Annotated in this window: 49 protein-coding genes and 1 tRNA gene (2 of these 50 cut by a window edge); 46 read left to right on the top strand and 4 right to left on the bottom strand. The window is 41.3% G+C overall.

Going from position 1 to position 57671, the window contains the following annotated elements; translation table 11 throughout:
- Both AAEU30_RS10710 and AAEU30_RS10705 read left to right on the top strand, forming a co-directional pair.
- On the top strand, positions 1 to 1698 hold the 3' portion of the coding sequence (locus AAEU30_RS10710) for a GGDEF domain-containing protein (protein WP_421960564.1). 84 nt of this gene lie to the left of the window's left edge; only the last 1698 of its 1782 coding nucleotides appear in the window; its start codon lies beyond the left edge, outside the window; the stop codon is at positions 1696 to 1698.
- A gap of 63 nt (positions 1699 to 1761) precedes the next feature.
- Entirely contained in the window at positions 1762 to 2574 is an 813-nt protein-coding gene (locus AAEU30_RS10705; RefSeq protein ID WP_421960563.1) for a substrate-binding periplasmic protein, read from the top strand.
- Between the two features lie 6 nt (positions 2575 to 2580).
- On the opposite strand, the gene AAEU30_RS10700 is transcribed toward AAEU30_RS10705, so the two are convergent.
- Together AAEU30_RS10700 and uvrA are read right to left on the bottom strand one after the other, a co-directional pair.
- The gene (locus tag AAEU30_RS10700) at positions 2581 to 3654 is read right to left on the bottom strand and encodes a hypothetical protein (RefSeq protein WP_421960497.1); all 1074 of its coding nucleotides are present in this window, start codon (positions 3652 to 3654) and stop codon (positions 2581 to 2583) included.
- 17 nt (positions 3655 to 3671) lie between these two features.
- The gene (gene uvrA, locus AAEU30_RS10695) at positions 3672 to 6491 is read right to left on the bottom strand and encodes an excinuclease ABC subunit UvrA (protein WP_421960496.1); all 2820 of its coding nucleotides are present in this window, start codon (positions 6489 to 6491) and stop codon (positions 3672 to 3674) included.
- Between the two features lie 165 nt (positions 6492 to 6656).
- On the opposite strand from uvrA, the gene AAEU30_RS10690 reads away from it, so the two are divergent.
- From AAEU30_RS10690 to AAEU30_RS10665, 5 genes are all read left to right on the top strand, one after another.
- Positions 6657 to 8024, top strand: a complete 1368-nt coding sequence (locus AAEU30_RS10690) for an MFS transporter (protein ID WP_421960495.1) — start codon at positions 6657 to 6659, stop codon at positions 8022 to 8024.
- 20 nt (positions 8025 to 8044) lie between these two features.
- The gene (gene ssb, locus AAEU30_RS10685) at positions 8045 to 8776 is read left to right on the top strand and encodes a single-stranded DNA-binding protein (protein WP_421960494.1); all 732 of its coding nucleotides are present in this window, start codon (positions 8045 to 8047) and stop codon (positions 8774 to 8776) included.
- Between the two features lie 254 nt (positions 8777 to 9030).
- Positions 9031 to 9747, top strand: coding sequence for an arsenical resistance protein ArsH (gene arsH / locus AAEU30_RS10680; protein WP_421960493.1), 717 nt, complete (start codon positions 9031 to 9033; stop codon positions 9745 to 9747).
- Positions 9748 to 10225: 478 nt separating this feature from the next.
- Complete coding sequence (locus tag AAEU30_RS10670; protein WP_421960492.1) at positions 10226 to 10453, top strand: ArsC/Spx/MgsR family protein; 228 nt, start codon at positions 10226 to 10228, stop codon at positions 10451 to 10453.
- A 184-nt stretch (positions 10454 to 10637) separates the two neighbouring features.
- Entirely contained in the window at positions 10638 to 12362 is a 1725-nt protein-coding gene (locus AAEU30_RS10665) for an EAL domain-containing protein (RefSeq protein WP_421960491.1), read from the top strand.
- Between the two features lie 196 nt (positions 12363 to 12558).
- On the opposite strand, the gene AAEU30_RS10660 is transcribed toward AAEU30_RS10665, so the two are convergent.
- Positions 12559 to 13467, bottom strand: coding sequence for a 1-aminocyclopropane-1-carboxylate deaminase/D-cysteine desulfhydrase (locus AAEU30_RS10660; RefSeq protein WP_421960490.1), 909 nt, complete (start codon positions 13465 to 13467; stop codon positions 12559 to 12561).
- An 87-nt stretch (positions 13468 to 13554) separates the two neighbouring features.
- On the opposite strand from AAEU30_RS10660, the gene AAEU30_RS10655 reads away from it, so the two are divergent.
- The 37 genes from AAEU30_RS10655 (at position 13555) to nagP (ending at position 55448) form a co-directional block, all read left to right on the top strand.
- Positions 13555 to 14496 carry an MSHA biogenesis protein MshI gene (locus AAEU30_RS10655; protein ID WP_421960489.1) on the top strand — a complete coding sequence of 314 codons (942 nt, stop codon included), beginning with the start codon at positions 13555 to 13557 and terminating at the stop codon, positions 14494 to 14496.
- Entirely contained in the window at positions 14486 to 15085 is a 600-nt protein-coding gene (locus AAEU30_RS10650) for a PilN domain-containing protein (RefSeq protein ID WP_421960488.1), read from the top strand. The genes AAEU30_RS10655 and AAEU30_RS10650 overlap by 11 nt, the downstream gene beginning before the upstream one ends.
- The gene (locus tag AAEU30_RS10645; protein WP_421960487.1) at positions 15082 to 15765 is read left to right on the top strand and encodes a type II secretion system protein M; all 684 of its coding nucleotides are present in this window, start codon (positions 15082 to 15084) and stop codon (positions 15763 to 15765) included. Before AAEU30_RS10650 ends, AAEU30_RS10645 begins: the two co-directional genes overlap by 4 nt.
- Positions 15743 to 16063 carry an agglutinin biogenesis protein MshK gene (locus AAEU30_RS10640; RefSeq protein ID WP_087533327.1) on the top strand — a complete coding sequence of 107 codons (321 nt, stop codon included), beginning with the start codon at positions 15743 to 15745 and terminating at the stop codon, positions 16061 to 16063. Before AAEU30_RS10645 ends, AAEU30_RS10640 begins: the two co-directional genes overlap by 23 nt.
- Positions 16047 to 17714 (top strand): pilus (MSHA type) biogenesis protein MshL, encoded by a 1668-nt coding sequence (gene mshL / locus AAEU30_RS10635; protein WP_421960486.1) that lies wholly within the window; start codon positions 16047 to 16049, stop codon positions 17712 to 17714. Before AAEU30_RS10640 ends, mshL begins: the two co-directional genes overlap by 17 nt.
- A gap of 2 nt (positions 17715 to 17716) precedes the next feature.
- Positions 17717 to 18619, top strand: a complete 903-nt coding sequence (locus AAEU30_RS10630; RefSeq protein WP_421960485.1) for an ExeA family protein — start codon at positions 17717 to 17719, stop codon at positions 18617 to 18619.
- On the top strand, positions 18616 to 19686 hold the full coding sequence (locus AAEU30_RS10625) for a tetratricopeptide repeat protein (RefSeq protein WP_421960484.1): 1071 nt from the start codon (positions 18616 to 18618) through the stop codon (positions 19684 to 19686). The genes AAEU30_RS10630 and AAEU30_RS10625 overlap by 4 nt, the downstream gene beginning before the upstream one ends.
- On the top strand, positions 19683 to 21410 hold the full coding sequence (locus AAEU30_RS10620) for a GspE/PulE family protein (RefSeq protein WP_421960483.1): 1728 nt from the start codon (positions 19683 to 19685) through the stop codon (positions 21408 to 21410). Before AAEU30_RS10625 ends, AAEU30_RS10620 begins: the two co-directional genes overlap by 4 nt.
- Positions 21397 to 22620 (top strand): type II secretion system F family protein, encoded by a 1224-nt coding sequence (locus tag AAEU30_RS10615; protein ID WP_421960562.1) that lies wholly within the window; start codon positions 21397 to 21399, stop codon positions 22618 to 22620. Before AAEU30_RS10620 ends, AAEU30_RS10615 begins: the two co-directional genes overlap by 14 nt.
- Positions 22621 to 22622: 2 nt before the next feature.
- Complete coding sequence (locus tag AAEU30_RS10610) at positions 22623 to 23216, top strand: prepilin-type N-terminal cleavage/methylation domain-containing protein (protein WP_421960482.1); 594 nt, start codon at positions 22623 to 22625, stop codon at positions 23214 to 23216.
- A gap of 22 nt (positions 23217 to 23238) precedes the next feature.
- The gene (locus AAEU30_RS10605) at positions 23239 to 23766 is read left to right on the top strand and encodes a prepilin-type N-terminal cleavage/methylation domain-containing protein (protein WP_421960481.1); all 528 of its coding nucleotides are present in this window, start codon (positions 23239 to 23241) and stop codon (positions 23764 to 23766) included.
- A 10-nt stretch (positions 23767 to 23776) separates the two neighbouring features.
- Positions 23777 to 24268 (top strand): pilus assembly FimT family protein, encoded by a 492-nt coding sequence (locus AAEU30_RS10600; RefSeq protein WP_421960480.1) that lies wholly within the window; start codon positions 23777 to 23779, stop codon positions 24266 to 24268.
- A complete protein-coding gene (locus tag AAEU30_RS10595; protein WP_421960479.1) occupies positions 24255 to 24791 on the top strand; it encodes a prepilin-type N-terminal cleavage/methylation domain-containing protein in 537 nt (178 codons plus the stop codon). Before AAEU30_RS10600 ends, AAEU30_RS10595 begins: the two co-directional genes overlap by 14 nt.
- Complete coding sequence (locus AAEU30_RS10590; RefSeq protein WP_421960478.1) at positions 24791 to 25621, top strand: PulJ/GspJ family protein; 831 nt, start codon at positions 24791 to 24793, stop codon at positions 25619 to 25621. Before AAEU30_RS10595 ends, AAEU30_RS10590 begins: the two co-directional genes overlap by 1 nt.
- Entirely contained in the window at positions 25611 to 26105 is a 495-nt protein-coding gene (locus AAEU30_RS10585; protein ID WP_421960477.1) for an agglutinin biogenesis protein MshP, read from the top strand. Before AAEU30_RS10590 ends, AAEU30_RS10585 begins: the two co-directional genes overlap by 11 nt.
- Positions 26102 to 29842 (top strand): DUF6701 domain-containing protein, encoded by a 3741-nt coding sequence (locus tag AAEU30_RS10580; RefSeq protein ID WP_421960476.1) that lies wholly within the window; start codon positions 26102 to 26104, stop codon positions 29840 to 29842. Before AAEU30_RS10585 ends, AAEU30_RS10580 begins: the two co-directional genes overlap by 4 nt.
- Positions 29843 to 29969: 127 nt before the next feature.
- Complete coding sequence (locus tag AAEU30_RS10575) at positions 29970 to 31979, top strand: formylglycine-generating enzyme family protein (RefSeq protein ID WP_421960475.1); 2010 nt, start codon at positions 29970 to 29972, stop codon at positions 31977 to 31979.
- Positions 31980 to 32115: 136 nt separating this feature from the next.
- Positions 32116 to 33159 carry a rod shape-determining protein gene (locus AAEU30_RS10570; protein WP_016709506.1) on the top strand — a complete coding sequence of 348 codons (1044 nt, stop codon included), beginning with the start codon at positions 32116 to 32118 and terminating at the stop codon, positions 33157 to 33159.
- The gene (gene mreC, locus AAEU30_RS10565; protein WP_176372557.1) at positions 33159 to 34001 is read left to right on the top strand and encodes a rod shape-determining protein MreC; all 843 of its coding nucleotides are present in this window, start codon (positions 33159 to 33161) and stop codon (positions 33999 to 34001) included. The genes AAEU30_RS10570 and mreC overlap by 1 nt, the downstream gene beginning before the upstream one ends.
- Positions 33994 to 34473, top strand: a complete 480-nt coding sequence (mreD, locus tag AAEU30_RS10560) for a rod shape-determining protein MreD (protein WP_421960474.1) — start codon at positions 33994 to 33996, stop codon at positions 34471 to 34473. The genes mreC and mreD overlap by 8 nt, the downstream gene beginning before the upstream one ends.
- Positions 34473 to 35033: a Maf family protein gene (locus AAEU30_RS10555; protein ID WP_421960473.1), complete on the top strand. Its 561-nt coding sequence runs from the start codon at positions 34473 to 34475 to the stop codon at positions 35031 to 35033. The genes mreD and AAEU30_RS10555 overlap by 1 nt, the downstream gene beginning before the upstream one ends.
- A gap of 9 nt (positions 35034 to 35042) precedes the next feature.
- Positions 35043 to 36515: a ribonuclease G gene (gene rng, locus AAEU30_RS10550; protein WP_087533312.1), complete on the top strand. Its 1473-nt coding sequence runs from the start codon at positions 35043 to 35045 to the stop codon at positions 36513 to 36515.
- Positions 36515 to 40381: a YhdP family protein gene (locus tag AAEU30_RS10545; RefSeq protein WP_421960472.1), complete on the top strand. Its 3867-nt coding sequence runs from the start codon at positions 36515 to 36517 to the stop codon at positions 40379 to 40381. Before rng ends, AAEU30_RS10545 begins: the two co-directional genes overlap by 1 nt.
- Complete coding sequence (locus tag AAEU30_RS10540) at positions 40378 to 41211, top strand: carbon-nitrogen hydrolase family protein (RefSeq protein WP_421960471.1); 834 nt, start codon at positions 40378 to 40380, stop codon at positions 41209 to 41211. The genes AAEU30_RS10545 and AAEU30_RS10540 overlap by 4 nt, the downstream gene beginning before the upstream one ends.
- Positions 41208 to 42647 (top strand): metalloprotease TldD, encoded by a 1440-nt coding sequence (gene tldD / locus AAEU30_RS10535; RefSeq protein ID WP_421960470.1) that lies wholly within the window; start codon positions 41208 to 41210, stop codon positions 42645 to 42647. Before AAEU30_RS10540 ends, tldD begins: the two co-directional genes overlap by 4 nt.
- A gap of 99 nt (positions 42648 to 42746) precedes the next feature.
- Positions 42747 to 43469, top strand: coding sequence for a tRNA (cytosine(32)/uridine(32)-2'-O)-methyltransferase TrmJ (gene trmJ / locus AAEU30_RS10530; protein WP_421960469.1), 723 nt, complete (start codon positions 42747 to 42749; stop codon positions 43467 to 43469).
- Positions 43470 to 43635: 166 nt separating this feature from the next.
- Positions 43636 to 44127: a Fe-S cluster assembly transcriptional regulator IscR gene (gene iscR, locus AAEU30_RS10525; protein WP_087533307.1), complete on the top strand. Its 492-nt coding sequence runs from the start codon at positions 43636 to 43638 to the stop codon at positions 44125 to 44127.
- A 22-nt stretch (positions 44128 to 44149) separates the two neighbouring features.
- Positions 44150 to 45367 (top strand): IscS subfamily cysteine desulfurase, encoded by a 1218-nt coding sequence (locus AAEU30_RS10520; RefSeq protein ID WP_087533306.1) that lies wholly within the window; start codon positions 44150 to 44152, stop codon positions 45365 to 45367.
- A 40-nt stretch (positions 45368 to 45407) separates the two neighbouring features.
- Complete coding sequence (iscU, locus tag AAEU30_RS10515; protein ID WP_087533305.1) at positions 45408 to 45791, top strand: Fe-S cluster assembly scaffold IscU; 384 nt, start codon at positions 45408 to 45410, stop codon at positions 45789 to 45791.
- Positions 45792 to 45800: 9 nt separating this feature from the next.
- Entirely contained in the window at positions 45801 to 46124 is a 324-nt protein-coding gene (iscA, locus tag AAEU30_RS10510) for an iron-sulfur cluster assembly protein IscA (RefSeq protein WP_058560437.1), read from the top strand.
- A 75-nt stretch (positions 46125 to 46199) separates the two neighbouring features.
- A complete protein-coding gene (gene hscB, locus AAEU30_RS10505; protein ID WP_421960468.1) occupies positions 46200 to 46727 on the top strand; it encodes a co-chaperone HscB in 528 nt (175 codons plus the stop codon).
- Positions 46728 to 46776: 49 nt separating this feature from the next.
- Positions 46777 to 48639, top strand: a complete 1863-nt coding sequence (gene hscA / locus AAEU30_RS10500; RefSeq protein ID WP_421960467.1) for a Fe-S protein assembly chaperone HscA — start codon at positions 46777 to 46779, stop codon at positions 48637 to 48639.
- Between the two features lie 10 nt (positions 48640 to 48649).
- Complete coding sequence (gene fdx / locus AAEU30_RS10495) at positions 48650 to 48988, top strand: ISC system 2Fe-2S type ferredoxin (protein WP_087533302.1); 339 nt, start codon at positions 48650 to 48652, stop codon at positions 48986 to 48988.
- A 173-nt stretch (positions 48989 to 49161) separates the two neighbouring features.
- Positions 49162 to 50589 (top strand): NAD-dependent succinate-semialdehyde dehydrogenase, encoded by a 1428-nt coding sequence (locus AAEU30_RS10490; protein ID WP_421960466.1) that lies wholly within the window; start codon positions 49162 to 49164, stop codon positions 50587 to 50589.
- Positions 50590 to 50713: 124 nt separating this feature from the next.
- A complete protein-coding gene (locus AAEU30_RS10485; RefSeq protein ID WP_421960465.1) occupies positions 50714 to 51061 on the top strand; it encodes a four helix bundle protein in 348 nt (115 codons plus the stop codon).
- A gap of 207 nt (positions 51062 to 51268) precedes the next feature.
- The gene (locus tag AAEU30_RS10480; protein WP_421960464.1) at positions 51269 to 53917 is read left to right on the top strand and encodes a family 20 glycosylhydrolase; all 2649 of its coding nucleotides are present in this window, start codon (positions 51269 to 51271) and stop codon (positions 53915 to 53917) included.
- 241 nt (positions 53918 to 54158) lie between these two features.
- Entirely contained in the window at positions 54159 to 55448 is a 1290-nt protein-coding gene (gene nagP / locus AAEU30_RS10475; RefSeq protein ID WP_421960462.1) for an N-acetylglucosamine MFS transporter NagP, read from the top strand.
- A gap of 523 nt (positions 55449 to 55971) precedes the next feature.
- Here the strand turns inward: nagP and AAEU30_RS10470 are convergent.
- A tRNA-His gene (locus AAEU30_RS10470) sits at positions 55972 to 56047 on the bottom strand.
- A 281-nt stretch (positions 56048 to 56328) separates the two neighbouring features.
- Here AAEU30_RS10470 and AAEU30_RS10465 point away from each other — a divergent pair.
- Both AAEU30_RS10465 and AAEU30_RS10460 read left to right on the top strand, forming a co-directional pair.
- A complete protein-coding gene (locus AAEU30_RS10465) occupies positions 56329 to 57147 on the top strand; it encodes a mechanosensitive ion channel family protein (RefSeq protein ID WP_087533298.1) in 819 nt (272 codons plus the stop codon).
- Positions 57148 to 57234: 87 nt separating this feature from the next.
- Positions 57235 to 57671: the 5' portion of a DUF481 domain-containing protein gene (locus AAEU30_RS10460; protein ID WP_421960461.1), read on the top strand. Its footprint extends 334 nt past the window's final position; only the first 437 of its 771 coding nucleotides appear in the window; its start codon is at positions 57235 to 57237; its stop codon lies beyond the right edge, outside the window.

The following is a 57671-nucleotide window of genomic DNA, read 5'->3' as shown; positions in this document are numbered from 1 at the left end:
CACATACTAGGTTATGAAGCATTAAGTCGCGGCCCTAAAAATAGCCTGCTAGAAATGCCGAGCGAGCTTTTTAGTGCAGCAATCAGTTATGATAAAATTTCAGAATTAGAGTTATTATGTCGTTCAAAGGCGATTGAAAACTTTGTGAAATTAAACTTGCAGGGTAAATTGTTCTTAAATGTTAGCCCAAAAACACTCCTTGATCCATGTCACCCTAAAGGTGAAACCTTACATCTTATTGAACACTTTGGCCTCACCGCAAGTCGGGTTGTTATTGAAGTAACCGAGCAAGAAAAAGTAGATGATGGCTTTTTATTATTAAAAACGATTGCGCACTACCGCAAACTTGGTTTCTCTATAGCGATTGATGACTTAGGGGCTGGCTACTCGGGTTTAAAACAGTGGTCTGAGTTATGCCCTGACTTTGTAAAAATAGACCGTTACTTTATTGATCATTGCGATCAAAGTGTGGTGAAAAAAGAGTTTTTAAAATCGATTATCGAACTTGCTAAAGTGACTAATACAGAAGTCATTGCTGAGGGCATAGAGCGCATTGAAGAGCTATATTTATTAGAAAGCTTGGGCATAATAAATGCTCAGGGGTTTTTACTCGAGCGGCCAAACAGAAGACCAAGTGCAGAATTTAAAAGCCCGCAATTAGAGCAGCTAAATTTCACACCTTTAAGTAATCAGTTTGAACAATCAATGGCGATCGGTTGGTTGGCCGTAGAGCAAGCCGCCATCGTCAGTGAAACACGTTGTAAAGATGCTCATAAAATATTTGAACACGATAAAACAATAATCAGTATTGCCGTGTTAAACGAGCAACAGCAGCCTGTTGGCTTATTACATAAAGACCAACTGACCGAAGTATTTGCCGCACCTTATGGGCATGCACTTTATGATAAACAACCTGTTACCGCGTTAATGCATAAGCTGCCGTTAATTGTAGATGAAAACCAATTGCTTGATACGGTAAGCCAACAAATTACCGAAAACGACTTTGATATTCGACGCCATATTATAATTACGCGCGAAGAACAATATTTAGGTTTGGCACCATTGCGCGATATTTTAAAACACATTACCGATGAAAAAATTCGTCATGCGCAGCATGCAAATCCACTCACGATGTTACCGGGTAATGTGGCAATAAATGAAGCTATCGAATACCGCTTACGTGGCAAAAATAGTTTCTCTCTTGCGTATATAGACTTAAATCACTTTAAGCAATTTAATGACCTGTATGGTTATGCCAGCGGCGATAGTGTGATCAAGTTACTGGCCGATGTCACAGTGCAAGCATGCGCTAATATCCCTAGTTTTGTTGGTCACATAGGAGGGGATGACTTTATGGTGGTATTTGACAGTGATGAAGCCGCTCTAGTGTGTAATTACATAATTAATGATTTCGAAGCCAAAGCTCGTGCATTTTTTACCCCTGAGCATATCGCCAGTGGAGGCTATTGGGCAAGTAATCGCGAAGGGCAAAAGCAGTTTGTGCCGTTACTTACTTTATCAATAGGTTTGGTAGAGCCTGATTTAGCTCTATGTAACAACAGTCATCAAGTGGCTGCGCTTGCAACTGATGCTAAAAAAGAAGCAAAACGATACCGAGAAAGTCATTTATTTGTTTGTAAGCGCCGAAGTCCTGCACCTGCCGTGGTGAGGCTTAACCCGGATAAGCACGCTTTATAACTTTATACTTGAGTAATTACTTACCAGCATGTAGTTTAGAAAAAACACTCGATAAAATTAATGATGACCCGCGCATTTTTTTACCTAACATTACGTACATTATTATTTTGTTGTGCAGCAGCTGAAGCACAAACCATTAATGTCGCACAAGAGCCACGGGCACAATATAAGCGTGATGAATACTTAAGTACTTTGCTGGAGCAAGCCCTTGGCGCAGCACAATACCCTGCTAAAATTAACCACGTTATTGTACATCCACATCAACAACGCACTTTGATCAGCTTAGAAGATAATAATGTCGATTTATACTGGAGTATGACCAGTCCAGAACGAGAAACCTTGGCCATAGCAATAAAGATCCCACTATATCGCGGTTATATTGGTAAACGCGCGCTCGTAACTAATCGCCAGCTGCTACCATTATTTGAAAAAATAAGCACCATTGAACAACTCGAACAACTAAGCGCAGCTCAAGGGCATGATTGGCCAGATACAAAAATATTGGCTCATAACGGGTTAACCGTCAGGCCATTTGCGAACTACGAAGCAATGTTTGCTTTGACAGCCAAAGGTAAAACTGAGTATTTCCCGCGTTCATTTATAGAGGTAACGTCTGAGCTTAATGAGGTTGATAACCCTGACTTAGCGATTGTGCCTAACCTGTTTATTAGTTATCCAGCTGCATTTTATTATTTTGTATCAAAAGAAAAGCCCGAGCTCGCCAATGCGATTGAAAAAGGGTTGCTTAAAATGGAGCAAACCGGGGCGTTTAGGGCGCTATTCGAGAGTTATTTTTTGCAGGATTTAGAATCTCTCCCTTATGATGTAACGAATACAACCGAGCTTGAGTTAGTAAACCCTTATTTTGAGCATTAATAGCGTTTATTTAACGGGTTTTATCCCTGGGGAATCACATGCTTTTACAATAAAGCTATAACTATATGGTTCTGTGTTATCTAGCGTTATTTCTACGAACTCATAATCATTTAACTCTACAGTTTTGCTATTTTTAGCTTTAGCACAGCGTGAGAAAGTGTCAGCTTCAAAATGATAAGCAAAGCTTGCAATAAGCCATTTGCTGCGTTCAAAATACCCTTTGGTCTCTAAAAAGTGAGTCATATTTTCTGCAGTACCACCATCTCCCTCAACATCGACTGCAATCTTAGAAGGTTCGTCCGAAAGGCTCTCTTGGCTATTGTTTACTATTGGTTTTAGCTGCTCATTTAACTCTTTTAGTGCCTGTTCGTTTTCTCCGCTCGACTCTGCAGCGAGAGCTTGGCCAGTTTCTGCGCCGTTGGAAAAGCTACTGACTATCTCGTCAAACACTTGTTCAGTTGGTTTTTCATCGATAAATGAAATGAGGTTGACAATAACGACACTTGCTAAAGAAAAGCGCAGTAGTGCGGTTAATAACGGAGAGTAACTCTGACTGATGAATTTAACGCGATCAGAGCCAAATGGTTTAATTACTAATAATGCAATGATATAAAAAGGTAATATCAGTTGTAGCAGTAGCAAAGTGCCCAGCGTAATCCCTAATGCCCAAGGTGGTAAATAGAGTAAAGTTGCAAAGTTATGGCTGTAATTAAAGTGTGCTGCAGAGACTTGAGTGACTTCGTTAACGATCCCACTTGCATTGGCTAATACGAAGTTGGCAATAATAGCGTAAAAAAGTAGTATTAAGGCTTTACCGGCCAGTGAGTGCCACAGTTGAATAAATTTAGGCCAAAACTCTACGATTAACGCAATAATGGTTAATAAACTTGCAAGTGCTGCAGATTGCAGTAAGAGCAGGCTAATAAGGGCAAGTAAGTACAGCTTTTGGGCTGTACTTAAATTAAACCAGATACTTTGTATGCGTTTTATTAGACGTGCTTTATGAGGCTTAAAGTTTGCGTTATGTTGCTTTAACTGCCTGTTTGCACGCCATTTTGCTACTTTAAAGTATCGTAACATTCCTTGTCCTTTATTGTTTAAAGTAGAGCTTTTAAATAATGCCCGGTATGTGAACGCTCACATTCTGCGACGTCTTCAGGTGTACCTGCAATTAATATTTCACCGCCGCCAGCACCGCCTTCTGGGCCTAAATCAACAATCCAGTCTGCGGTTTTTATCACATCAAGGTTGTGCTCAATCACCACGATGGTATTACCGTGGTCACGTAAGCGATGCAGTACAACTAATAGCTGCTCGATGTCAGCAAAGTGCAGGCCTGTAGTCGGTTCATCAAGAATATACAGGGTTTTACCGGTATCGCGCTTAGACAGCTCACGAGCCAGTTTAACACGCTGTGCTTCACCACCTGAGAGTGTTGTAGCGGCTTGGCCTAGACGAATATAAGAGAGTCCTACATCCATTAAGGTTTTTAGCTTGCGTGCAATTGCTGGGATTTTATCAAAATAGTCGTGGGCATCTTCAACCGTCATTTCGAGCACTTGGTGAATGTTTTTACCTTTGTACTGTACTTCTAAGGTTTCACGGTTATAGCGCTGACCTTTACATACATCACAGGGTACATAAACATCAGGTAAAAAGTGCATTTCTACTTTGATAACGCCATCACCTTGGCAGGCTTCACAGCGGCCACCTTTAACATTAAAGCTAAAGCGGCCAACTTTATAGCCCCGAGATCGAGCTTCTTGAGTACCGGCAAATAGCTCACGAATACCGGTAAATATACCGGTATAGGTCGCAGGGTTTGAACGTGGTGTGCGGCCAATGGGACTTTGATCAATATCGATTACTTTGTCAAAGTGCTCAAGTCCTTTAATTTCTTTATAAGGAGCGGCTTCTGCGGTGGTTGCACCATTTAGCTCGGTGTGTGCTAATTTGAATAAGGTATCGTTAATGAGGGTTGACTTACCTGAGCCAGACACCCCGGTTATACAGGTCATCAAACCAAATGGAATGTGTAAGTCGACATTTTTTAGGTTGTTACCTGTAGCGCCAAATAACTCAAGCCATTTATCATTGATCAGATGGCGCTCTTTAGGTACTTCAATTTTACGTTTACCAGATAAAAACTGCCCTGTGACAGATTTTTCGCTGGCTAAAATGTCATCACGCGTCCCCTCTGCAATGACATAACCACCGTGCACACCAGCACCTGGGCCAATATCAATGATATGGTCGGCGGCGCGGATTGCGTCTTCATCGTGCTCAACCACGATAACGGTATTGCCTAAATCACGTAGATGAATCAGTGTTTGTAATAAGCGGTCGTTATCACGTTGGTGAAGGCCAATAGATGGCTCATCAAGCACGTACATAACACCAACCAAGCCTGCGCCAATTTGGCTCGCTAGGCGAATACGCTGGGCTTCACCGCCAGAGAGGGTGTCAGCGCTGCGCTCTAATGATAGATAATTCAAACCAACGTTAATCAAAAATGATAAACGATCGCGAATTTCTTTTAGTATTTTTTCTGCTATTTGGCCACGTTGCCCAGTTAAAGTGAGGCCTTCAAAAAAGTCCATCGCTTCGCCAATACTCATTGACGTAATATCTGGTAAGTTTGTTTGGCCGATAAACACACTACGCGCTTCTTGGCGTAATCGTGAGCCTTTACAGCTAGGACAAGCTTGGCTAGTTTGGTATTTTGCCAGTTCTTCACGCACTGAATTAGATTCAGTTTCGCGGTAACGGCGATTCATATTATTGAGCACACCTTCAAACTCGTGGTTACGAGTAATTAAGTCGCCTCGGTCATTGCGGTAATTAAAGGCAATTTTAGTACTGCCAGAGCCTTCTAAAATAACTTTTTTAGCGTCGTTACTGAGCTCTTGAAAGGGCACTTCTAAATCAAATTTATAATGCTCGGCAACGGCTTGTAGCATTTGGAAATAGTAAAAGCTGCGCTTGTCCCAGCCTTTAATAGCACCACCGGATAAACTAAGCTCTGGGTTTTGAATAACGCGGTTTGGGTCAAAATACTGCCTAACACCTAAACCATCACAGCTTTGACATGCGCCTGCTGGGTTATTGAATGAGAACAAACGAGGCTCAAGCTCGGTCATGGCATAGCCACACGTCGGGCAGGCAAAGTTTGCTGATAGCAATAACTCTTCGCTGCCGTCATTATCCATTGAAGCAATTGTTGCAACACCTGACGACAACTCAAGCGCTGTTTCAAATGATTCAGCTAAGCGTTGTTGTATGCCATCTTTGACTTTAAAACGGTCGACCACAACTTCAATAGTATGTTTTTTATGTAACTCTAAAGTCGGTGGATCAGATAAGTCACACACTTCACCATCAATACGGGCACGAATATAACCCTGACTTGCTAACTGCTCGAGTAACTTTACATGTTCGCCTTTACGTTCTTTGACTACCGGTGCAAGCATCATCAGCTTGCTGCCTTCTTCAAAGGCCAAAACGGTATCAACCATTTGGCTCACAGTTTGCGCTGCAAGCGGTAAGTCATGGGTAGGGCAACGGGGCTCACCAACACGAGCAAATAATAAACGCAGGTAATCGTAAATTTCGGTAATGGTACCTACAGTAGAGCGAGGATTATGTGAGGTAGATTTTTGCTCTATGGAGATTGCAGGGGAAAGACCTTCAATGTGATCAACATCGGGTTTTTCCATTAATGATAAAAACTGTCGGGCGTAAGCAGATAAAGATTCTACATACCGACGTTGCCCTTCTGCATATAAGGTATCAAATGCTAAAGACGATTTACCTGAACCAGATAGGCCTGTGATAACAATTAATTTATCACGGGGAATGGTTAGGCTGATGTCTTTTAAATTGTGCGTGCGGGCGCCTCGGACTTCAATGTTTTCCATGCTATCTCGTTTCATTACCAAATGTATTTACTGAGTATCTCATAATACGCAACAAGATTAATCCTTGATCAATGAAAAAATCATCGCTTTAGGACGATTATTTCTTATTAAGCTTGTGGTAGAATCCCTGCTCGAATTTTAATAGACAGCAAGAACACGCGAATCATGACAGCTTCTTCACTCAACTCTCGAGAAAAACGCGCCGCAGTATCACTGGCCAGCGTGTTTGCATTTCGTATGCTTGGCCTTTTTATGCTGATGCCGGTACTTGCTATTTATGGGCAAGAGCTTTCAGGCTTTTCACCACTGTGGATAGGTATCGCGATTGGTGCTTATGGTTTAACGCAAGCTGTATTGCAAATTCCTATGGGCTGGTTGTCAGATAAAATAGGCCGCAAAAAGGTTATTATTGGTGGTTTGAGTGTATTTGCTTTAGGCTCGGTGATTGCTGCCACGGCAGATTCAATGCAAATGGTCACGCTAGGCCGTGCTTTACAAGGTATGGGAGCGATAGCCAGTTCTTTACTTGCTTTTGCTTCTGACTTGAGCCGTGATGAACAAAGACCTAAAGTGATGGCTGTGATTGGTATGAGTATCGGCATGAGCTTTGCGCTTGCTATGTTACTTGGACCGATGGTTGCCGCTTCTTGGGGTATTGCGGGAATTTTTTGGTTAACAGCTGCATTGGCAATTGTAGGTATTTTTATTGTACTATTTTTGGTGCCTAAAGCCGTTAATAAAGCCCCTAAAGGCGATACATTAGCAAGCTTTACCGATATTAAAAAATTGGTGAAGCACCCACAGCTTGCACGTTTAGATTTAGGTGTGATGTTACTACACTTAACGCTGACCACTATTTTTGTTGCATTACCTGGACAACTCATCGCCAAAGGCTTGGTCGCAGAGGCACATTGGCAAGTGTATATTCCAGTATTAATATTAGCGTTTTTATTGATGGCACCAGTTATGATTATCGCCATTCGTAAAGAAAAAGAAAAACACGCTTTTCTTGGCTCAATTGCTGTATTAGCGCTGAGCATGATAGCACTGGCAGCTGGTGTCGATTCTGTGATCGGTATGGCGCTTTGTATGCTTGCATATTTTGTTGCTTTTAACTTTTTAGAAGCCACAATGCCAGCGCTTGTCTCACGCTTAGCACCAGCTAATCAAAAAGGTTCAGCGATGGGAGTTTTTTCATCGGGGCAATTTTTTGGTGCATTTTTAGGTGGTATTTTAGGGGGTTACGTTGCGCAATCAACAACCCCGCAAGCAGTGTTTGCCGCAGCCGCACTTGTTGGGGTAATATGGCTTATCCTTGCGTGGCAAATGCAAGTCCCGCCTAGAAGTAAAATGATTAGCTTAATGACAGAATTAAGTTCAGAGCAGCAAGCACAAGCGCTTGCCTCTAAATTGGTTGCTTTACCAGGTGTATTAGAAGCAACTGTAGTATGCGAAGAAAATCGCAGCTATTTAAAGATTAATGATAAAGAATTTGACCTAGACCAAGCCCGTAAAGTGGCTGGTTTGAGCTAACGTAAATAGGAGAAAGGTCCATGGCACGCGGTGTTAATAAAGTAATCTTGGTTGGTAATTTAGGTCAAGATCCAGAAGTACGTTATATGCCTAATGGCAATGGCGTAGCAAACATTACTTTAGCTACTTCAGATAGCTACAAAGATAAAAACACCGGCCAAATGGTCGATAAAACTGAATGGCATCGCGTGGTGTTTTTTGGCAAATTAGCTGAAATCGTGGGTGAATACTGCCGTAAAGGTTCACAAATTTACGTAGAAGGTAAACTGCAAACACGTAAATGGACTGATCAACAAGGCCAAGAAAAATACACCACAGAAATAGTTGTAGATGGCTTTACTGGCCAAATGCAAATGTTGGGTGCTCGTGGTGGCGACCAACAAGGTGGTGGCTACCAAGGCGGTCAACAATCTCAAGGTGGTCAATCACAAGGCGGTTACGGCCAGCAGCAAAACGCACCACAACAAGGTGGCGGTTACGGTCAACAGCAAAGTGCACCGCAACAAAGTGGTGGTTACGGCCAACAGCAGAGTGCACCACAGCAAGCACCAGCTGCACGCCAGCAACCTGCAGCTGCACCGCAGCAGAATAACCAATACCAATCAGGCGGCGGTTATAACCAGCAGCAAAGCAGCAATACCAATGCACCGCAACAAGGTGGTTTTGCTCCTAAGCCGCAAAATGCCCCACAAGGCGGCGCATCAAATCCAATGGAACCACCAATTGACTTTGATGACGATATCCCGTTTTAAATGATAGTTTATTTAAAAATATTGATTAACATTCAAAGGCCGCTTTTTAGCGGCCTTTTTGATTCTAAATATTAAATAACCAGATCTCAGGTTAAATACTCTATTTGCTTGTGCTCGTTACTTCTATTTTTAAACGCGATTATGGAGGGGCACTTGCCCTACCTGTATCAAATAAGTTTGACTTGGAAAACTTTACATGTAAAATTCCATATATTCAGTATTTCATATGTACGGATCGCTAGGAGTCAACACCAATGACACAAAAAATTGAACTACCAAATATCGATAAAGAGCAAAGTAAAGTACCAAGTGTTGCTGACTTTAACGTTAACCTTTCAGCACATAAACCAAAGATTTTGTTGCTGTATGGGTCTTTAAGAGAGCGCTCATACAGTAAGTTAGTTATTGAAGAGAGTGCGCGACTACTTACGCATTTTGGCGCCGAAGTTAAAATCTTTGATCCACAAGGCTTACCGCAAACCGACAGTGAGGATGAGTCACATCCTAAAGTGCAAGAGCTACGAGAATTAATGCTTTGGTCTGAAGGGCAAGTGTGGTGCTCGCCTGAGCGTCATGGTTCTATGACAAGCGTATTTAAAAATCAAATCGATTGGGTACCATTAAGCTTAGGCGGTGTTAGACCTACGCAAGGAAAAACATTAGCTGTGCTTCAGGTATGTGGTGGCTCTCAGTCTTTTAATGTTGTAAATCAATTGCGTGTCTTAGGCCGTTGGATGCGTATGGTCACTATTCCTAACCAATCATCTGTGCCAAAAGCATATTTAGAGTTTGACGATAATGGCCGTATGAAGCCGTCTTCTTTTTACAATCGCATTGTTGATGTGATGGAAGAGTTAATGAAGTTCACTTTGTTACTACGGGATCAGAAAGACTACTTTGTTGATAGATACTCTGAACGAGTTGAATCAGCTGAGCAAGTAAGTGAACGTGTGAACCAACGTTCTATTTAAATTGATCAGGAGTTGAGCATGGTTGTTATTCATCATAATCCGGATTGTGGCACGTCGAGGAATGTATTACAGCTTATTAAGGCGTCAGGGTATGAACCTATTGTAATAGAGTATTTAAAATCCGGCTGGACCAAGTCACAGCTTCTCGCCTTATTTGCTGCGGCAAATTTAACCCCAAAGACAGCGCTTAGAGTTACTATACCCAAGCCACCTCAAGATGCGAGTTTCAGTTGGAATTAAAAGCGATTTAGGCAAGGCATTGATTGAAAATAATGGTGTTCCCTTGTTAAAATCAATAACGCAGTATAAATCGCTTTTAAACTAACCCGTTGGGCGTTTCACAGGCACTTACTCTCATCGTTGTTACTTCTTAAAAGGGACTGCCATTCTTGCAAAGTAACGCCTTGATATTAAGCCCCTGTGAAACGCTGAATTCTGCATCTTGAGGTGGTTTGGGTATAAATCACCGGCCAAAGAGTTGGGGTTATTAAATGAAAATGTATCTGATGAACAAATTTTTGAAGCAATGCTGAAGTACCCTGTTTTAGTCAATAGACCCATTGTGTGTACAGCTAAGGGGATTAAATTAGCGCGTCCGAGTGAAACGGTATTAACACTATTAGATAAATGGCCGTTAGGCCCGTTTCATAAAGAAGATGGTGAGATGATTTTAGATGAAAATGGCCATCTTATTGGGGATCGATAGCCAGTCGTTAATTTATCTGAAAATGTGGCCAAGAAATTAAAAATTTTATTGTGGCTTAGGTAATTAAAAATACGTTAGTTTTATTGATAATCGTTATCGGTAATATTTAAAGTGAGCGCTAAGCCTTGTGTTTATTGGGATCTTGAACAACACTTTACCTATTCTAACTAACTCTGTGCGTGCTATGGCAATTAAATCAAAGAATGTGCGTATGCATATGCTGAGTGTTTATATTGGTGCTTGTCTATTGCTGCTTGGTATCTTTAATTTATTATTAGGTGAGGTGCTGCATCAAAAAGTTCACGTTACAGGTACTGAGCTGGCTCAACAAATTTACAATCTCAAGTTAGATTTAATTGTTGATAGAGAGGTTATTTCTGCTCTGGTAAGTGCGCGTGGTTTTATGTTAGAGCCAGATGAAGCTCCCACTCATTTCTCAGCTTTGATGAACAAAGAAAGTGAAGTCTTTAATTATAAATCAACCAGTCTAAAGCTTTATCATTGGCCTTCTTGGGTGGTTGAAAGCTATTTATTTATTTTACTAAACCTTGTTGTTATAGGTGCAGCTGTATGGGGGTACCGTTGGTGGGCTTTATTAGTGAAGCGCTACGAAAAAGGTGCTTTTAAGAACCCTAAACAAGAACACATGTATCAGCCTTTAATTACTCATAACTCACATATACAGAGTAAGGTGCCAGCAGACAATACGGCTGTAACACAAAATGCTAAAGAAGATGCAATGAGCAAGTTGTATTGCTTGCATCAAAATAAACAGAACTTTTTTGCTTTATTTTATTGGTCATATCCTTTCCCTGAAAGTATTGATTTAGAAAGTCATTTCAAGCTGGTTATAGCTAAGGGGTTTGTTGAGTTACCACAAGTGTCGGTAAAGTTACTTGCCTCTGGAGGACTAGCAATCACTTTATATGGGGTATCACAAACAGAGATCGACAAGTATACACATCAGCTCCATCAAACTATTTATCAGGCATCGTTAGTTTACCGTGGAGATTTGTCGCGCAAAGATATTAAAGTCGGCGTTTGTAATTATCGTACAGGTGCTGATCAAACTGTCGTTTATCAACTAACAAAATCGGCCCTTGAGCAAGCTAAGCAAAGCCCATGGCAGCATGTGCATAGAGTGCCGTTTAATCATACGTCTGCTGAGGTATTAAAACATAGTGATGAGGAGCTACCTGAGTACATCAGCAAAAAAAAGTTTATGTTATTTTTTCAGCCATTATTTGAGCTTGATTCTGGCGAGATGCTACAACATGAAGCGTTAATTCGTATTCGACATAAATCGTTAGGTTTGTTATCAGCGAAGCAATTTATTCCTCATCTTAAAACTGATAGTGAAGTAATGCAGTTAGATATTGCGGTGATTGAACATGTAATGGCTTTATTAAAAAGTGAGCCTAGTAGTTTGGCTGTGAGTATCAATTTGCATACTTTTAATTGGTATAGTGTAAACTTTTGGCTGTGGTTTAAAGATAAAGTAGGGACATTTAGTGGGGCTGATAAACTGCAGTTTGAAATATCTGCTGATGATTTTTATGCACAGCAACATAAATTAGCTTTGGCTATTAGTCAGATCAAAGCAATTAATGGGGCTGTGGTAGTTGATAATGTGGTGAGCCTTGATAAGTTAGCTTTTCTGGCTGAGTTTAAGCTCGTAAAAGGAATAAAACTTGGTTATGAGGTAATTCATGGTATTGATAAGAGCCTGAAGCAACAAAAAGTTGTACGTCAAATTGTCATAAAGAGTGGTAAGTTGAATCTACCGGTATTTGGAGTCGGAGTCGAAACCCAGCAAGAGCTCAAAACGTTACAAAAGTTAGGCATCACTGCTGCTCAAGGGTTTTATTTTACCGAACCACTGCAAGAATTTACGCAGGTAACATCTTAAACTAAATAACCTGAACTCTGGTTAAGAGATGTACTAATGTATTGATATTAAATCACAAATATATTTATTAGTCTCCAGCCGGAGACTTTTAGCGATAACAAGGCGAATTTACGCGTCAATAGCTAGCCTATTGCAAGTAAATTCAACGCAGTTTGCGTTGAAAGTAGCCGCTGGAGATAGATTTATTATCCAGAGTTCAGGTTAATTGTCGATAACGTAATCCATCTAATCCCTGTAATCCACCTGTGTGAATTGCCGTGATTTTACTTCCAGCAGGAAAATAATCAGCGTTGATTAACTGCCATAATGCAAACATCATTTTACCAGAATAGATAGGCTCTAATGGGAGTTGATGTTGAACTTGCATTGTTTGACAAAAGTGCCAAAGCTCTGGGGAGAACTTACCGTAGCCACCACCGTGATGATCACATAATAAATGCCAGTTACTTTGTGTACGAGCGCGCATACTCAATGCTTTAATCTCGTCAACGAGGTAACCCGCTTGCTTTAAGACGGCAATACCGATTACTTTAGTTTGTGGGGTAGCGCCCTCAATCAGCCCTGCTAATGTGCCGCCACTGCCTGTTGGGCAAATAATATAATCAGACTCAGGTAATGATTGGGCAAGTTCTTTACAGCCTTGTAAAGCAGCATGGTTTGTTCCGCCCTCTGGCAATAGGTAGGCATTTGGAAAGCGTTGCTGTAATTGTGCTAAATACTCTTCATTGTGGCGTTTTTTATATTCAATGCGGGTAATCGGATGTAGCTGCATACCACACTGCTTAGCAAACTTAATAGTGGGGTTGCTTGTATCAAGCTCAGGCCCGCGAATAATGCCGTGGGATTTAAAGTTAAAGTGTTTTCCGGCTGCTGCACAGGCATGTATGTGATTTGAAAAAGCCCCGCCAAACGTCACTAACTCCTGCTTTTTTTGTGCTTGCATCTCAACTAAGTTGTACTTGAGCTTTCGCCACTTATTACCACTAATGAGTGGGTGTAGCAGATCGTCACGCTTTATGCGTAACGAAATATTTCTTTTTTTTAACTCGAAGCTATCTATTTGTTGTATAGGACTATTTTCATCAATATTGAGGCTGATATGCATAAAGTACCTTTTTTCCTTAGATTGAAACTTGCAGGCTCGTAAAAATATACGATACTTTAAAAATCAACAGTTAATATAAGTAGCTATATGAAAAAGAAGATTTTTTCATTGTTTCCTTGGTTGCAACAAGGGTTAGATCCGAATTGTGTAATAGGGATAGCTACATATGCAAAAACAGTAAATGCTGTCAGCTTAAAGCGCTCGCAGGGGCATTGGCAAATAGATAAAACTCACAGTGTTGCAGTTACAAAGCCAGGGGATTATACAAAAGCAATTACAGATTGTACAAACGAAGTGAGTAAACTCAGTTGCGCCATTAATTTAGTGATACCTCACCACTATTATCAAATTGTACAAATGGAAAAACCGAACCTAACAGATGACGAAATTGTGCAATCGTTACCATGGACAGCTAAAGACGTTGTGAATATTGCGCCCGAGAATATCATCGCTGATTTTATTGATTACCCCATCTCATTACCAATGCAAGCACGTAAGATGAATGTGTTTATTACTGATAAAACACAGATACAGCCGTTTATTAACAGCTTCGCAGATACTAATGCAGTGTTACGCTCAATGACGTCAGAAGAAATGGTATTACTCACTTTATTTGGCAAAGATAAAGATGCACATATGTTGGTGGTACAGCATGCTGAGCATGAGCCGAGAATATTGATTATCTGTGACGGTAAACTTGTCTTAGCGAGACGATTAAATGGCTTTGTCGGTATAACAGAAAAAGATCAAAATAGTGCCTTTATTGACGCTTTAGGTTTAGAGATACAACGTTCGATGGACTTTTTCGAAAGTCAGCTCAAGCAGCCTCCTATTCGCAGTATTCAGCTGCAATGCGACGATTTATCTTCTTTAACACTTAGAGCTGAGCTTGCCGAGCTGTTACAAGTTAAGGTTATTGATTTTAAACCAAACCTTGCCTTATCAGAGGGTTTAAATAGTCAGTTTTTCTATGCCTTAGCTGCAGCTATATCTATGGCTGAAAGTAAAGAGCCGCGCAATGAAGAATAGAATCAATTTTTACCAAAAATCATTACGTCCTCGTCGTGACTTAATGCCATTACAAAGTGTATTAGCCTTGTGGGCCATCGCATTATTTGTGATAGCCATTAGTTGGGGTGGGTTTGCATTATCAGTTCACTTTAACCAAATAGAGGCCCAGCAAAGTGAATTAACATTAAATGAAATTAGTAACCAGCTACAAGCTGTGAAAGCTAAATTAGATGAAAAACAAAATAAGGATCAGTTTGTTAAGCAGTTAAAAATGATTGAGCAAGAGATTGCTCATAAACAACAAGTATTTGGTTATTTGGAGGCTGCACAAACCTTATCTAGTATGGACTATAGCCAAATAATGCTTGATTTAGCGCGTTATCATGTGGCGGATATGTGGTTAACTCACGTAACGTTTTCTGAGCAAGCAGTGACTTTAAAAGGGCAATCAAGTCAATCGGCTCAGTTACCTGTTTGGCTAAGTAGTTTAAAGCAATCGAAGTACTTCGCAGGTAAGGAGTTCTCAGTTTTAGAGTTTGAAGATAAAGACGGCTTAAGTGAATTTAATGTGGCCACTGAGGTTGCCGCTAAGGAGGAGCAGCCATGAAAACTGAAAACTCCTCTTCTCGTAATTGGCCGTTATGGGTGAAGTATCAAACACGTTTTGCTGTACTGCAAATAAGAGAAAAGCTGGCTATTTTATTTGCAGGGTTATTTATTATTTTATATTTAGGCTATCTTTTTATTGTTGAGCCGATACAAATTCAAGCAAATAAACAGCACCAAGCTAACACTCAAGCACAACAAAAAATAACTCAAAATAGAACACAATTAGCGATGTTGGAGCAAGCTCTAAGTAATGATTACACAAAAGAATTACGCTCACAAATAGTACAAGCCAAGAGTGAACTTGCACTTACAGATGAAAAGTTGAGCCAATTTAGCAAAGGCTTTGTCAGCGCTGAACGGGTTCCTAGTATGTTGCAGCAGCTATTAAAAGAAAGTACCGAGGTTAAGGTTGTTAGTTTTAAAGTGTTAGAGCCTAAAGCTGTTGATGTTACCAAAGTTGGTGCAAACGAAGCTAAAACACTGTTTTTTGAACATCAAATGGTGCTCACATTACAGGGACAGTATTTTAACTTGCAACAATATTTAGCATCGCTAAAACAAAGTAAAGAAAAACTCTTAATCCAGCGCTTTGACTATCAAGTAGAGGATTATCCTCGGGCGCAATTAATCATACATATAGCAACGGTGAGCGCGAATGAAAAATTTATTGCTCTTTAGTGTGCTTGGGTTATTTGTTTGCTCAGCAGACGTGGTTGCGCAGCAGTTGGCCGATCCAACTAGGCCACAAAATTTGCTCGCTACTAGCGTAGTTAAAAATCAGCAAAGTAGCCTCAAGCTGCAATCAATAATTAAAAGGTCAGGCCGCTATAAAGCGATTATTTCAGGACAGATTTATACCGTAGGCGATCAAATAAATGACTATAAAGTGCTAACCATAAGCTCTAAGCAAGTTGTGTTAGCGAATGACAATAAGCAAATAAAATTAGATTTATATGATTATGAAATTAAAAATTAAATTACCTAGTCAGCTGACTATTTTATTGCTGTTACCTATCTATCTTGGTGGTTGCCATAGTTTTGCTCCAGGTAAAGAAATAAAGCCTCATATAGAGCAAGAGCTCACCGCTCAGCCTGAGCAGCAAACTACAGTAGCCCCACTGACAGTGCCAGATGAAGTTACACAAAGCTTATTGTCGTCATTTGATAGCGAACAAAGCCTTAATACAGAGCTGGCAGTTAAGCGTTTTGAAGTGGCTGCAAATGAAGTTGAAGTACGCGCTTTTTTTGCTGGTTTAACTGACGATACGCCATACAGTGTCGCTATACACCCAGAGGTAGCTGGCAGCATTAGTCTTACATTAAAAAATGTTACTTTTGATGAGGTAATAAATGTAATCAAACGTATGTATCCGCTTGATATTGTTCACGAAGGGCGAGTTGTTCAGGTGTTACCTGCAAAAATGCGCACTGAAACAATACCCGTTAACTATTTAATGATGAAGCGCAGTGGTCAGTCTACGGTGAGTGTTGTAGCGGGCGGCGTAAGCCAAATGGCTGATAATAATAGCTCAAGCCAAAGCAGTGCTTCAAATAATTACAGTAATAACAATCAGCAAGATGGAGAGTTTGGTAATAATCAAAATATTGAACTTAACGGTTCGCGGATTCAAACCACTAACAGTAATGATTTTTGGAAAGATCTAGAGCTGGCTTTAAAATCTCTTATTGGCAGCGGTGATGGTCGTTATGTTATTGCCAGCCCACAAGCAAGCTTAGTAACGGTTAATGCATTACCAAGTGAAATAATGCAGCTAAAGGACTTTTTAAGGCAAACCCAAGAAAACTTACAACGGCAAGTTATTTTAGAAGCCAAAATAGTCGAAGTCACGCTTAAAGATGAATATCAGCAAGGTGTTAATTGGAACGAAATAGCGGGTTCAATTGGCAGTACAAGCCTGTCGTTTGCGACCACAGCAGCTGGGCAAATTAGTAATAGTATTACTGCCGCTTTAGGTGGTGTCTCAAACTTAGTCATTAATAACGCAGACTTTACAGGGGTGATTAGCTTATTAGAAACTCAGGGCGATGTGCAGATGCTCTCAAACCCTCGAGTGACTGCAACTAACAACCAAAAAGCGGTCATTAAAGTAGGTCAAGATGAGTACTTTGTTACCAATGTGTCAAGTACCACAGTGACAGGGAATGCAACCACAACAACCCCTGAAATTGACCTAACCCCTTTCTTTTCAGGGATTGCGCTTGATGTAACCCCACAAATAGATAAATACGGTTCGGTGATCTTACATGTTCACCCCTCAGTCACTCAAACTGAAGAGCAGCAAAAGGTTATTACTCTTAATAATGATGAGTTTATTTTACCGTTAGCACAAAGCAACATTAGGGAATCAGACACGGTAATTCGTGCTCAAAGCGGTGAAATAGTTGTGATTGGTGGCTTGATGCAGACGATAACCACCGATGAAGAGTCTAAAACGCCAGTATTAGGTGATATTCCCTTATTTGGTAATTTATTTAAAAGTATTAGTAAACGCCAAGAAAAGAAAGAGCTCGTTATATTGCTAAAGCCAACGGTTGTAATGCCAGATACTTGGAAAAAACAACAAACACGCAGCCGCCAATTACTTAATACTTGGTATGAGAACTAGCTATGTATTTGAGCTTCTTTAATTTAAGTGAAATGCCTTTCACCTTAACCCCTAACACCGAGTTTTTTTGTGCGCTTGCGCCGCACAATGAAGCCATGCAGGTGCTTATTACTGCACTTGAAATGGGAGAGGGATTTATTAAGGTAACTGGAGAGGTCGGCACTGGTAAAACTTTATTGTGCCGTAAATTACTTAATCAAATAGAGCGCGATTACACAGTTGCCTATTTACCTAACTCATATTTAAGCCCGGATGAGCTACGCTGGGCGCTTGCTGTAGAGCTTGGTATGGACGTTGATAAACAGTTAGATCAGCAAGCGCTTAGCCAGCTGATAAATCATCATTTATTAGCACTACAAAAAGAAGGCAAAAAAGTTGTTTTACTGATAGATGAAGCGCAAAGCCTAAGTTGGGATGCTCTTGAAGCGCTTCGTCTATTTACCAATATTGAAACTGAAAGCGAAAAGCTGATTCAAGTGGTGCTATTTGGTCAGCCTGAATTAGACGAAAAGCTAGCGCATACACGGGTTCGCCAATTACGTCAGCGTATTAGCTTCTCTTACCAGCTAAGGCCAATGACCACTGGCGAAGTCATTTATTATATTAATCATCGGTTACAAATTGCGGGCTTTAAAGGTGCACCGCTATTTACCAAGCAATTAGGCTTAAAAATAGCACAAGCAAGTCGTGGTATTCCTCGGTTAGTAAATATCTTATGTCATAAAACCTTGCTGCAAGCTTACGGTGAAGGGCTCACAGAAGTAAGTAGTCGACACATAAAGCTTGCGGTAAAAGACACTGAAGATTGCACCGTGAATAATTATATCAATGGTTGGAATGTTGCTGTGGTGAGTATTTCGGCGCTTGCCATAATGATGATTTGGGCTTGGAGGCAATGGCTATGAGCGTCATTAATTCAATGCTTAAAAATATTGAACAACGACAGCCAACAACTTTGTTAAATGAGCAAGGTACTGTTGTAGTTGAACCTGTGTATGACTCACATGGCTTAATTAAAAAGCTACTAATAATCACCATTGCCTTGTTAGTGGTTGTATTGAGCTATATTTATTTACCTACAGCAAGTGATGATGCTGCCGCTCAATTACCAGAACGAATAGATGTAGTTACCAAAGCTCAAAGCTCAAAAGAGGCCGAGCAAAATAACACGCCAGTGTTAATCAATGCTCCTGTGGTGAGTAACTCTGATGTAATTAAACCAGTTGCTAAAGTAGAGCCCATTATTGAAGAAGTAGTGACGGTAAAAACTGACACTAAAGAGCCGGTTGTAGCTGAAAAACCTATGGTTGCAGCTGTCGCTATTGAGCCAAGTAAAGTACCTACCGCCAATAAAGAAAGTAGTTTTCAGGTTAAAAAGGTGACTCAGCAACGTACCGAGCAACAGCAAATTGCTGAGTTACTGCGTCAAGCTAAGCAAGCCCTTGAATTTGGTTTATATCAGGAAGGCATAGATGATTTAAGCCAAATTCTTAATCGAGATAAAGGGAATATAGCAGCAAGAAGTCTACTAGCAGCGACTTATTTTCAACAGCAAGATATTTTATCCGCGCAAAGTATTTTAGAGCATGGCATTGCGTTTGACTCGCAGGTACTCGAGTGGCGTGTACTGCTTAGTAAAATTTATATTACTCGTAAGCAATATTCAGTTGTACAACAATTATTAAGCGATGACTTCGATAGCCAGGGAGATTCGCAATATTGGGCGCTTAAAGGCACTGCTGCGCAGCAATTGGGGGATCATACACGTGCATTAGTTTGCTTTGAGCAACTAACACAACTACAACCTCAGCAAGGCAAATGGTGGCTAGCCATGGCAACCTCTAAAGATGCACAAGGAGATTACCTCTCGGCGAAACGCTATTACTTAGCTGCTATCGAAGTGGGTAACTTAAACCCCGCTGTGCTTAAGCATGCAGAGCAACGATTACAGGCCTTAGGAGGTGTGTCATGAGACCCAGTCTACGTCTAAGGTTAGGTGATTTATTAGTTGAAGAGCATATGATCACTGAAGCGCAATTAAGTGAAGCGCTAAACGTTCAGGCTGCAACTGGCCGTAAGCTCGGTGCGACGCTAATTGCCCTGGAATTTATTAGTGAGCCACAATTGCTAAGGTTTTTAGCTCAGCAGTTGAAAGTTCCCTTTTTAGATATTTCGCAACGTAAGATCTCGCCAGAAGTATCCAAATTGCTTTCTGAGGTAATGGCACGCCGTTATAGAGCGTTAGTTATAGAAGACAATGGTGACTCAGTCCTTGTGGGCATGAGTGATCCGGCCGATTTAAGAGGACTTGATCAACTCGCGCCAATTTTAGCACCTAAGCGAATTGATTTAGCCGTGGTGCAAGAAAGCCAGATCATGGCGGCTTTCGATAATGTGTATAGAAGAACTGAAGAAATAACCAGCTTTGCTGAGCAGCTGCATGAAGAGTATGAAGATGTAGAAGAATTTGACTTAAATTCGTTAGGTGATGAATCCTCTGATGCGACCGTAGTAAAGTTATTACAATCGATTTTTGAAGATGCGGTTCAGGTCAGAGCGTCAGATATACATATTGAACCAGATGAAGGCATGTTACGAATTCGTCAGCGTGTTGATGGGGTATTACAAGAGCATGTTCTCAATCAAGTTAAAATAGCATCAGCATTAGTTTTACGGCTTAAATTGATGTCTGGCTTAGATATTTCAGAAAAGCGCTTACCACAAGATGGCCGTTTTAATATTAAAGTGCACACTCATAGTATTGATGTTCGTTTGTCTACTATGCCGGTTCAATATGGCGAATCGGTTGTTATGCGGCTGCTTGATCAATCTGCCGGGTTATTGTCATTAGATGAAACCGGTATGCCAGCGACGCTGCTAAAGCGTTTTCGCTCAATATTAAAACGCCCTCATGGCATGATTTTGGTTACTGGGCCAACAGGATCCGGTAAAACAACTACTTTATATGGTGCATTGAGTGAGCTAAACCAGCCAGAAAATAAAATTATTACAGTAGAAGATCCGGTGGAGTACCGCATTGGTCGGATAAACCAAGTACAAATAAAAAATAAAATAGGGCTTAGTTTTGCCAGTATTTTAAGAACCGCACTACGCCAAGATCCTGACATTCTAATGGTGGGGGAAATGCGTGATAAAGAGACGGTTGATATAGGTTTACGAGGCGCGTTAACAGGGCATTTAGTTCTTTCAACTCTGCATACTAATGACGCAATAACCAGTGCTATGCGGTTAATTGATATGGGAGCACCTGCATATTTAGTTGCCAGCTCACTAAGGGCCATTATTGCTCAGCGTTTAGTTAGGCGGGTATGTCAAAACTGCAAGCATACATATACACCCGATGCTCAAGAGGCTAGTTGGTTAAAGTATTTAAATGTTGATGTAGACAATACTGAGTTTTTTTATGGCAAGGGGTGTACCGCGTGTAATCACTCTGGTTACAAAGGTCGGGTGGGTGTTTTTGAGTTACTCGAGATGGATGAGGCCATGATGGAGTGTCTTCGTCAAAATGATACTCAAGGTTTTGCTAGGGCGGCTAAAGATAACCCTTACTTTGCCCCGTTATCCACAATGGCTTTAGAGTATGCCAAGCAAGGGCTCACCACTTTAGATGAAGTATTTAAAGTGGCTGAATATATTCCTGAAATGGTAGGAGGTGATGATGCACCTTTATAACTATCAAGCTAAAGACCAAAAAGGGGTCTTGATTAAGGGGCAACTAGAAGCCGCCAGCCAAGCTGGAGTCGCTGATAGTTTATTGAGACGCCAGTTTATCCCTATATCTATTACGCAGATAGACCGAGAAGGTGACATCAGCTTACCGCTAGGCCAGCTATTTAAAGAGAAGATCGGCCTTGACGATATGATTATGTTTTCACGGCAAATGTATTCGTTGCTCAAAGCGGGTATACCGATTATTCGTGCCATGGTGGGGTTAGCTGATACCACACAAAATAAAGAGTTTAAGTTGGTTCTAAATGAGATTATTAAACAGTTAGAACAAGGACGAGATCTTTCCAGTGCGATGACCATGCACAACAAAGTATTTAGCAGATTAACTATCGCAATGGTATTGGTCGGTGAAGGCTCTGGGCGCTTAGAGGATGCTTTTCACCAGCTTGCTAGTTATTTTGAGAAAGAGCAAGAAACCCGCAAACGTATAAAAGCGGCAATGCGTTATCCCACTTTTGTTATTGCTGCATTATTAGTTGCTATGGTGATTTTAAATATATTTGTGATCCCAGTGTTTGCCACCATGTTTGCAAAATTTGATGCTGAGTTACCCTTAATGACCCAGATTTTGGTGGCAACAAGCTACTTCTTCGTTAATTACTGGTGGCTTTTATTACTAATATTGGTTGGCAGTGTGATCGCTTGGCGCCGATACCTAGCAACAGAAGTTGGTTTATATAATTGGGACCACTACAAATTAAAAATACTTATAGTGGGAAACATTATTCATCGCTCATTACTTGCAAGGTACAGCCAAAGTTTAGCTATGGTATTGCGCTCAGGGGTGCCGATGACAACGGGGTTATCTTTAACCGCAAAAGCCGTTGATAACACCTATATGGAACGTGCAATTTTAAATATTCGTCAAGATATTGAAAAGGGCGACAGCTTACTCAGAGCTTCTAAAAGCAGCGATTTATTCTCCCAGTTAGTGCTGCAAATGGTCGCTGTAGGTGAAGAAACAGGGCGAGTTGATGAGCTTTTACAAGAAGCCGCAGATTATTATGAGCGAGAAGTTGATTACGATTTACGCAGTTTAACCGCCAAAATAGAGCCTATTTTAACGGTGATAGTTGCCGTTATGGTGCTAATTCTCGCGCTCGGTATTTTTATGCCGATGTGGAACATGATGTCAGCAATCAAAGGTGGTTAACAATGATTGGTAAAACACACCATCAGGCAGGCTTTTCTCTTTTGGAACTTGTACTTGTGGTTATTTTACTGGCTATCGTAATGAGTATTGCTGTACCGCAGTTTTTAGATATTAAGGAGCGAGCTCACCGTTCAAATATTGATGCCGTTGCTGGTGGTTTTGCCAGTGCAGTAGGTTTAATTCGAGGACAGTGGGAACTGGACGCGAGGCCATCTGGAAGTGATGTTTCGCAGTTTGTTACGTATATAAATTATGGAGGTGTAGTTGTTGGTGTTGATGGTCGTTTTGGTACGCCAACGAGTGATGAAACAGAGCAAGAGAACACGCAGGCATTAGCGATGAGTAGTACCAAATGCCAACAGGTGTTGAATGTAATTTTACAAGATGCACCAAGAAGTACCCTAAGTAGTGACGCGTCAGTAGTTGAAGATACAATGTTTTTAGTGAGGTATAACGCAGATAAGCTGCAATGTATTTACTATTTAACTCATTCTTTAGATGCGAAAAATATTCCAACAGCTGGTGAGCCACACGTTGGCACCAGTGGATTTTCGTATTTTCCTGTAACAGGCAAAGTACAGATTTTTAAATCTTAAGTAATAACAAAGAGGCTTACTTATGAAAACGCAATCAATGAACAGTAACGTAGTGAATAAACAAGCAGGTTTTACTTTAGTAGAACTGATAATTGTAATCGTCATTTTAGGTATTTTGGCCGTTGTTGCGGCCCCCCGCTTTTTAAACCTTCAGGGAGATGCCAATGCATCAACACTCGAAGGGTTAGAAGGTTCGATCCGCAGCGGGATGAATATAGTCAATGGTAAATCTATAATTGCCAGTGATCATAAAAAAGACACAGCAGCAGTAGTTGTTGATAATGGTGGAAACGTCGCTACTGTATACGGCTACCCAGAAGCTTCTCTAGCTGCATTTGAAGCATTTTTAGATGTTGATTTTGAAGCGGATGATTCTGGCGACTTTAATTTGGATGACAGTGGAGATGGCGTTGTAATTATTTACCCTAATAGCTATGTGAGTTCTGATGATTGCCGTATTGAGTATACTCAAGCAAAAGATTCAAATGATGGAACACCACCAGTGAAAGTGGTACCACCTGTAGTGGATATAGTATTGACAGGTTGTTAATCCACAAACAATGAAATATACGTGTAAGCAACGATTGCGTGGCTTTACTTTGGTTGAATTGATTATCACCTTAGTTATTTTGGGTATCCTGTCGGTAACGGCAGGGCCCAAGTTTCTAGGGAGTTCAACGGAAGACGCTTATGCATATCGCGATCAAGTATTAGCAGTGCTAAGAACAATACAGTTACGAGCAATGCAAGATACTGGGCTTACGAGTTGTCATAAATTGTACATAACCGCAACCTTAATTGCAGGGCCGACACCGGATACCTGCACAGGTGGTGCTGATGTAAATAACCCAGATGATTTAGTGGTAATGATTAAAACTCAGCGCAGTGATTTTGTTTTTACTGCATTGGACGATCAAGGGGCCCAATTTACGCAGATCAATTTTGATCCTTTAGGTCGAAGCGATCAAAGTTGTGATGGCACTTGCCGCATAGATATATCGCTTGCCGGTGTGTGTATCAGTGGCGAAGGGCTTATATATGCGTGCCCATAATAATGGATTTACCTTAATTGAATTGATTATCAGCATTGTCATCTTTGCTATTGCATTGACTATTATAACTGGGTTAATAGCTCCACAAGCGAGACAAAGCGCAGACCCTATCTTACAGTTGCGGGCAAATGAGCTAGGACAATCATTAATGAATGAAATTATGGCTAAATCTTTTGATGAAAACAGTGAGCGAGCACCACCATTTAGGCGTTGCTCTGAAAGTTCATTAGCTGCTCCAGACTGCACAAGTCCTGCGAACCTAGGCTCAGAAACAGATGAAACACGCACCACTTATGATGATGTTGACGATTATATTGCACTGAGCAATCAGTCTATAACAAATAGTTTGGGTGAAGTACTTAGCCAATATCAAGGTTTTAATGTGGTCGTTACAGTTACGTATGACAGTGACTTTAATAGTGCAACGGTAAACGATGGTGTACTTGCAAAGCGTGTCACGGTAATTGTAAGCAGCCCTAATGGTGAAGAATACGGATTTAGCGCATATAAGGGTAATTATTGATGAGTAAATACCTAAAGCAGTCGGCATTTACTTTAATAGAACTCCTACTTGTAATGGTTATTTTGGGAATTCTTGCTGTTACTTCTTTTGCTTTTATTAACTCAGGGTTTAATATTTACAGTCAGGGGGTAGAGCGCCAAGAAGCCGTTGCACAAGCACGTTTTATGTTAACGCGTTTAGCAAAAGAGCTGCGCCATGCGATGCCTAACTCTTTACGTTTAAGCTGTGAAAATAATTGTGGTTTGAGCCAATGCCTTGAGTTTACGCCCTTTCAATCGGCTACCCATTACACTGGTTACCTACCTAACACTGCTCCCTTTATTGTTACGGCAGTCGATTTTGAATTAAATGATTCAGCTCAACCAAGTATTGACGATTGGGCCAGTATTTATCCATTAGATCCGACAGAAGTCTACGACGTAAGTAATAATAAACGTCTGCAATTAACTAATTTCGTATCATCAGCAAGCAGTGAGTTAGATCAATGGCAATTTGATCAAGCATTTGCACAAGAGTCACCAGCAAAACGAATTTACTTACTGGCGACGCCTGTTAGCTTTTGTGTAGAAGGCACACAGTTATACCGTTATCAAGATTATGGCTTTCGCAACGCCCAACTAGATGCCGTTGAGTTGCAAAGCACCAGCGCAGTAAAACGGGATTTATTAGCGCTCCATATAGGTAATAGCCTAGCAAGTAATGCTTTTTTTAGATTAAGTGACACAGCATTAACTCGTAATGCCGTACTGAATATTCACGCGGTCATGGCGTTTAATGATAACGAAGCCATGATGTTTAATCATGAGGTGCATATTCCAAATGTACCTTAGTCCACGAGTTAAAAAAGCAGTAATTAATAAAGCATATCAAGGTGGGAACCTACTGATTGTCACTTTGGTGATCATCGTTGTACTGCTAGTACTTGGCTTAGCATTGGTTAGAATTTTATCGGCATCTTCGCAGCAAAATGTGATCGAGTATTATGGTTCGCGCGCCTATTTAGCAGCGCAAAGTGGGTTAGAAAGCGGGCTAACTGAAATATTTCCACTTAATAGTCCAGCGCTAAATTGCGCAGCAGTAACTACATCCCCTGTTTTTCAAACTCAGTATTTAGAAAACTGCACAGTAACAATAGCATGTCAGCAATACTTAAATGTACCCGATACCAGCAATAGTACGGGGGCGGTGAATATTTTTTATTTAAAAAGCAGTGCCACATGTTCACCAAGCAGTTGTGCTATCGGCGAGCCATGCCGTAAAGACTATTGGCAAACACAGCGGACAGTGAGTGTAGGAGCGAAGACGTTACCATGAGGTATACATTACTAATTTTCATCTCCATATTGCTTTTTAGTGCTACCAGCATTGCTGTAGTGCCTAAAATTGAAGGGCGTTTTATTGAGTTGCAAGATACCTATGTTTCGCCGATTTGGACCAAGATCAATTTTCAGCAACAATACGATACACCACCTGCGGTATTTATGTTGTCGACCAATCAAGGGGGAAACCCTGCGATTGTGCGCATTCGTAATGTAACGACAACAGGCTTCGAAGCGCTTCCTCTAGAGCCTACAGGGGAGGATGGTGAGCATATTACAATGGGGGCACATTATTTAGCGGTCGAATACGGTGTTCATGAGTTTCCTGATGGCACAATAATGGAGGTCGGCAGTACAGATATCCAATTAGAGATTCAATATGGTCCTAAATCTAACTACGTTTTGCCTAAAAGTTATCAGGCAATAAATTTTGATCACCCCTTTGCCGTTAGGCCGAACTTTTTTCACTCTCTACAAACTATTAATAGCTTGGACAGCAATCCACCTACAGATGCATTACGGCCATTTTTAACGATTGCAGTCGAAACCAACTCGTTAACAACGTCGGGGGTCAATATCGCTTTAGAAGCCTCTGAAACAAGTAGTGGCCTAATCAACAGTGAAAAAGTGGCTTACTTAGTTGTGGAACCTGGCAATAACCGTACATTTGTTGATGATAATCAGGTAGAAGTTTTATGGGAAAGCTTTTTTACTGGTTACAATGTTGATGGTTGGAGTAACGGTTGTAACTATTTTAATTTTTCAAATAATTTTGCTACCGCTCCATTGGTTGTAGCAAGTAAAAATAGCCGAGTGGGTGAGGATGGTGGTTGGCTACGAAGCTGTAATTTGACTCGCAAAAGATTAGGAATTGTGGTCGATGAAGACCGTGATGGAGATAATGAACGTAGTCATCCAAATGAAGAAGCATCTATTTTAGCCATGACCAGTACGTTTGTATCAAATGGCGATATTCTAAGCTGTGACACATTATTCCCCGGTGCGATTGCAACGTATAACAATGGCCAGATTCAGTTAGTCCAAGGAGTGACAGTCACCGATAATAACGCGAATGTGCTTACTACCACGAACTATATTTCAACGGCATTAACTAATATCCCTCTTTGTAATGGCCAGCCTTGCGCAGCTAAAGGTGAAAATGCGTTAACTGCAGGGCAAGCTTCGCAAGTACCAACAGTGGCCAATGATGGCTCATCGGGTAGTGCAATTCCTACAACACTCGGTGGTGACTACTTTTTTGATGAGTTACAAATGACCATGATTGCGCCTGAGTATAGAGTAACTGCACCCACACGTATTTTTTTACAAAATTCTACTACGTTACTGTCGACGTCATTTTTAACAGTGGCGAATACTAAAATTACAATAGAAAATGGGGCGTATTTAGCGATTTATGTAGATGGTGCGGTGTCGATTGGTGCCGCAGTCGATTTTTCAGCTTTTTTAGTCGCCACGGGAGAAGTTCGCATAGCGCAAGAGGTAAACTATACTGGCATGATCACCTCAGGCACTGAAATAATTGCAGAAGAAAGCTCATCATTTACTGGTACTACAGTGCCAAATAACATTCCTGGCTTTTGTGGTATTAATACGCCAGTTTTATTGGATCATTACCGATTATCAATGAGTGATAATAAAGGCCTTACCTGCGAAGCTAAAGAACTTACGCTGACTGCTTGTGCTAATGATGCATGCGATATAATTTATGATGAAGTATCCACTTTAGATTTATCACCAGATAATAATACTCAACAAAGCTGGGTGACGGGAGAAGTGATAACTTTTACTGGCATTACAGATTTACAGTTCGCTAAACGAACCACAGGGCAGGTGCAATTTGGCTATAACGTGGCAGATCCATCAGCGCCACTGCGTTGTTATATTGGCGGCACAAATGTTGGTTTAGGTGGCTGTAAGGTAACCTTTTCAGACGCTGGGTTTATTTTTAGTAATGAGACGAATAACAACACATCAATTTTGAATCAAATATCGGGTAAACCGTCAAATACCGGGTTCAATGCATCGCAACTAGCAATCCAAGCCGTGAAAACCAATACCACAACGGGCGTATGCGAAGCCGCTTTTCCTGCTGGTGGAGAAGTGGCTATAGATTTAGCCTATAGCTGCAGTGCAGGCTCTACGTGCACCAATAACCTTGCCCTAACAAATAACAGCACAACCCATAGCATAGGCCAAAGTTATCAAACAGTGCCTTTAAAGTTTGATAGTGACTCAAAAGCACCTATTGTTATTAACTATCCGGATGCTGGCAAACTGAGTTTAAATGCAAAATTAAATTTAGTGTTAGACCCATTAACTAACTTATCGGTGAATTTAACGGGTAGCTCAAATGAGTTTGTGGTTAAGCCATTTGGTTTAGCAATGAGCTTTGCTGATACCAGTGCCCAAGCTAATGATGCCAGCGGCAGTTTATTTAAACTAACCGGTGAGTCATTTTCTATAAAAATGAATGCGGTGCAGTGGCTTGATAACCAAGACATCAATAATGATGGCTACCCAGACGATTACAGTGCAATTTCAAGTAACCCAATCGCGAAGCACTTCATAGGTGAGCAACCTGATGTACAACCGAGCGTTTACTTGCCAACGGCAGGAGTGCTGGGAATATTACAAGAAGAAAACTTAGTTGCGTTTGCAGATACGGGTAGCTTCAGTGAATCGATATCGAGTTATAGCTACGATCAAGTCGGTATTATCGATTTAACCGCAGGGCTCAACGATGGCGATTATTTTGGTGCTGGCGATGTGCGAGGTGCGATTACTCGTGTTGGCCGCTTTGCGCCCTCGCAATATACAGTACAAAATATTCAAGCCAGTGCACAGTGCACCCGCTATGGCAGTAATGGCACTTATATGAATGAGCCATTTACTTTAGGGTTTACTGTTCAGGCGCTTAATCAAAATAATCAAGTGATGAAAAACTATATCGGCGGATTTATTAATTCAGCGGTAAGCATCAATGCAGAAAACAGTGAAGTAGGTAATTATATCTCGGGTAGTGGTTTAACCCCTAGACTACAAAATTTAGAGACTAGTCTATGGGGTAGTACGTCAGCCTTAGCAGGGCTTTTTACTATAAGTGATAACGATACTGTATTAGCGCGGCGCGGCTTTAATGATCCAGATGGCCCATTTGAAAGTGTAAATTTGATGACAACAGTGACAGGAATTGAAGGCGCAGTCTTACTCGGCGCTGATGATAACCCCACTTTAGCAACTGACTGTGCGCTAAGTAATAGCTGCAATAGCGTGGTACTTAATGATACGCCTATTAGTTTTCGCTTTGGCCGCTTAGTGCTGGGTGATAATGCAGGCTCTGATTTAGACAATTTACTGGTGCCTATGCAAGCGCAGTATTTTAATGGCAGTGAGTTTGTACTTGATACTAATAATAACTGCACGTCCTTTGAGCACCCACAAATAACACAAGTATCTCCTGCCACGCCTGAGCTCAGTTATATATATGGTAATGAGATAAGTGGTCAGCTGGAACAAGGAGTTTACCCAGCGAGTAATGGTATTTATGCAGAACCTAAAGGTTCGGGTATTTTTACCCTTGAGTACGACACAGAAAATTGGCTTGAGTGGGATTGGCAAGGTGATGCTAGCCAACTAAATCCACAAGGAATTTTACAATTTGGCCGTTTTAGAGGAAATGATCGTGTTATTTACTGGCGTGAGGTACGGTAATAGTTGTAAACTCAGATAATTTTTGAACAAAGCTTGTGTTTTGTGTTGCAAGTACATAGCATAAGAGTTTAATTATTAAAAAAATAAATAATGACCAAATAATTGCCGCTTTTTGGGAATGGAATATATGCGAATTGCTCCTTTATCTCTGTTAATTTCAGCAAGTTTGTTTGCATCAAGTGCATTTGCACAAGATACAGCAACGGTTTCTGGAATTGAATCTGAGATCAGTATTAAACAAGCTGAATACGATAACTCTACACAAATACTTGAAAAACATTTAAAAGAAGAAAGCCAGTTACAAAGCCAACTTGATTTATTACGTACACGTTCAACAGAGCTAGACAAAGAAAAAAACCAAGCTCTTGATGCGATGAACGAAATGTATCGTCGTTTAATCGATGACCCCACTATTGATATCAGTACTGCACAAGCACGGTATCAACAAGCTGTTGTGGATCATAAACAAAATAAAGATGATATCGCGATGCAGTTAGCGGCAATTGCATCTCATCGAAAAGACATTGAGCAAATTCGTGTAGCTAAACACACTCAGTTAAATACCTTAGAAAGCTTAAAAGAGCAGTTAACAACCGCTCGCGTAGAACGCTTGCGCAATGAGTTTACTCGTGAAGGCACGCTTGAAGTAAATCACACAATTAATTGTAAGCGTACAGAAACTCTTGCTGCCTGTGAGCAACGAGGGCAGCAAATGGGCTTGCAAAAAGCGACAAAACGCTTTGTAGACCAAATTTTTGCTAACTTAACTGAAGAGCGTCTCGTCGAGCCAAAGCGTAATATGGCTGGTGCTCAAGTTCAAATTTTAAGTAGCCATGTGGTAAACAGTGCATTTAGTGGCCAAGGTAACTATAACGTAAACCTAAGTGTAACAATGCGTGGCGATGTAAACAGCAGTCGCCTTTGTAACTTACTAAGTGTAGATAATCGTTACTGTTCAGAATATGGCACGCCGCTAAGTACTCCTTATCAAGCAAGTTACGGTACTACCTTCTCTGATAGTCAGTTAACATTCAGCGATAGCAGGGATAATAGCACAGTCGCTGTGTCGCGCATGAGTGAACAACCAGTACAAGACTATTCTGTTAAATCAACGGCAATGGTTAATCCATTAGTTGTTGATAACAATAAAAACAAAATGGTCGAATTAACACTGCGCTCAAACGTGTACGACGATGAAGTATTTATTGATGGTGTGAGCTTTGGAGCAACTCGCTTAGCGACAACCTTACCAAGTGGCATTCATGATATTGAAGTACGTAAACAAGGTTATCAACCTTACCGAGTGCGAATTGATTTACGAAAGGCACAGACTATCAACGCTAAGTTGGTAAAAAAGCCTGAGTCGATTGCTGCACCGACAAACACCCGAGAGCAAAGTATAAAGCCAGTTGGTAATGCATCTGGCGCCGCAGTTGTTGTTATTCCAGCTGGTACATTTGAAATGGGTGATATTAACGGTAATGGTCTTGCTAATGAGCGCCCTGTGGTTGAAAAAACCATTGCCAACTCGTTTGCAATGCAAAGTAAAGAGGTCACTGTTGGCGCATACCAACAATTTGTGACAAATACAGGTTATCAAACTGAAGCCGAGAAAAATCGTGGTTGTGCTTATTATTTAAATGGCGAGCCAGTGTGGGAAGCTAATTTAAATTGGCGTAACCCAGGATTTGAGCAAGGTAGTGATTTCCCCGCTGTATGTTTAACTTATAATGATGCCAAAGCGTATGCAGATTGGTTGTCAGGTCAAACAGGTCAGCGATATCGTTTACCCAATGAGGTTGAGTGGGAGTACGCCGCTCGTGCAGGGACCAAAACTGAATACCCTTGGGGCAATGAAATAGGTAAAAATTTAGCGAATTGTGGTTGGTGTGGTAGCGAGTGGTCAAATCAAAGCGCAGCCCCAACAGGTACATTTGCACCCAATGCGTTTGGGCTTTACGATACAGTAGGAAATGTATGGGAATGGACTCATAAATCGGCTGACCAGTCAGATGTTACTGTTCGAGGTGGTGCATGGAATTTTGCTCCTAGCTTAGCTCGCGCATCAACGCGTTTGATTTTAGCACCTGATTTCCGTGCAAACTACATAGGTTTTCGTTTAGTACGCGAACGATAAATATTTAAAAGGAAGCTTAGCTTCCTTTTTTAGCTAATTTACATAGGTAGTTGTGCTTTACATTGCTGATCTAGCTCAGCGTGATAAAGTGACAAGCAGCTAACATAAGAACGTTTTTCAAAGGTCATCCAGCCTCATGTTTAAGAAACTCCGTGGTATTTTTTCAAACGATCTATCGATCGACTTGGGTACAGCCAATACCCTAATTTATGTCAAAGATGAAGGCATAGTCCTTAATGAACCATCAGTAGTCGCAATTCGACAAGAGCGTGCTGGTGGCCCTAAAAGTGTCGCCTCTGTAGGCACCGAAGCTAAGCAAATGCTAGGTCGTACGCCAGGTAATATTAAAGCAATCAGGCCGATGAAAGATGGTGTAATTGCTGATTTTTACGTTACCGAAAAAATGCTTCAACACTTTATCAAACAAGTACATAACAATAACTTTATGCGTCCGAGCCCGCGTGTACTAATTTGTGTTCCATGTGGTGCAACACAAGTTGAAAAGCGTGCTATTCGTGAATCAGCCATGGGTGCCGGTGCGCGTGAGGTTTATCTAATTGAAGAGCCTATGGCCGCCGCTATTGGTGCGGGGTTACCGGTATCTGAAGCAACAGGCTCTATGGTTGTTGATATTGGTGGTGGTACAACTGAAGTGGCAATTATCTCACTTAACGGTGTTGTGTACTCTTCATCAGTACGTATTGGTGGTGATAAATTTGATGAAGCCATTATTAACTATGTTCGCCGTAATTTTGGTAGCTTAATTGGTGAAGCCACCGCTGAAAACATCAAGCATCAAATTGGCTCTGCATTTAAAACTGATGAACCTATTGAAATTGAAGTGCGTGGCCGTAACCTTGCTGAAGGTGTACCGCGTTCATTTACACTGAATTCTCATGAAATATTAGAAGCGTTACAAGAGCCATTAATGGGCATTGTGAGTGCGGTAATGGTTGCACTAGAGCAATCACCTCCAGAGCTTGCCTCAGACATCTCTGCTAAAGGTATGGTGCTAACAGGCGGCGGTGCGTTACTAAAAGATTTAGATCGCTTATTAATGGAAGAAACCGGCATTCCGGTTGTGGTTGCTGATGATCCATTAACCTGTGTTGCTCGTGGCGGCGGTAAAGCGCTTGAAATGATTGATATGCACGGTGGTGACGTATTTAGTTACGACTAATGAAGTTAATGTTTGGACGTGCCATTTCTTTGCAACTGCGACTCTTTGTCGCAGTGCTTTTGAGTATCGTATTGATTGTTGGGGATAGGTATACTCAAGGTGGCACAACCGTCCGTACCAGTTTAAATACCCTTGTTAGCCCGTTAATCTACCTTGCAAACCTCCCTTACGAAGTGTTTAGTCTGGGCGCTAAAAGCCTACATACTCGAGAACAATTGCTTCGTGAAAATGAAGCATTAAAGCAAAAGCAATTAATGCAAAGTGAACAGTTACAGCAATATCAGTTCCTAGATAAAGAAAACCAAAAACTGCGTGCATTATTAGGCTCATCTGCTAAGCAGCCTAATCGCAAAATTATTGCGCAAGTACTGTCTGTACATTCAAATCCTTATAGTCACCAAGTGGTGATCAATCGCGGTGCCATTGATGGCCTCAGCGAAGGACAAGCTGTCATCGATGAAATGGGCGTAGTTGGACAATTAACTAAAGTGGGCTCAACTACCTCACGAGTCTTGCTGATGACCGACACCACTCACGCAACTCCCGTACGTATTTTACGTAATGACGTGCGCACTGTGGTTGAAGGTGTTGGTAAAATCAATTTAGTAAAGCTTTCTCATGTGCCTCATAGTTTAGACGTACGCTACGGCGATATTCTTGTTACGTCTGGCTTAGGTGGGACATTTCCTGAAGGCTACCCTGTTGCTGTAGTGACTGAAATTAATCGTGATGAAGGGCGTCCATTTGCACAAGTATATGCAGAGCCTATCGCTTTGTTAGATCGCATTCGTTTATTAGTCATCTTGTGGCGCAATAAACAGGAAAGTATATCAGATGAATAGTCGCTATAGCTTATTGATTGCTTTGAGCATATTTTTTGCCTTGATCATGGCATTGATGCCACTGCCATTTTCATTCGAACCGTTTCGCCCTGATTGGGTTTTATTGGTTTTAATGTATTGGTCATTAGCAGTACCACACAGGCTTAATATTGGCACTGCCTGGGTGGTAGGGTTGATTATTGATTTAGCCTCAGGCTCGCCGCTTGGTGTTAATTCACTGACTTTTTCGATTTGTATTTTTATTACTGCCAGTAACTTTCAAAAAATACGTAATTTCTCACTGTGGCAGCAAGCAATTTTGGTTGGCTTATTTTTAACCTTTTATCACTTAATGCAGTTTTGGTTAAATCACTTTTTAATGGATGTTTACTTCAACCCTCAGTATTTATGGCCTGTTATTACAGGCATGCTTAGCTGGCCTTGGGTGTTTTTGTTACTACGTAAATATCGTCGTCATTTCAGGATCAGATAATGCAAAAAGCCATTTATTTAGCGTCAGCTTCACCACGACGCAAAGAGCTTTTAACTCAGCTCGGTATCGAGTTTTCGCAATTTAGTGTTGATGCCGATGAAACCCAGTTCGAAAATGAAACGCCGCTTGTTTACGTTGAACGCTTAGCACGCTTAAAAGCACAAAGTGGGGTGGCACAGGGCTATCACGATCGCCCGGTTCTGGGCAGCGATACTGTGGTCGTTATTGACAACCAAGCTCTTGGGAAACCAACAGATAAAGCTGATTTCATCGCCACATTACAGCGTTTATCTGGGCGCACTCACCAAGTACTTACCGCCATAGCATTTGCGAGTTCAAATAAAGTAATAAGTCAGGTTGTGACAACCAATGTTACATTCAAAACACTTACCGATGCAGAGCTAGACGCTTATTGGCTAAGTGGTGAGCCGCAAGATAAAGCGGGTGGGTATGGTATTCAAGGCTTAGGTGGCCGGTTTGTAACACATATTTCAGGTAGCTATTTTGCAGTTGTCGGCTTACCTTTATATGAGTGTGAAAAATTATTAAGTGAATTTTAAGTAGGTAACATGAGTATAGAATTACTAATTAACGTCACCCCGAGTGAAAGCCGTGTTGCCTTGATTGAAAACGGTGTATTACAAGAAATACAGCTTGAGCGAATTGGCAACCTAGGGATCGTAGGTAATATATATCTAGGTAAAATCAGCCGCGTCCTGCCAGGTATGCAAGCCGCTTTTGTCGATATTGGTTTAGATAAAGCAGCCTTTTTACATGCATCAGATATTGTTAATAGCGCCTCAATTGTTGAGGGAGTTGACGAGCAACCAATCAAAAAAGTGCAAGACATTCGAGAGCTGGTGCGCCAAGGTCAATATATTATGGTGCAAGTGGTTAAAGACCCCTTAGGTACTAAAGGCGCGCGTTTAACTACAGATATTACGATCCCGTCTCGCTATTTAGTGTTTATGCCTGATGCAACGCATGTGGGCGTAAGCCAACGTATAGAGACTGAAGAAGAACGTACCCGATTAAAAAATATCGTTGCCGACTACTCAGATGACGATGGTAGCTTTATTGTACGTACCGCCGCAGAAGGTGCCAGCGAAGCTGAATTGCGACACGACGCCGCATTCTTAAAAAAGCTGTGGGAAAAAATCGTTAGCAAGCGTAAAAAAACCAGCAAAGAAAGTATTCTACACGAAGACCTCACTCTGGCATTTCGTACCCTACGTGATTACGTAGGCGAAGACATGGAGCGTATCCGTGTTGACTCGAAATTAACTTACCATGAGCTAAAAGAGTTTACCGAAGAGTTTGTACCTATTCTTGCCGGCGCATTAGAGTATTACCCTGGTGAGCGACCTATTTTTGACTTGTTTGATGTTGAAAATGAAATTCAAAAAGCGCTGCACCGTAAGGTTGAACTTAAATCGGGTGGATACCTGATCATTGACCAAACGGAAGCCATGACCACGGTTGATGTAAACACTGGCGCGTTTGTTGGCCATCGTAATTTAGAAGAAACCATTTTTAACACCAATGTCGAGGCGACATCAGCCATTGCTAGACAACTTAGGCTACGTAACTTGGGTGGCATTATTATTATCGACTTTATCGATATGATCAGCGAAGATCATAAGCGCCGTGTGTTGCATTCACTTGAGTCAGCCCTTGGTAAGGATCGCGCTAAATCAAATATTAATGGCTTATCTGCATTGGGCTTAGTTGAAATGACTCGTAAGCGTACTCGTGAAAGCTTAGAGCATATACTGTGTGATGTGTGTCCTGCCTGTTCTGGGCGCGGCTCGCAAAAAACGGTAGAAACCGTATGCTATGAAATCTTGCGCGAAATTGTTCGAGTAAACCGTGCTTATGCTGCTGATAAATTTATGGTTTACGCAGCACCTGCAGTGAGTGAAGCACTGATCAACGATGAGTATCATAACTTAGCCGAGCTTGAATTATTTATTGGTAAACAAGTAAGTATTCAAACTGAAAGCCTATACAGTCAAGAGCAATTTGATGTGGTTATGATGTAATGAAAGCAAAAACGGTCTGCTTTTTTTGTCTACGAAAGTTATGGCAGGTGTGCGCCATAACTCTAGTGCTGTTGGCCGTTATTGTATCCGTTTTAAAATATACCTTACCTTACGCTAATGATTATAAAGGTGATCTTGAAGGTTACTTATATGAGAAATTTGCCGTAAACCTTTCTATAGGTGCGATCTCCGCAAGTTGGCAAGGCAAAGGCCCCGCCATTGTGATGGAAGAAATCTCTTTTGAAGATAACAGCACCTCACCCATTGCGCTAACGATTGCTAAAGCGAGTTTAGAATTGAACTTGTGGGAGAGCATCAAAACTCGGCAACTAAAATCTAACTACTTCGTAATTAATGGTTTTCATGCTGATGTAGATTTACCTAGCATGTTAAATTCAGCTGAAGGTGAAGTTTCATTTGAGCAAAAAGAATTAATCGAAGGACTGTTCTTAGGTGAGACCGGGCACTTTGCTGTTGAAAATAGCAGCCTGAACTTTTTACTTGGTGATGGTAAAGAGCATCGTTTAATTCTAGAAAATATAGTCTGGCAAAACTCTCCTGAGCAGCACAGTGGTAGCGGTACTTTAGCTTTACCGGGTATTTCTGTCGGCACATTCGATGCGCGCCTCGCTTTGACTGGTGCAACATTAGAGTCAACCGCGGGTGATATTTACGTGCAAGCCAGTGATGTAGATGTATCGAAATGGTTAGCGCAATACAGTAATAAAGAAAAACACGAGCTAAAATCAGACCTTAATTTAGAGTCTTGGTTGAGTATCGAGCAAGGCTTGATCACTGATGTTAAAGTTAAGTGGTTACCGAGTCATATAAACTGGCTACAAGGTGAAAAGCAGCAACCTCATCAAATAAGCTTAAGCGAAGGTGGTTTTCATTTATACCCATGGCAACAGGGCTGGCGCTTAAAAAGCACAGGCTTGGCTATCAGTAATGAACAACACCGTTGGCCTGATTTTCAATTTGAAGCTCAATTAGATAAACAAAAAAAGCAACTCTGGTTAAGCCAGCTAGACTTTGACTTAGTAAATCAGCTCGCACAGCTGAGCAGTTTTACTGAACTTGAACCAATGATTACTCGTCAACCGAATGGTCAGGTTGAGCAAGCTTATGTGCAATATACTGCAAACACCGATTGGCAGTTATGGTTTAGTGCGCAAAAAGTTGGTTGGCTGGCAGAGCAAGGCATACCCGGTGCACAAGCACTACGAGTTGAAGGAATTATAAATCAGCAAAGTGGACGAGTAAGTCTATTTGGTGAAAATAACCAGCTACTAACAGCAGATACGTTTACTCAACCGATTCAATATAATCAACTAAATTTAGATATAGACTTAGCAAATACCCCACAAGGCTGGCAGATCAGCAGCGACAATTTATGGTTAGATAACGATGAAGTGACTCTAGCCGCTGAAATGAAAGTAAGCTTTGGTGATTCCCCGCGATTTGACTTATACGCTGAAGCCTTTGCTCCCGACGCTAGTATTGCAAACCATTACTTTCCATTACCTGTAATGAGTGAAAACTTGGTTGACTACTTAACAGGTGCCATTAAAGGGGGCGAACTTACACAGGCACAAGTCTTGTTTTCAGGCCCTGTAACAGGGTTTCCTTTCGCGGATAATTCAGGGCAATTTGAAGTACTTGCTCAAGTAGATAATGCTAATTATCAATTTGCTCCAGATTGGCCTGCGGTTATGCAGGGAAGTGCTAAACTGCACTTTGAAAACGAGCGCATGGACATTTACACACAGCAAGGTAATTTAGTTAACTTAGCTGTAGGTGATGCTGTGCATGTAAGTATTGCTGATTTAATGAATGCTGATGTACTGACGGTAAATATTAAAAAACGTGCTGCAGCGCAAAAATTACTGCCATTTTTTCAAGCCACACCACTTGCTGAGCCGCTCGCGAACGTATTTACTGTGATTCAAGGTCAAGGTAGTGCCAAAGCGGATATCGAACTGATTGTGGATCTTAACGAGTTAGATGTGAATGCAAAAGGGGTGGTTTCTCTTAATGAACTGCCCGTTTTCATCGCTCAGCCGGGGTTACAGTTAGAAAACGTAACTGGGCGGTTGTACTTTAATGATGATCATATCGAATTAAAAAATGCGAAAGCCCAGTGGTTAGGAATGCCCATCGCGTTTGACTTTGATGGTAAAAATATTGGCCAAAGCTATCGTGGTGATATTGATATAAGTGCACAACTTGATGCTGATACTTTAATCTCTCATGGCCAAGGTTTGTTAAAAGACTACCTGTACGGTGACACCGAAGTGGCTATTAAGCTTGCACTGAATTTTTTACCAGATGGCTTTAACTACCGTGCGAATGTTAGCTCGCAGCTGATTGGTTTAACAAGTGATCTGCCCACACCTTTTGGTAAATCAGCACAGCAACCATGGCCACTGACGGCGCAAGTTCAAGGCGATGATATATCTAACTTGATAACCGCGAGTATCAATGAACAACTTTACTTTAATGGCATTTTGGCAAACGAAAACGGCAAAATGACGAATGCCCACTTAATTTTAGGTGAGCAAGATTTAGGGTTAAACCGAGAGGATTTAACCGTTTCTATTAACCTTGATGAGACTCCTTTATTACCTTGGCTTGGGCTAATTGAGCAAATTATTACCATTAGCCAGGCTGAATCGCAGAGCGAAGGGGTGTTACCCCCATTAAAAGAAGTCGTAGGGCAGATTAATCAGCTTTCAATCGATGACATTCTGTTTAATGACTTTGAAATGCGTTTAGCGCCCTCACAAAATGAATTGGACTTAAGGTTAAATGCAAAAGAGTTACGCTCTCAAATTACTATTCCACAGGCACAATCAAGCCGACCTATTCAAATTAATAGTGATTATTTACGCGTTAACTTTAAGCCTGAACAGCCCGGTGATGAAAGTGAAGTACAGGCTCTAAAAACTGTTGAATACTTAACTTGGTTGAACACTTTACCTGCGATTGAATTTGAATGCGATGATTGTAAAATAGCAAGCTATCAGCTCGATAAAGTCAGTGCTTCTCTTTACGGGGATGGGCAAAAGCTATCGATTTCTGAAATAGTAGTAGATAAAGGCGAGCATATTTTACGAGCGAAAGGGCAGTGGAAAAATGGTCTAACGCAGATAAACGGCAATATGCATAGTGATGATATCGGTGAGTTATTTGATGAGTTTGATATTACCACCACAGTTAAAGATTCCACAGCAGAAATAAATTTTGACTTAGCTTGGCAGGCAGCTCCGTACCAGTTTGATATCCCCAGCCTTGCAGGTAATTTAGCGTGGGATTTAGGAGATGGTCACTTAGCTGAAATTAGCGATGGCGGCGCTCGCGTGTTCTCATTATTAAGTTTAGACTCTTTAATTCGTAAGCTGAAACTTGATTTTAGAGATGTATTTTCGAAAGGATTTTTCTACAATAATTTTCAAGGCACCATGCAGTTAGATAAAGGGATCGCCTACACCCAAGATACTAAAGTGGATGGGGTGCCTGCAGATCTCACTATTAAAGGTCACACCAATTTGAATACCATGGAAATTAACTACGATTTAGCCGTGGCACCGCAAGTTACATCGAGTATTCCAGTGATTGTGGCGTGGATGGTCAATCCCGTCACTGGATTGGCTGCGTTAGCAATAGATAAAGTAATTCACTCAGCCCGAGTTATTTCAGAGATTAACTTTAAAGTGACGGGCAGTATGAGCGACCCTGTGGTACAAGAAGTTGATCGTAAGAGCCGAGAAGTAACAATTCCTCAGGCGGCACAAAACCAGCCGCAAACGCCATCACAACACAAAGAATTAAACCTCAAAGATGCAGCGGCCACAGCAACACAATGAATGATTCTCAGCCATCAGGCACCATTATCGCGGTACAAATGTGCTCAGGAATTAACCCTGAGCAGAACTTACAACAGCTTGAGCAACAATTAAGTCAGTTACCAAATACTCGGCCCTTGCTAGCCTGCTTACCTGAAAGTTTTTTAATTTTTGCAAAGCATGGCAAAGATGCTTTAGCTATTGCTCAACAAAGTACTGCGTACCAGACTAAATTAGCTACATTGTGCCGCAAATATGGCATTTGGTTGGCTGCTGGCACAATGCCAATAGCGTCTAGCGATGATAAATATTTAGCGGCTTCTTTGTTATTCAATAATCACGGAGATGTGGTTGCGCAATATAATAAAATGCATTTATTTGATGTAGATGTTGCTGATGGAACGGGTGCATATAGAGAATCGAACTTTACTCAAGCGGGTAATGATGTGGTAGTAGTTGATTCGCCATTTGGTAAAATAGGTCTCACAGTGTGTTATGATTTACGCTTTAGCTGCTTGTTTAATGCGCTACAGCGCCGCGGCGCAGAAATTATTTTGGTACCCAGTGCGTTTACGACTGTAACTGGAAAAGCGCATTGGCAGCCTTTGTTAACAGCAAGGGCAATAGAAACCCAAAGTTATGTTATTGCTGCGGCACAAGCTGGGCAGCATGAAAATGGGCGTGCAACTTACGGCCACAGTTTAATTATTTCTCCTTGGGGCAACGTCCTGAGTGAGCTTAAAAATGGCACAGGGTTTATTGGCTGTCAGCCAGATCTCCTTGCATTACACGCCATTAGACGAGATATGCCAGTGCAATCTCACCAACGATTTAGAGAGCATTTATTATGAACACGGTTGAACAGCATTTATTACACGACAGCCAGCTAAATCGAGAAGAACTCGAAAAGACGCTTAGCTTTATCCATCAACATCAAGTTGATTACGCAGATCTGTATTTTCAATCAAGTCACCATGAATCATGGGTATTAGAAGATGGCTTGGTAAAAGAAGGCTCATACAATGTCGAACGCGGCGTAGGTGTACGTGCCGTGAGCGGTGAAAAAACAGGTTTTTCATACTCTGATGCGATTAACCTTGAAGCACTCAATAAAGCAGCCACAGCCGCACGTAGCATTGCTGACGCAGGTGAAAACAAAGCCGTTCAAGTGTTTAGTGATACAGCAGCTAAACAACAGTACGCACCGCATCAACCAATTCAAAGCATGAGCGATAACGACAAAGTAAGCTTATTACGCGAGCTGGAAAACTATATTCGTGAATTAGCGCCGGACGCCGAGCAAGTGATTAGCTCAATGTCGGCTGTGTATGAAGAGGTATTGATTGCTGCAAGCGATGGTACATTTGCTACAGATATTCGCCCACTAATTCGCTTAAACTGTTCAGTCTTACTTGAAAAGAATGGTCGTAGAGAGCGTGGCGGTGCCGGTGGCGGCGCGCGCTTAGATTACGGCTATTTTAAAGAGTTAGAAGATGGCAAACCACGTTGGATGGGATTTGCAGAAGAAGCGGTACGTCAAGCAAGAGTCAATCTTGAAGCTATTGATGCACCAGCTGGTACTATGGAAGTTGTATTAGGTGCAGGTTGGCCGGGTGTACTGCTACACGAAGCGGTAGGTCATGGTTTAGAGGGCGATTTTAATCGCAAAGGTGCATCAGCGTTTAGCGGTAAAGTAGGCGAAAAAGTGGCTTCAGAGCTATGTACTGTCGTTGATGATGGCACTATTGCTGATCGTCGTGGTTCACTAAATGTTGATGATGAAGGCACACCTGCGGCTTACAATGTGCTTATCGAAAACGGTATTCTAAAAGGCTATATGCAAGATAAAATGAACGCCCGTTTGATGGGAGTAAACCCAACAGGTAATGCGCGTCGTGAATCGTACGCGCACTTACCTATGCCACGTATGACTAACACCTATATGTTGGGCGGTGAGCATAGCCAAAAAGATATTATTAGCACTGTTAAAAAAGGTATTTTTGCGCCCAACTTTGGTGGCGGCCAAGTTGATATAACATCAGGCAAGTTTGTGTTCAGTGCATCTGAAGCATATTTAATCGAAAACGGTAAAATTACTCAGCCAATCAAAGGTGCGACATTAATTGGTAACGGCCCAGAGGTTATGCAACAAATCTCGATGGTCGGTAACGACCTTGCACTTGATAAAGGTGTAGGTGTATGTGGTAAAGACGGCCAAAGCGTGCCTGTAGGTGTTGGTCAACCAAGCCTTAAAATTGATAATTTAACCGTGGGTGGCACTGCTTAAGTTTAACGTGCAAGGAAGCCTTTTAGGCTTCCTATTTATTGCCGGTCTAGTTGTGCTACAATTCCTGCCAATTTTTTGTATAAGTTAAGTAACATCGCAATGATCTTAGATGACATCCGTATTGTTTTAGTAAACACCTCGCATGCAGGTAATATTGGTTCTGCAGCACGTGCAATGAAAACCATGGGCTTATCAAAGCTTTATTTGGTTGACCCTGCATGTGAAGTTGATAGTCATGCCAGTGCGTTAGCGGCTGGTGCTACTGATGTACTAGGTAATGCGGTAGTTGTTGATACAGTTGCTGATGCCATTGCCGATTGCGCACTTACCATTGGCACCAGTGCGCGTTCACGTACTTTGTCTTGGCCTATGGTTGAGCCGCGTGAATGTGGTGAAAAACTTGTCGATGAAGCTGTAAATGGTCCTGTCGCGTTAGTGTTTGGTCGTGAAAATAGCGGGTTAACTAACGAAGAACTACAGCTTTGTAATTACCATGTATGTATTCCTGCTAACCCAGAGTACAGCTCGCTAAACTTAGCGATGGCAGTGCAAACGCTATGTTATGAAACGCGCATGGCGTTTTTAAATCACCAGCCTAAAAAGGTTGAAGAAGATGAAGCGGTATACCCAAGCTCAAAACAAACCGAGTTGTTCTACGACCACCTAGAAGAAACACTGCATAATACCGGTTTTATTATTAAACAGCACCCAGGTCTCGTTATGACCAAGTTGCGTCGTTTATTTAACCGAGCACGCCCAGAAGACGCTGAAATGAATATTTTACGCGGGATTCTAACGTCAATAAACAAGTCTATAAAATAAGCGAAAGTTATAAGCTAATACTTGACTAAATTACTCAGGTAATTACAATGAACACAATACTTGACCAAAAAGGTCGGGTATTGAAGTTTAGCTGATAGCTTCTAAGATAATACTTGACTATTTTACTCTGGTAATTAAAATTTGCACTCTTTTGTGCGGGGGCTCCATGAAGTTAACATCAAAAGGCAGATATGCCGTTACAGCTATGCTCGATGTTGCACTACATGCAAATGTAGGTGCCGTACCCCTTGCCGATATTTCAGAACGACAAGAAATTTCTTTGTCATACCTTGAGCAATTATTTGCCCGTTTACGTAAAAATGGTTTAGTAAGCTCAGTGCGTGGTCCAGGTGGGGGTTATTTACTTGGTCGCGAATCAAGCACAATTTCAGTCGGCGATGTAATAAACGCCGTTGATGAATCAGTCGATGCAACGCGCTGTCACGGCGCAACAGGCGGATGTCAAAGTGGCATGCGTTGTTTGACCCACACATTATGGTCAGACTTAAGCACGCGGATTGAAGACTTTTTAAATGGTATTACCCTTGCTGAATTGGTTGAGAAATCCGACGTTAAAGAAGTCGCTTCTCGCCAAGATAACAGCGTTAATAATGCAATTAAGCAATTGGAAAATATTCAAGTAAGCTGTCAACTATAAGTTGGCGCCAGCGGAGATAGAAATGAAGTTACCGATTTATTTAGATTACGCAGCAACCACGCCAGTTGACGAGCGTGTTGCAAAAGAAATGATGCAATGCCTAACAATGGATGGCAATTTTGGTAACCCTGCATCACGTTCACACCGTTTTGGTTGGCAAGCTGAAGAAGCGATTGATCAGGCACGTACTGATATTGCTGATCTCATTAACGCAGATCCACGTGAAATCGTTTTCACCTCGGGTGCGACAGAATCAAACAACCTTGCAATTAAAGGTGCTGCACAGTTTTATAAAAAGAAAGGTAAGCATGTAATTACCGCTAAAACTGAACACAAAGCAGTAATCGATACGTGTCGTGAGCTTGAGCGTCAAGGTTTTGAAGTAACCTATATGGACGTTGAAGAAAACGGCCTACTGGATCTTAAAAAGCTTGAACAAACAATGCGTGAAGACACCGTATTAGTTAGCATCATGCACGTGAATAACGAGCTAGGTGTGATTCAAGACATCGCGACAATTGGTGAAATGTGTCGCGAACGTAAAATCATGTTCCATGTTGATGCAGCGCAAAGCGCAGGTAAAGTATTAATCGACATTCAACAGCTTAAAGTTGATTTTATGTCGTTCTCAGCACACAAAGTATATGGCCCTAAAGGTATTGGCGCATTGTACGTTCGTCGTAAACCACGTGCTCGCCTTGAAGCGCAAATGCACGGTGGCGGTCATGAACGTGGTATGCGTTCTGGTACTTTAGCAACACACCAGTTAGTTGGTATGGGTGCTGCATTTAGAATTGCAAAACAAGATTTTGAAAAAGATCATGCTCACATCAGTGCGCTACGTAAGCGTTTAATTGATGGCATTATGGCTGATATGGATGAAGTGTACTTCAATGGCGCACAAGACCAATCAGTACCAGGAATTGTTAACATCAGCTTTAACTTTGTTGAAGGTGAATCGTTATTAATGGCTGTTAAAGATATTGCTGTATCATCAGGTTCTGCCTGTACATCAGCAAGCTTAGAGCCTTCTTATGTATTACGTGCGCTTGGCCGCAATGACGAACTAGCACATAGCTCAATTCGTTTCAGCATTGGCCGTTTTACCACCGAAGAAGAGATTGATTATACCGTCAATTTAATGAAAAACTCTATCGGTCGCTTACGTGAGATGTCTCCTTTATGGGAAATGCATCAAGAAGGTGTTGATTTAGATTCAGTTGAGTGGGCACATCATTAATTGATGGGCACACCCACTAGCAGGTAGTGAGGATAGTATTATGGCGTATAGTGATAAAGTAATTGATCATGTTGAAAACCCACGTAACGTAGGTGTTTTAGACAAAAACGATCCATCAGTAGCAACCGGCATGGTTGGCGCACCAGCATGTGGTGACGTAATGAAGCTGCAAATTAAAGTATCTGATACTGGTGTTATCGAAGATGCTAAATTCAAAACATATGGTTGTGGTAGTGCTATTGCGTCTTCATCACTTGTAACAGAGTGGGTGAAAGGCAAAACATTAGACGAAGCTGCAACGATTAAAAACACTGATATCAGTGCTGAGCTTGAGTTACCGCCAGTGAAAATTCACTGTTCGATTTTAGCGGAAGACGCTATCCAAGCAGCAATTGCAGATTACAAAAGTAAACAAGCGAAGTAAGAGATAACCATGGCAGTGACATTGACAGATGCGGCAGCAAACCGCGTAGAATCATTTTTAGCAAATCGCGGTAAAGGCCTCGGCCTGCGCGTTGGCATTAAAACGACGGGCTGTTCAGGTCTTGCTTATGTTCTTGAGTTTGTAGACGATTTATCTGAAGGCGACGAAGTATTTGAATCCCAAGGGGTAAAAGTAATCGTTGATGCTAAAAGCTTAGTATACATTGATGGTACAGAGCTTGATTACACTAAAGAAGGTTTGAATGAAGGGTTTAAGTTTATTAACCCGAACCAAGCTGATGAGTGTGGTTGTGGCGAAAGCTTCACAGTTTAATCGCTTATTGCAATTGTATTCTTAAGCCCTGCACCTGTAGGGCTTTGTTCTATCTGAAATTTATATGGTTTGATAATGCGTTATTTTGAGTTGTTTGCAATACCTGTTGATTACCAAATTGATTTGGCAACAGTGAATAAAAACTACCTAGAGCTACAGCGTGCCGTTCACCCTGATCGCCACGCAAATAGCAGCAGCCGCGACAAGTTACTAGCGGTGCAAAATGCTGCTGAAATTAACGATGCGCTACAAACACTTAAGCATCCGGTAAAACGTGCCGAATATATGCTAAGTGAACTCGGTGTTGATATTCGTGCTGAACAACAAACCCTGCAAGACCCATTATTCTTAATGCAACAAATGGAACTACGTGAAGAGCTCGAAGAGTTAAGCTCTAGTAGTGACCCAGATGCAGCCATTGCACAGTTTGAACAGCAAATAAAACAACTCGATAGCCAATACAGTGCACAACTTGCAGCACAATTAGCAAGTAACGATGAGCAGCAGTGGCAGCTAGCGGCAGATAACATTCGTAAGCTTAAGTTTGTTTATAAATTACGTGATGAACTAGAACGCATTGAAGACAGTTTATTCGACGATTAATTTTTTAACTTACTGATTAAAGTAAGTAAAAGCGAGTTAAAAGAGCATTATGGCATTATTGCAAATTGCTGAGCCGGGGCAGAGCGCGGCACCACATGAACATAAGTTAGCCATAGGTATCGACCTTGGTACAACCAACTCATTAGTCGCGACGGTACAAAGCGGCGAAGCGCGCACATTAACTGACGTTAGTGGTGCAGCTATGTTGCCATCAGTCGTGCGTTATCAAGCAGATAGTGTGACAGTCGGCGAGCAAGCAGCGCAAGCAGCCACGCAAGATCCAGCAAATACTTTGATCTCTGTTAAGCGCTTTTTAGGTAAAACTCAAACAGAAATACAACAAAGCTACGGTCAATTACCTTATGACTTTTGCGAGCATGATGGTGCGCTAGCAATCACTACCGCAGCGGGTAATATTAGCCCAATCACCGCATCAAGTGATATTTTAAAAGCACTTAAACAACGTGCAGAAGAAAGCTTTGCAGGGCAAGATATTTTAGGTGCCGTGATCACAGTCCCAGCTTATTTTGATGACGCACAGCGCCAAAGCACGAAAGACGCAGCAGAGCTTGCTGGCATCAATGTACTACGTTTATTAAACGAGCCAACAGCAGCGGCTGTTGCCTACGGCTTAGATTCTGGTCAAGAAGGCATCATTGCTGTTTATGACCTAGGTGGCGGTACCTTTGATATCTCTATTCTGCGTTTAAACCAAGGCGTATTTGAAGTATTAGCAACCGGCGGTGACTCAAGCTTAGGTGGCGATGATTTTGATTCATTATTAGTGGATCACTTTAAGCGTGAAACCGGCGTAATGAATTTATCGCCTTCGGTACTTCGTTTATTCATCAATAAAGCCAAAGCATGTAAAGAAGCGTTGAGCCAATACGCAAAAGTTAACGTTGGCCTTGAGTTTGACGACGAAAAATACATGGTTGAAGTCACTCGCGAAAAGTTTGATGAGCTAGCAATGACGCTAGTCAAAAAAACATTGCGTTCATGTCGTCGTGCGGTTAAAGATGCAGGCATTGTTAATGATGAAGTGCTGCAAGTGGTGATGGTTGGCGGTTCAACTCGTATGCCGATTGTACGCAGCCAAGTCGCTGAGTTTTTTAATAAAGAGCCATTAACATCGATTGACCCTGATCGCGTTGTTGCATTAGGTGCAGCATTACAAGCCGATGTGCTGGTAGGTAATAAGCCTGATTCAGATATGTTATTGCTTGATGTACTACCGTTGTCGCTAGGTCTTGAGACTATGGGCGGTTTAGTTGAGAAAATCATTCCGCGTAACACCACGATCCCTGTTGCACGCGCACAAGAATTCACAACGTTTAAAGACGGACAAACAGCCATGTCATTGCATGTGCTACAAGGCGAGCGTGAGCTTGTTGATGACTGTCGTTCATTAGCTAAATTTAGCTTAAAAGGGATACCTGCAATGGCAGCCGGTGCTGCGCATATTCGGGTCACCTTTAAAGTGGATGCCGATGGTTTGTTAAGTGTGTCAGCAATGGAAAAATCAACTGGTGTTCAAGCTGATATTCAAGTCAAACCGTCTTTTGGTTTATCAGACGACCAAGTAGCGAATATGCTAAAAGAGTCAATGACAAACGCAAAAGACGATATGCAAGCGCGCATGCTTAAAGAGCAGCAAGTCGAAGCGCTACGCGTAATTGAAGCGCTTGAAGCATCACTGGCTACAGATAGTCAATTGCTTGATGAAGCTGAACTGAGTAACCTAAAAGCAGAAATTGCACAACTTGCTGTTATTCGTGAATCAGCCGTTGAGCCAAGTGATATTAAAGCAGCCATTGAAAAAGTGGATAACGCCAGTAGCGTATTCGCCGAGAGAAGAATGGATGCATCGATTAAAAAAGCACTGCAAGGGCAGTCAGTAGACAACGTTTAAAGAGGTTAGAATGCCACAAATTATTTTTCTTCCCCATCCGGAATTATGTCCTGACGGCGCAGCAATCGAAGCACCAACAGGTGAAACAGTTTTAGATGTTGCTTTAAAAAACGGTATTAGTATTCCGCACGCTTGTGAAAAATCATGTGCCTGTACTACTTGCCACTTAGTTATTCGTGAAGGTTTTGACTCACTAGATGAAAGCGACGAGCTAGAAGATGACATGCTAGATAAAGCGTGGGGCTTAGAGTCAGAGTCTCGCCTTGGCTGCCAAGCAATCATTAAAGATGAAGACCTTGTGGTTGAAATACCAAAATACAATCTCAATATCGTTAATGAAGAGCATTGATTTAAAGCAATAAGCTTTGAGCCGTCAGCCGTCAGCCGTCAGCCGTCAGCCGTCAGCTTAGAGGTATAATGAAAACCATGCTTGACTCAGTCAGCATGGTTTTTTTATTTTAAGCTGATAGCTGATAGCTGATAGCTGATAGCTGATAGCTGATAGTTACTAACGGAGGCCTCATGTCACATTTAGTTTTTACTGATTCGTTTATAAACGGTGAGTTTTATAAAACCGATACGCGCTTTAGCGTAGATGATCCTGCTACCGAAAAAAGTATCGTAGAAGTCAGTGATATTGACAAGCAAGGCGTTAAGAACGCCATTGATGCGGCAAAAGGCGCATTTGTAAAATTAAAAGCGACTAATGCTACATCGCGCAGCGAAACCTTGATGCGTTGGTACGAATTAGTCATAGAGCACAAACAAACTCTCGCTGAGTTGATGACCAAAGAGCAGGGTAAACCGCTCAAAGAATCTCTCGGTGAAGTTGAATATGGTGCAGGCTTTATTAAATGGTTTGCCGAGCAAGCAAAGCGTAGTTATGGCGATGTGATCCCACCGACCGACGATCAACACCGTTTAACTAGCTTTAAACAACCAATCGGCGTTGTAGCTGGTATTACGCCTTGGAATTTCCCTATTGCGATGGTGACTCGCAAAGTGGCCCCAGCTTATGCCGCAGGCTGTAGCTTTGTATTAAAGCCATCAGAACATACTCCGCTTTGTGCGCTCGCATTGGCTTATTTAGCTGATCAGGCAGGCTTTGAAAAAGGTGCTTTTAATGTACTGGTATCTGAGAATGCAAAAATGGTTGGTGAGTTGTTAACAGAGTCACAGCATGTACGTAAGTTTACTTTTACCGGTTCAACCGGTGTAGGTAAGCAATTACTATCACAATGTGCTTCAACAATTAAGCGTACCTCGATGGAACTCGGTGGTAATGCGCCGTTTATTATTTTTGATAATGCTGATTTAGATGAAGCTGTTACAGGTTTAATGGGCGCTAAATTTAGAAACGCAGGGCAAACTTGTGTGGCAGCAAACCGCATATTTGTACAGCGCGGCGTGTTAGATGAAGTGGTTAAAAAACTTAATGAAAAAGTAGCCACATTAAAAGTTGCTGATGGCTTTACCGATAGCTGTGATATTGGCCCGTTGATTTATGCAAAAGCAAAGCAGAAGGTTCTCGAATTACTTCGTGATGCTAAACAAAAAGGCGCAACTCAAATAAATGATGCGAACGAGTTAGGCGGGAATTTTCAAGCGCCTGTTATTTTAACAGGCGTTACCCCTGAAATGGACATTTACCATCAAGAAGTATTTGGTCCAGTAGTTAGCATTATCGCATTTGATGAAGAAGCCGAAGTGCTCGCTCTTGCTAATGACGTACCGTACGGCCTTGCCGCTTATTTCTATAGCCAAGATATCAAGCAAATCTACCGCGTAAGTGAAGCATTAGAGTACGGCATGGTAGGTATTAATGAAGGGCTGATCTCAAACCCCGTAGCGCCTTTTGGCGGTGTAAAACAATCAGGCCTAGGACGAGAAGGCGGTCATCAAGGACTAGACGAATACCTTGAAGAAAAATATGTCTGTATGAAAATCTGAAGCCGTCAGCCGTCAGCCGTCAGCCGTCAGCCGTCAGCCGTCAGCCGTCAGCCGTGAGGTTCGTAACTTGCTCTTAAATGTTTTTGTTCCTATATTCTAAGCTTGTTTATAAGATGGAAGATATATGAACTTCGAAAACTTAGATGTATGGAAGCGATCAGCAAGGTTAAGTGCAGATATTTATAAGTTAACAATTAGCTTAACAGATTACGGTTTTAGAAATCAGTTAACTCGGTCGAGCTTGTCGGTACCTAGCAATATAGCTGAAGGTATGACTCGTGAAAGCAACAAAGAGCGACTTAGGTTTTTAGATATTTCGAGATCTTCACTAGCAGAAACGAGAACACAGATTTATATTGGAATGGATATTAGTTATATAGATAATACTATAGGTGCTCAGTGGATAAACGAAACTATTGAGCTATCAAAAATGTTGACAGCCCTAAAGGCAAAAATAAAATTTGATAGCTGATAGCTGATAGCTGATAGCTGATAGCTGATAGCTGATAGCTGATAGCTGATAGCTGATAGCTGATAGCTGATAGCTGATAGCTTTAATTTCAATTAATGATAGCGCTGTCATTTTAGTTTTTATATGATGGGGAGGAGTAAATAAATAATAATAAGAGATTATGCGGGGGGAAATGCGTAGTCTTAGGGTATAAACGAGGAGAGAGTAATGGATTTTAAAAAGCACGCTTTGGCAGGTTTAATCGCTGCTATGCCGCTTCTGGCGCAAGCGCAATTATCGCAAAGTGAGGTCAATAACTTTGCAAAACAAACCACACTAACATTTGCGGTTGTCGACAACTTTCATAATAAAGATTCTGGCTTTTTAGGAAAAATCACCCTAAATAACCAATCCAATGTTGCACTTCCTGCTGGTGAAAGTGATTGGCAGCTTTATATTCACTCTGTTCGTAAAATTAATACCGAACATGTTTCTGGTTTAAACATTGAGCACGTAAATGGTGACTTACACCGTATTGTACCAACCAAAGACTTTAAAGGTTTAGCCGCAGGTAAAAGCTTAGATATCGAGTTTGATGCCCAAGTGTGGGTAGTCGCTTATACCGACTTTATGCCTCGTGCATTTTTTGTTTCAGGTGACAATACCCCGGCTATTTTTGCCAACACCGATAGCGAAGATATGAGTCAATTTGTTGCACCGTTTGAGCGCGAAAACCAGCTTCGTCGATACAATGCTCCTAAAGATCGCACTGTATTGATCACACCAAAAGTACGTTATGAGCGTAATCAGGCCGCGACGATTAAAGTATCAAAAGAAGACGCGCTTAAGCGTATTATTCCAAAACCGCAAAACATTGAGTTTAATCGTGGTGTGGCCAAACTGGATAACAGCTGGCAAATTCGTTTTCAGGGCCAATTGAAAAGCGAAGTTATGGTTTTCATGCAAGACTTACAAGATGACTACGGTTTAACACTCAAAGCGCAGCCTGATCATATTAAAGCTAATAAAGAAAAGCTGATCAGTCTTAGGGTAAACCCAAGCCTTGCTGATGGTAAAAGCGAAAGCTATACACTCGAAATAGATGACGACCGCATTGATATTGTTGGTAGTGATAACGCAGGTGTATTTTACGCCATGCAAAGTTTGCTTAATTTAATCCCCGCCAACAGTAAAGGCGCGATTGAAGTGCCACAACTAGAACTTGAAGATAGCCCACGTTATGGCTGGCGTGGTATGCACTACGATAATGGTCGTAACTATCATGGTAAAGAGGCGATGTTCAAACTTGTTGAACAAATGGCTCGATATAAAATGAATAAGCTACACTGGCACTTTTCAGAAGACGAAGGCTGGCGATTAGAGATCCCAGGCTTACCTGAATTAACAGATATCGGTGGCTATCGCTGTTTTGATTTACAAGAGCGCGAATGTTTATTAACGCAGCTTGGTACTGGGCCATTTAAATCTGGCTCAGGTAACGGCTATCTTACTCGAAGCGAATTTGTTGAACTGTTAAAGTTCGCCAAAGATCGTCATATTCAGATCATCCCTGAAATTGAAGGCCCTGGCCATGCGCGTGCATCTATAAAAGCAATGGAAGCGCGTTACCATAAGCTCAGTGATGAAGCTAAAAAAGCAGCTAAAAACAATTTAGTAAATACTAAGCAAGCAGGTAAAGAAGTCCAGCAAGTTGATATCAGTGCGGCAACACAATATTTATTGAGTGATCCAAATGATACTTCAGTTTATATGACGGTACAAAACTACAAAGATAACTCAATGAATGTGTGTATGGATTCAACCTATGCATTTTTAGATAAAGTGACTTATGAGCTGCAACAAATGTATCGTGAAGCAGGTGTCCAGCTTACTAACTTACACTTTGGTGGTGATGAAGTTGGCGCAGGTTCATGGGTTGACTCGCCAATCTGCCAAGCCATGTTTGCTGATCCAAATAACGGCGTGGCTGGTGCTGCAGATTTAAAACCTTATTTTACTCAGCGAGTTGCTAAATTATTCGAAAAACGCGGTATTTCACCAGGCGCTTGGGAAGACGGCTTAATGTACGACCGCACCAACCCATTCAAACGCGATGAGTTCCCTAATAAAACCTTTACCGCTAACGTATGGGACAACATTTGGGAATGGGGCGTTGCAGATAGAGCATACCGTTTAGCAAATGCTGGCTATCAAGTTATTCTATCTCACGGTACGCATTTGTATTTTGATCACCCATACGAAGCCCACCCGCAAGAGCGCGGTTACTACTGGGCAACGCGTTATACCGATACAGCAAAAACATTTAATTATATGCCGGATGATGTATACGCTAATGCTGACTACACCCGTACCCGTGAGCCTATTGATAACTTAGAAGCACTTGTTGGTCGTCCATTACCGCAACTGGAAAAGCCCGAAAATATTTTAGGTATGCAAGGTCAGGTTTGGTCTGAGACGATTCGTACCGAAGAGCAAGTACTGGCGATGATCTTCCCGCGTATTTTATCAGTAGCCGAGCGTGCTTGGCATAAAGCGCCTTGGGAAGGTAAGCAAGTTAATACAAAAGCGCGTGCACAAGACTGGTCACAATTTGCCGCAGCGGTCGGTATAAAAGAGCTTACTAAGCTTGCAAGTTCTGATGTCAGTATCAACTTACCAGTCCCTGGAGGGGTAATTGAAAGTGGTAAATTACACGTAAATACGCCTTTTGAATTTTTAGAGACTGAGTATAGTTTAGACAATGGCAACACTTGGCAGCTTTATACAGCTCCGATCAGTGTTTCTCAAGGGCAAGCAATTGCGCTTAGAAGCCGTTTAAATGAGCAAATTAATAGCAGAATTACTTATATAAATTAATGTATTAGAAATAATAATAAAAACGAAAGGGCCTTTAGGCCCTTTTTTTCGTTTGTTGTAAAATAAATCGTTACTAGTAATATGCCTGTAATTAAAGTAAAGTTTTATGGCAGCGCTGTCATTTTTGTTAGGGTAATGTTATAAAACATCCATAACAACATCGCGATTGTAATATGAGTTTGTACAGTATCTAGCTCATATAAATAATTATAACGAAAGCACGCAACAAGAAGAATGTTTTATGGAAGCCACCGTGTCGAATAAGCAAAGTAATTTTATACCCATGGCGATTGTCGCCACTCTATTTTTTATACTCGGTTTTGCAACCTGGTTAAATGGCTCGTTAATGCCCTACTTAAAACAAGTATTGCAACTAAGCCCATTCCAAGCATCGCTGATTTTATTCTCTTTCTACATTGCAGTAACCTTTACCGCAGTGCCATCAGCAATGATCATCCGTAAGGTCGGCTACAAAAATGGTATGGCGTTGGGTATGGCCACCATGATGGTAGCTGGTTTATTGTTTATTCCTGCGGCTAAAACTCAAGTGTTTGCGCTGTTTTTATTTGCTCAGTTAGTTATGGGTGCTGGTCAAACCTTACTGCAAACAGCGGTTAACCCGTATGTTGTGCGTATTGGGCCAGAAGAGTCGGCAGCTGCACGTGTTAGTGTAATGGGTATTTTGAATAAAGGTGCGGGTGTTATTGCTCCTATAGTATTTACCGCACTTATCTTAAGTGATTTCACAGGCTCTGTAGGTAAAGAATTAACGCAGCCAGAAATTGATGCAATGGCAAATAGCCTAATTTATCCGTATTTAGGCATGGCATTATTTATTGGTGCACTTGGCTTTGCGGTTACAAAAATGCCATTGCCTGAGCTACTAGACGATGAAGAACAAGGTGAAAAAGGCCAAGTAAAAGCGGCATTAGCGCACCCAAGCTTAGCATTAGGTGTTGTTGCACTATTTGTTTACGTTGCCGTAGAGGTTATCGCAGGTGATACCATAGGAACGTTTGCACTATCGCTAGGTGTTGAAAAATATAGCGTAATGACCTCATACACCATGGCCTGTATGGTACTGGGCTATATTATTGGTATTGCGCTTATCCCACGTGTTATATCGCAGCAAGCAGCATTAAGTGCCTCTGCTATATTAGGCAGTGTGTTAACTCTGGCTGTGGTATTTAGTGATTCAAGCTCTGTGGTTGTTGCAAACGCATTAGGCCTAGAAGTGCAATTACCTGATACACTATTGATGATAGCTGTGTTAGGATTTGCCAATGCAATTGTTTGGCCTGCTGTATGGCCGTTGGCGTTATCAGGTTTAGGTAAATTAACCAGCGTAGGTTCAGGCCTATTAGTGATGGGTATTGCCGGTGGTGCATTTGGTCCTTTATTTTGGGGCCTCGCCAGTGGTGGTGTAGATTCAGCGGATGCACAACAAGCTGCCTATATTGTTATGTTACCTTGTTATTTATTTATCCTTTTCTATGCTTTAAAAGGGCATAAAATGAAAAGCTGGAAATAGATGACTTCCTAGGTGCTAGGAAGAGAAAGGTTCTAGGTACTGGGGAAGTAACTAGAACTTCTACCACCTAGAACCTATGTTTTAAACGTAGGAGCCGGCTTTAGCCGCGAAAGGCTTTGACCTAGACCTAATTTTTGAAAAGAATTTCTACATGTAGAAATAATCCCGTGTGTAATGCCACCGAAAGGTGGCATTTTTTTGTCTGCAAGAAAGTGAGGCTGTTAGCGAGAGTAAAGTTAGCGAGAGTAAAGTTAGCGAGAGTAAAGTTAGCGAGCGTAAGTCAGCTTGTACAGCTTATCGGCGCTAAGAGGCTCTCCCGCGAGGTGTATGATATATGTTGTGGGAATAGGCTTCAGCCTTTATTGGCTTTAGGTTTGGGGTATGTTAAAAAACGAATCTACGCTAAAGATAATCAGAGATAACTTGCAAAGAGGATTTTATATCAGCTACATATATAAAATAGATTTATAATTAAAATGGAATTTTAAGACGAAGTTTGATATTCAACTAAGAGGGAAAAGAATGGGGCGATTGACGGGGCTTGAACCCGCGACAACCGGAATCACAATCCGGGGCTCTACCAACTGAGCTACAACCGCCACAACACACCTTGTTTGGTGTGGCGCGGATAATACATAACTTTATAAATGTTGTGAAGGGGAAAAGGCAAAAAAAACTAAAAAAGTTTTTTAAATTGCGTAGTCCGCCCAAAAAACACACTTTAATGCTATGTTCATATTAGTTAAATAGACTTACGGCCCTCAGAAATTTCGTATTTAATAGAGTGTTTGATATATAAGTCTATAAATTTATAAAATAATACTTTTAAATGAGATATAATTTAAGCTACAAACGGCTTAATACCACATCAGGAGTGAATATGGATACAATCATTAATTGGATAAACGAAAATTCAGGTTTAATTTTACATTACGGCATACAAGCTGTAATTGCATTGGTAATCTTTTTACTTGGTGGTCGTATCGCAAAATTTTGTGCTGGACTAACAGAAAAAGCATTCGCTAAAAAGAACGTCGATAGAGCGGTAGGCTCTTTTGTATCGAGTATTGTTTATGCCATCGTATTTATGGCAACGATCCTGATGGCGCTATCGCAAATCGGCATTGAGACTACGTCATTTATTGCAATTCTTGGTGCTGCAGGTTTAGCCGTTGGTTTAGCATTACAGGGTTCTTTATCAAACTTTGCATCTGGCGTTTTAATTATCCTTCTTCGTCCATTTAAATCTGGCGACTTTATTGAAGCCGGTGGAAAAATGGGCAGTGTTGATAAAATTGAGATCTTCTCTACTGAATTACGCACACCAGACAATAAAGTAATAATTATGCCTAACTCATCTATTATGTCTGGCCCAATTGTTAACTTTTCTCGAGAAAAAACACGTCGCATCGATTTAGTAATAGGTGTTGGCTATGATGCAGATCTGCGTGAAGCAAAAGCAGTATTGAAATCTGTATTAGATAAAGAGTCTCGCTTACTAAAAGATCCAGCTTATACCGTAGCAGTTAACGAATTAGGTGATTCGAGCGTAAACTTTGTAGTGCGTCCTTGGGTTAACGCAGCTGATTACTGGCCAACGTATTTCGATTTAATGGAAAACATTAAAATCGCACTAGATGATGCAAATATTAATATTCCATTCCCACAAATGGATGTGCATTTTCACAAGCAAGATTAATATCTAAAACATTTTAAACTAAAAGGTGGTTAAACCACCTTTTAGTGCATTCTAATTTAACTCAAAGTAGCAAAGGTTATTTTTTAAATGAAATTAAAGCTTTTATCAATTTTAGTTGTAGCAACCGCTTCAACTAACGCATTCGCAGAAGAAACTCAAACATGGGATATTACTAGTGAGCTAGGTGCAATTATCACTAGCGGTAACACTGAAACAACTACTTTAAAAGGTGGTATCAAAGCGTTACATAACCTAGAAAACTGGAACAATGAATACAAAATCGACGGGCTTTATAAAGAAGACGAAGTAGAAAATTCTGACGGCGCTAAAGAAACTCAGCGTACTAACGAAAAGTATTCTTTATCTGCCCAAGGTAACTACAAATTAAATGAAGAGCACTCTCATTTATATATTTACGGCTCATATGTGTCAGATTACTTTGGTGCATACCGTAACGAAGCAGTAATTTCAGCTGGTTACGGCAGACGCTTACTTGACCGCTCTGATATGTGGTTAAACGCGGA

The sequence above is a fragment of the Pseudoalteromonas mucoides genome, from assembly GCF_049257175.1.
Taxonomy (GTDB): domain Bacteria; phylum Pseudomonadota; class Gammaproteobacteria; order Enterobacterales; family Alteromonadaceae; genus Pseudoalteromonas.
The sequence above is the reverse complement of the archived record's forward strand: the minus strand, read 5'-3'. Positions and strand labels throughout refer to the sequence as shown.

Bases quoted from the DNA above. Each gene is read 5' to 3' on its own strand.
- AAEU30_RS10705 (WP_421960563.1), top strand. From the start codon at position 1,762: ATGACCCGCGCATTTTTTTACCTAACATTACGTACATTATTATTTTGT.
- AAEU30_RS10700 (WP_421960497.1), bottom strand. From the start codon at position 3,654: ATGTTACGATACTTTAAAGTAGCAAAATGGCGTGCAAACAGGCAGTTA.
- uvrA (WP_421960496.1), bottom strand. From the start codon at position 6,491: ATGGAAAACATTGAAGTCCGAGGCGCCCGCACGCACAATTTAAAAGAC.
- AAEU30_RS10690 (WP_421960495.1), top strand. From the start codon at position 6,657: ATGACAGCTTCTTCACTCAACTCTCGAGAAAAACGCGCCGCAGTATCA.
- ssb (WP_421960494.1), top strand. From the start codon at position 8,045: ATGGCACGCGGTGTTAATAAAGTAATCTTGGTTGGTAATTTAGGTCAA.
- arsH (WP_421960493.1), top strand. From the start codon at position 9,031: ATGACACAAAAAATTGAACTACCAAATATCGATAAAGAGCAAAGTAAA.
- AAEU30_RS10665 (WP_421960491.1), top strand. From the start codon at position 10,638: ATGGCAATTAAATCAAAGAATGTGCGTATGCATATGCTGAGTGTTTAT.
- AAEU30_RS10660 (WP_421960490.1), bottom strand. From the start codon at position 13,467: ATGCATATCAGCCTCAATATTGATGAAAATAGTCCTATACAACAAATA.
- AAEU30_RS10655 (WP_421960489.1), top strand. From the start codon at position 13,555: ATGAAAAAGAAGATTTTTTCATTGTTTCCTTGGTTGCAACAAGGGTTA.
- AAEU30_RS10650 (WP_421960488.1), top strand. From the start codon at position 14,486: ATGAAGAATAGAATCAATTTTTACCAAAAATCATTACGTCCTCGTCGT.
- AAEU30_RS10645 (WP_421960487.1), top strand. From the start codon at position 15,082: ATGAAAACTGAAAACTCCTCTTCTCGTAATTGGCCGTTATGGGTGAAG.
- AAEU30_RS10640 (WP_087533327.1), top strand. From the start codon at position 15,743: ATGAAAAATTTATTGCTCTTTAGTGTGCTTGGGTTATTTGTTTGCTCA.
- mshL (WP_421960486.1), top strand. From the start codon at position 16,047: ATGAAATTAAAAATTAAATTACCTAGTCAGCTGACTATTTTATTGCTG.
- AAEU30_RS10630 (WP_421960485.1), top strand. From the start codon at position 17,717: ATGTATTTGAGCTTCTTTAATTTAAGTGAAATGCCTTTCACCTTAACC.
- AAEU30_RS10625 (WP_421960484.1), top strand. From the start codon at position 18,616: ATGAGCGTCATTAATTCAATGCTTAAAAATATTGAACAACGACAGCCA.
- AAEU30_RS10620 (WP_421960483.1), top strand. From the start codon at position 19,683: ATGAGACCCAGTCTACGTCTAAGGTTAGGTGATTTATTAGTTGAAGAG.
- AAEU30_RS10615 (WP_421960562.1), top strand. From the start codon at position 21,397: ATGCACCTTTATAACTATCAAGCTAAAGACCAAAAAGGGGTCTTGATT.
- AAEU30_RS10610 (WP_421960482.1), top strand. From the start codon at position 22,623: ATGATTGGTAAAACACACCATCAGGCAGGCTTTTCTCTTTTGGAACTT.
- AAEU30_RS10605 (WP_421960481.1), top strand. From the start codon at position 23,239: ATGAAAACGCAATCAATGAACAGTAACGTAGTGAATAAACAAGCAGGT.
- AAEU30_RS10600 (WP_421960480.1), top strand. From the start codon at position 23,777: ATGAAATATACGTGTAAGCAACGATTGCGTGGCTTTACTTTGGTTGAA.
- AAEU30_RS10595 (WP_421960479.1), top strand. From the start codon at position 24,255: ATGCGTGCCCATAATAATGGATTTACCTTAATTGAATTGATTATCAGC.
- AAEU30_RS10590 (WP_421960478.1), top strand. From the start codon at position 24,791: ATGAGTAAATACCTAAAGCAGTCGGCATTTACTTTAATAGAACTCCTA.
- AAEU30_RS10585 (WP_421960477.1), top strand. From the start codon at position 25,611: ATGTACCTTAGTCCACGAGTTAAAAAAGCAGTAATTAATAAAGCATAT.
- AAEU30_RS10580 (WP_421960476.1), top strand. From the start codon at position 26,102: ATGAGGTATACATTACTAATTTTCATCTCCATATTGCTTTTTAGTGCT.
- AAEU30_RS10575 (WP_421960475.1), top strand. From the start codon at position 29,970: ATGCGAATTGCTCCTTTATCTCTGTTAATTTCAGCAAGTTTGTTTGCA.
- AAEU30_RS10570 (WP_016709506.1), top strand. From the start codon at position 32,116: ATGTTTAAGAAACTCCGTGGTATTTTTTCAAACGATCTATCGATCGAC.
- mreC (WP_176372557.1), top strand. From the start codon at position 33,159: ATGAAGTTAATGTTTGGACGTGCCATTTCTTTGCAACTGCGACTCTTT.
- mreD (WP_421960474.1), top strand. From the start codon at position 33,994: ATGAATAGTCGCTATAGCTTATTGATTGCTTTGAGCATATTTTTTGCC.
- AAEU30_RS10555 (WP_421960473.1), top strand. From the start codon at position 34,473: ATGCAAAAAGCCATTTATTTAGCGTCAGCTTCACCACGACGCAAAGAG.
- rng (WP_087533312.1), top strand. From the start codon at position 35,043: ATGAGTATAGAATTACTAATTAACGTCACCCCGAGTGAAAGCCGTGTT.
- AAEU30_RS10545 (WP_421960472.1), top strand. From the start codon at position 36,515: ATGAAAGCAAAAACGGTCTGCTTTTTTTGTCTACGAAAGTTATGGCAG.
- AAEU30_RS10540 (WP_421960471.1), top strand. From the start codon at position 40,378: ATGAATGATTCTCAGCCATCAGGCACCATTATCGCGGTACAAATGTGC.
- tldD (WP_421960470.1), top strand. From the start codon at position 41,208: ATGAACACGGTTGAACAGCATTTATTACACGACAGCCAGCTAAATCGA.
- trmJ (WP_421960469.1), top strand. From the start codon at position 42,747: ATGATCTTAGATGACATCCGTATTGTTTTAGTAAACACCTCGCATGCA.
- iscR (WP_087533307.1), top strand. From the start codon at position 43,636: ATGAAGTTAACATCAAAAGGCAGATATGCCGTTACAGCTATGCTCGAT.
- AAEU30_RS10520 (WP_087533306.1), top strand. From the start codon at position 44,150: ATGAAGTTACCGATTTATTTAGATTACGCAGCAACCACGCCAGTTGAC.
- iscU (WP_087533305.1), top strand. From the start codon at position 45,408: ATGGCGTATAGTGATAAAGTAATTGATCATGTTGAAAACCCACGTAAC.
- iscA (WP_058560437.1), top strand. From the start codon at position 45,801: ATGGCAGTGACATTGACAGATGCGGCAGCAAACCGCGTAGAATCATTT.
- hscB (WP_421960468.1), top strand. From the start codon at position 46,200: ATGCGTTATTTTGAGTTGTTTGCAATACCTGTTGATTACCAAATTGAT.
- hscA (WP_421960467.1), top strand. From the start codon at position 46,777: ATGGCATTATTGCAAATTGCTGAGCCGGGGCAGAGCGCGGCACCACAT.
- fdx (WP_087533302.1), top strand. From the start codon at position 48,650: ATGCCACAAATTATTTTTCTTCCCCATCCGGAATTATGTCCTGACGGC.
- AAEU30_RS10490 (WP_421960466.1), top strand. From the start codon at position 49,162: ATGTCACATTTAGTTTTTACTGATTCGTTTATAAACGGTGAGTTTTAT.
- AAEU30_RS10485 (WP_421960465.1), top strand. From the start codon at position 50,714: ATGAACTTCGAAAACTTAGATGTATGGAAGCGATCAGCAAGGTTAAGT.
- AAEU30_RS10480 (WP_421960464.1), top strand. From the start codon at position 51,269: ATGGATTTTAAAAAGCACGCTTTGGCAGGTTTAATCGCTGCTATGCCG.
- nagP (WP_421960462.1), top strand. From the start codon at position 54,159: ATGGAAGCCACCGTGTCGAATAAGCAAAGTAATTTTATACCCATGGCG.
- AAEU30_RS10465 (WP_087533298.1), top strand. From the start codon at position 56,329: ATGGATACAATCATTAATTGGATAAACGAAAATTCAGGTTTAATTTTA.